General features: G+C 51.8%; 53 protein-coding genes (1 of these 53 cut by a window edge). 28 read left to right on the plus strand and 25 right to left on the minus strand.

Translation table 11 applies throughout. The features are described 5' to 3' along the window. Positions 1-181 precede the first annotated feature (181 nt). The gene (gene mobB / locus SBO83_RS19910; RefSeq protein ID WP_396132691.1) at positions 182-703 is read right to left on the minus strand and encodes a molybdopterin-guanine dinucleotide biosynthesis protein MobB; all 522 of its coding nucleotides are present in this window, start codon (positions 701-703) and stop codon (positions 182-184) included. Continuing rightward, positions 700-1,284: a molybdenum cofactor guanylyltransferase MobA gene (gene mobA / locus SBO83_RS19915; protein ID WP_396132692.1), complete on the minus strand. Its 585-nt coding sequence runs from the start codon at positions 1,282-1,284 to the stop codon at positions 700-702. Before mobA ends, mobB begins: the two co-directional genes overlap by 4 nt. Positions 1,285-1,433: 149 nt before the next feature. Between mobA and SBO83_RS19920 the strand changes: the two genes are divergently transcribed. The 5 genes from SBO83_RS19920 (at position 1,434) to SBO83_RS21425 (ending at position 6,848) form a co-directional block, all read left to right on the plus strand. Next, on the plus strand, positions 1,434-1,703 hold the full coding sequence (locus SBO83_RS19920) for a YihD family protein (protein ID WP_034794454.1): 270 nt from the start codon (positions 1,434-1,436) through the stop codon (positions 1,701-1,703). Between the two features lie 92 nt (positions 1,704-1,795). Further along, a complete protein-coding gene (locus tag SBO83_RS19925) occupies positions 1,796-2,782 on the plus strand; it encodes a serine/threonine protein kinase (RefSeq protein ID WP_396132693.1) in 987 nt (328 codons plus the stop codon). Between the two features lie 47 nt (positions 2,783-2,829). Beyond that, positions 2,830-3,453, plus strand: coding sequence for a thiol:disulfide interchange protein DsbA (dsbA, locus tag SBO83_RS19930; protein ID WP_396132694.1), 624 nt, complete (start codon positions 2,830-2,832; stop codon positions 3,451-3,453). Between the two features lie 378 nt (positions 3,454-3,831). Further along, the gene (gene polA / locus SBO83_RS19935) at positions 3,832-6,636 is read left to right on the plus strand and encodes a DNA polymerase I (protein ID WP_396132695.1); all 2,805 of its coding nucleotides are present in this window, start codon (positions 3,832-3,834) and stop codon (positions 6,634-6,636) included. Positions 6,637-6,800: 164 nt separating this feature from the next. Next, positions 6,801-6,848 carry a spot 42 RNA, inhibition of DNA synthesis gene (locus tag SBO83_RS21425; RefSeq protein ID WP_071892919.1) on the plus strand — a complete coding sequence of 16 codons (48 nt, stop codon included), beginning with the start codon at positions 6,801-6,803 and terminating at the stop codon, positions 6,846-6,848. 143 nt (positions 6,849-6,991) lie between these two features. Here SBO83_RS21425 and yihA read toward each other — a convergent pair whose 3' ends face one another. Further along, positions 6,992-7,636 carry a ribosome biogenesis GTP-binding protein YihA/YsxC gene (gene yihA / locus SBO83_RS19940; RefSeq protein ID WP_353503797.1) on the minus strand — a complete coding sequence of 215 codons (645 nt, stop codon included), beginning with the start codon at positions 7,634-7,636 and terminating at the stop codon, positions 6,992-6,994. 578 nt (positions 7,637-8,214) lie between these two features. On the opposite strand from yihA, the gene yihI reads away from it, so the two are divergent. Beyond that, a complete protein-coding gene (gene yihI / locus SBO83_RS19945) occupies positions 8,215-8,772 on the plus strand; it encodes a Der GTPase-activating protein YihI (RefSeq protein WP_396132696.1) in 558 nt (185 codons plus the stop codon). A 188-nt stretch (positions 8,773-8,960) separates the two neighbouring features. Then, positions 8,961-10,367, plus strand: coding sequence for an oxygen-independent coproporphyrinogen III oxidase (gene hemN / locus SBO83_RS19950; protein ID WP_396132697.1), 1,407 nt, complete (start codon positions 8,961-8,963; stop codon positions 10,365-10,367). Between the two features lie 77 nt (positions 10,368-10,444). Here the strand turns inward: hemN and glnG are convergent, their stop codons facing one another. From glnG to glnA, 3 genes are all read right to left on the minus strand, one after another. Then, positions 10,445-11,857: a nitrogen regulation protein NR(I) gene (glnG, locus tag SBO83_RS19955; protein ID WP_034794464.1), complete on the minus strand. Its 1,413-nt coding sequence runs from the start codon at positions 11,855-11,857 to the stop codon at positions 10,445-10,447. 7 nt (positions 11,858-11,864) lie between these two features. Further along, positions 11,865-12,914: a nitrogen regulation protein NR(II) gene (gene glnL / locus SBO83_RS19960; protein ID WP_034794669.1), complete on the minus strand. Its 1,050-nt coding sequence runs from the start codon at positions 12,912-12,914 to the stop codon at positions 11,865-11,867. Positions 12,915-13,147: 233 nt separating this feature from the next. Further along, entirely contained in the window at positions 13,148-14,557 is a 1,410-nt protein-coding gene (gene glnA, locus SBO83_RS19965) for a glutamate--ammonia ligase (protein ID WP_034794466.1), read from the minus strand. 495 nt (positions 14,558-15,052) lie between these two features. On the opposite strand from glnA, the gene typA reads away from it, so the two are divergent. The 5 genes from typA (at position 15,053) to fabY (ending at position 19,946) form a co-directional block, all read left to right on the plus strand. Next, positions 15,053-16,876, plus strand: coding sequence for a ribosome-dependent GTPase TypA (typA, locus tag SBO83_RS19970; protein ID WP_353503800.1), 1,824 nt, complete (start codon positions 15,053-15,055; stop codon positions 16,874-16,876). 165 nt (positions 16,877-17,041) lie between these two features. Further along, positions 17,042-17,644, plus strand: a complete 603-nt coding sequence (yihX, locus tag SBO83_RS19975) for a glucose-1-phosphatase (protein WP_396132698.1) — start codon at positions 17,042-17,044, stop codon at positions 17,642-17,644. Then, positions 17,641-18,519 carry a virulence factor BrkB family protein gene (locus SBO83_RS19980; protein ID WP_353503802.1) on the plus strand — a complete coding sequence of 293 codons (879 nt, stop codon included), beginning with the start codon at positions 17,641-17,643 and terminating at the stop codon, positions 18,517-18,519. The genes yihX and SBO83_RS19980 overlap by 4 nt, the downstream gene beginning before the upstream one ends. A 23-nt stretch (positions 18,520-18,542) precedes the next feature. Then, entirely contained in the window at positions 18,543-18,980 is a 438-nt protein-coding gene (dtd, locus tag SBO83_RS19985; RefSeq protein ID WP_396132699.1) for a D-aminoacyl-tRNA deacylase, read from the plus strand. A 33-nt stretch (positions 18,981-19,013) separates the two neighbouring features. After that, positions 19,014-19,946 (plus strand): fatty acid biosynthesis protein FabY, encoded by a 933-nt coding sequence (gene fabY, locus SBO83_RS19990; RefSeq protein WP_353503803.1) that lies wholly within the window; start codon positions 19,014-19,016, stop codon positions 19,944-19,946. An 82-nt stretch (positions 19,947-20,028) separates the two neighbouring features. Here fabY and SBO83_RS19995 read toward each other — a convergent pair whose 3' ends face one another. Both SBO83_RS19995 and SBO83_RS20000 read right to left on the minus strand, forming a co-directional pair. Beyond that, on the minus strand, positions 20,029-21,714 hold the full coding sequence (locus SBO83_RS19995; RefSeq protein ID WP_396132700.1) for an AsmA family protein: 1,686 nt from the start codon (positions 21,712-21,714) through the stop codon (positions 20,029-20,031). 154 nt (positions 21,715-21,868) lie between these two features. Further along, the gene (locus SBO83_RS20000) at positions 21,869-23,260 is read right to left on the minus strand and encodes a solute carrier family 23 protein (protein ID WP_396132701.1); all 1,392 of its coding nucleotides are present in this window, start codon (positions 23,258-23,260) and stop codon (positions 21,869-21,871) included. A 238-nt stretch (positions 23,261-23,498) separates the two neighbouring features. Between SBO83_RS20000 and gltS the strand changes: the two genes are divergently transcribed. After that, entirely contained in the window at positions 23,499-24,710 is a 1,212-nt protein-coding gene (gene gltS / locus SBO83_RS20005) for a sodium/glutamate symporter (protein WP_396132702.1), read from the plus strand. A 34-nt stretch (positions 24,711-24,744) separates the two neighbouring features. Here gltS and recG read toward each other — a convergent pair whose 3' ends face one another. The 5 genes from recG to gmk are packed head-to-tail and all read right to left on the minus strand — an operon-like array spanning position 24,745 to position 30,605. After that, positions 24,745-26,826 carry an ATP-dependent DNA helicase RecG gene (gene recG, locus SBO83_RS20010; RefSeq protein ID WP_396132703.1) on the minus strand — a complete coding sequence of 694 codons (2,082 nt, stop codon included), beginning with the start codon at positions 26,824-26,826 and terminating at the stop codon, positions 24,745-24,747. Further along, a complete protein-coding gene (gene trmH / locus SBO83_RS20015) occupies positions 26,823-27,521 on the minus strand; it encodes a tRNA (guanosine(18)-2'-O)-methyltransferase TrmH (RefSeq protein WP_396132704.1) in 699 nt (232 codons plus the stop codon). Before trmH ends, recG begins: the two co-directional genes overlap by 4 nt. 5 nt (positions 27,522-27,526) lie before the next feature. Beyond that, positions 27,527-29,632 (minus strand): bifunctional GTP diphosphokinase/guanosine-3',5'-bis pyrophosphate 3'-pyrophosphohydrolase, encoded by a 2,106-nt coding sequence (gene spoT / locus SBO83_RS20020; protein ID WP_034794480.1) that lies wholly within the window; start codon positions 29,630-29,632, stop codon positions 27,527-27,529. A gap of 19 nt (positions 29,633-29,651) precedes the next feature. Continuing rightward, positions 29,652-29,927, minus strand: a complete 276-nt coding sequence (rpoZ, locus tag SBO83_RS20025) for a DNA-directed RNA polymerase subunit omega (RefSeq protein ID WP_034794481.1) — start codon at positions 29,925-29,927, stop codon at positions 29,652-29,654. Positions 29,928-29,981: 54 nt separating this feature from the next. Further along, positions 29,982-30,605: a guanylate kinase gene (gene gmk / locus SBO83_RS20030; RefSeq protein WP_396132705.1), complete on the minus strand. Its 624-nt coding sequence runs from the start codon at positions 30,603-30,605 to the stop codon at positions 29,982-29,984. 199 nt (positions 30,606-30,804) lie between these two features. Here gmk and ligB point away from each other — a divergent pair, with 199 nt between their 5' ends. Further along, positions 30,805-32,610, plus strand: a complete 1,806-nt coding sequence (ligB, locus tag SBO83_RS20035) for an NAD-dependent DNA ligase LigB (RefSeq protein WP_396132706.1) — start codon at positions 30,805-30,807, stop codon at positions 32,608-32,610. A 17-nt stretch (positions 32,611-32,627) separates the two neighbouring features. On the opposite strand, the gene SBO83_RS20040 is transcribed toward ligB, so the two are convergent. Beyond that, positions 32,628-33,245 (minus strand): trimeric intracellular cation channel family protein, encoded by a 618-nt coding sequence (locus SBO83_RS20040; protein WP_034794484.1) that lies wholly within the window; start codon positions 33,243-33,245, stop codon positions 32,628-32,630. Between the two features lie 368 nt (positions 33,246-33,613). On the opposite strand from SBO83_RS20040, the gene SBO83_RS20045 reads away from it, so the two are divergent. The 3 genes from SBO83_RS20045 to SBO83_RS20055 all read left to right on the plus strand — a co-directional run bounded on the left by SBO83_RS20045 (position 33,614) and on the right by SBO83_RS20055 (position 36,222). After that, positions 33,614-34,234, plus strand: coding sequence for a TetR family transcriptional regulator (locus tag SBO83_RS20045; RefSeq protein ID WP_396132707.1), 621 nt, complete (start codon positions 33,614-33,616; stop codon positions 34,232-34,234). Between the two features lie 151 nt (positions 34,235-34,385). Beyond that, on the plus strand, positions 34,386-35,660 hold the full coding sequence (gene fabF / locus SBO83_RS20050) for a beta-ketoacyl-ACP synthase II (protein ID WP_034794488.1): 1,275 nt from the start codon (positions 34,386-34,388) through the stop codon (positions 35,658-35,660). A gap of 238 nt (positions 35,661-35,898) precedes the next feature. Continuing rightward, a complete protein-coding gene (locus tag SBO83_RS20055; protein WP_396132708.1) occupies positions 35,899-36,222 on the plus strand; it encodes a hypothetical protein in 324 nt (107 codons plus the stop codon). On the opposite strand, the gene SBO83_RS20060 is transcribed toward SBO83_RS20055, so the two are convergent. Both SBO83_RS20060 and SBO83_RS20065 read right to left on the minus strand, forming a co-directional pair. Further along, positions 36,219-37,037: a DUF4225 domain-containing protein gene (locus SBO83_RS20060; protein ID WP_396132709.1), complete on the minus strand. Its 819-nt coding sequence runs from the start codon at positions 37,035-37,037 to the stop codon at positions 36,219-36,221. The genes SBO83_RS20055 and SBO83_RS20060 overlap by 4 nt on opposite strands. A 656-nt stretch (positions 37,038-37,693) precedes the next feature. Beyond that, on the minus strand, positions 37,694-38,557 hold the full coding sequence (locus tag SBO83_RS20065) for a YicC/YloC family endoribonuclease (protein ID WP_034794491.1): 864 nt from the start codon (positions 38,555-38,557) through the stop codon (positions 37,694-37,696). Between the two features lie 205 nt (positions 38,558-38,762). Here SBO83_RS20065 and rph point away from each other — a divergent pair, with 205 nt between their 5' ends. From rph to SBO83_RS20085, 4 genes are all read left to right on the plus strand, one after another. Continuing rightward, complete coding sequence (gene rph / locus SBO83_RS20070; protein ID WP_185688911.1) at positions 38,763-39,479, plus strand: ribonuclease PH; 717 nt, start codon at positions 38,763-38,765, stop codon at positions 39,477-39,479. 82 nt (positions 39,480-39,561) lie between these two features. Further along, positions 39,562-40,203, plus strand: coding sequence for an orotate phosphoribosyltransferase (pyrE, locus tag SBO83_RS20075; RefSeq protein ID WP_353503813.1), 642 nt, complete (start codon positions 39,562-39,564; stop codon positions 40,201-40,203). 35 nt (positions 40,204-40,238) lie between these two features. Then, on the plus strand, positions 40,239-42,452 hold the full coding sequence (locus SBO83_RS20080; protein WP_396132710.1) for a DUF4401 domain-containing protein: 2,214 nt from the start codon (positions 40,239-40,241) through the stop codon (positions 42,450-42,452). Next, a complete protein-coding gene (locus SBO83_RS20085; RefSeq protein WP_396132711.1) occupies positions 42,442-42,975 on the plus strand; it encodes a GDYXXLXY domain-containing protein in 534 nt (177 codons plus the stop codon). The genes SBO83_RS20080 and SBO83_RS20085 overlap by 11 nt, the downstream gene beginning before the upstream one ends. A gap of 78 nt (positions 42,976-43,053) precedes the next feature. On the opposite strand, the gene slmA is transcribed toward SBO83_RS20085, so the two are convergent. The 3 genes from slmA to coaBC form a co-directional block, all read right to left on the minus strand. After that, positions 43,054-43,650, minus strand: a complete 597-nt coding sequence (gene slmA / locus SBO83_RS20090; RefSeq protein WP_353503816.1) for a nucleoid occlusion factor SlmA — start codon at positions 43,648-43,650, stop codon at positions 43,054-43,056. A 214-nt stretch (positions 43,651-43,864) separates the two neighbouring features. Then, positions 43,865-44,338 carry a dUTP diphosphatase gene (dut, locus tag SBO83_RS20095; protein ID WP_353503817.1) on the minus strand — a complete coding sequence of 158 codons (474 nt, stop codon included), beginning with the start codon at positions 44,336-44,338 and terminating at the stop codon, positions 43,865-43,867. After that, positions 44,325-45,533, minus strand: a complete 1,209-nt coding sequence (gene coaBC / locus SBO83_RS20100; RefSeq protein ID WP_353503818.1) for a bifunctional phosphopantothenoylcysteine decarboxylase/phosphopantothenate--cysteine ligase CoaBC — start codon at positions 45,531-45,533, stop codon at positions 44,325-44,327. The genes dut and coaBC overlap by 14 nt, the downstream gene beginning before the upstream one ends. A gap of 179 nt (positions 45,534-45,712) precedes the next feature. Between coaBC and radC the strand changes: the two genes are divergently transcribed. The 4 genes from radC to mutM all read left to right on the plus strand — a co-directional run bounded on the left by radC (position 45,713) and on the right by mutM (position 48,013). Continuing rightward, on the plus strand, positions 45,713-46,393 hold the full coding sequence (gene radC / locus SBO83_RS20105; RefSeq protein ID WP_353503819.1) for a RadC family protein: 681 nt from the start codon (positions 45,713-45,715) through the stop codon (positions 46,391-46,393). Between the two features lie 267 nt (positions 46,394-46,660). Beyond that, the gene (rpmB, locus tag SBO83_RS20110; protein ID WP_004931195.1) at positions 46,661-46,897 is read left to right on the plus strand and encodes a 50S ribosomal protein L28; all 237 of its coding nucleotides are present in this window, start codon (positions 46,661-46,663) and stop codon (positions 46,895-46,897) included. Between the two features lie 11 nt (positions 46,898-46,908). Next, positions 46,909-47,076 (plus strand): 50S ribosomal protein L33, encoded by a 168-nt coding sequence (gene rpmG, locus SBO83_RS20115; protein ID WP_004392084.1) that lies wholly within the window; start codon positions 46,909-46,911, stop codon positions 47,074-47,076. A 127-nt stretch (positions 47,077-47,203) separates the two neighbouring features. After that, positions 47,204-48,013 (plus strand): bifunctional DNA-formamidopyrimidine glycosylase/DNA-(apurinic or apyrimidinic site) lyase, encoded by an 810-nt coding sequence (gene mutM, locus SBO83_RS20120; RefSeq protein ID WP_396132712.1) that lies wholly within the window; start codon positions 47,204-47,206, stop codon positions 48,011-48,013. An 11-nt stretch (positions 48,014-48,024) separates the two neighbouring features. Here mutM and coaD read toward each other — a convergent pair whose 3' ends face one another. The 3 genes from coaD to waaA are packed head-to-tail and all read right to left on the minus strand — an operon-like array spanning position 48,025 to position 50,564. Continuing rightward, positions 48,025-48,510 carry a pantetheine-phosphate adenylyltransferase gene (coaD, locus tag SBO83_RS20125; RefSeq protein ID WP_396132713.1) on the minus strand — a complete coding sequence of 162 codons (486 nt, stop codon included), beginning with the start codon at positions 48,508-48,510 and terminating at the stop codon, positions 48,025-48,027. A gap of 6 nt (positions 48,511-48,516) precedes the next feature. Next, positions 48,517-49,287 (minus strand): glycosyltransferase, encoded by a 771-nt coding sequence (locus SBO83_RS20130; RefSeq protein WP_396132714.1) that lies wholly within the window; start codon positions 49,285-49,287, stop codon positions 48,517-48,519. Continuing rightward, positions 49,287-50,564 (minus strand): lipid IV(A) 3-deoxy-D-manno-octulosonic acid transferase, encoded by a 1,278-nt coding sequence (gene waaA, locus SBO83_RS20135; protein ID WP_396132715.1) that lies wholly within the window; start codon positions 50,562-50,564, stop codon positions 49,287-49,289. The genes SBO83_RS20130 and waaA overlap by 1 nt, the downstream gene beginning before the upstream one ends. 122 nt (positions 50,565-50,686) lie before the next feature. On the opposite strand from waaA, the gene SBO83_RS20140 reads away from it, so the two are divergent. Beyond that, positions 50,687-51,703, plus strand: coding sequence for a glycosyltransferase family 9 protein (locus SBO83_RS20140; RefSeq protein WP_396132716.1), 1,017 nt, complete (start codon positions 50,687-50,689; stop codon positions 51,701-51,703). A gap of 26 nt (positions 51,704-51,729) precedes the next feature. Here SBO83_RS20140 and SBO83_RS20145 read toward each other — a convergent pair whose 3' ends face one another. The 3 genes from SBO83_RS20145 to rfaQ are packed head-to-tail and all read right to left on the minus strand — an operon-like array spanning position 51,730 to position 55,039. Then, positions 51,730-52,830: a glycosyltransferase gene (locus SBO83_RS20145; protein WP_396132717.1), complete on the minus strand. Its 1,101-nt coding sequence runs from the start codon at positions 52,828-52,830 to the stop codon at positions 51,730-51,732. A 2-nt stretch (positions 52,831-52,832) separates the two neighbouring features. Further along, the gene (locus SBO83_RS20150; RefSeq protein WP_396132718.1) at positions 52,833-53,960 is read right to left on the minus strand and encodes a glycosyltransferase; all 1,128 of its coding nucleotides are present in this window, start codon (positions 53,958-53,960) and stop codon (positions 52,833-52,835) included. After that, a complete protein-coding gene (gene rfaQ, locus SBO83_RS20155) occupies positions 53,957-55,039 on the minus strand; it encodes a putative lipopolysaccharide heptosyltransferase III (protein ID WP_396132719.1) in 1,083 nt (360 codons plus the stop codon). The genes SBO83_RS20150 and rfaQ overlap by 4 nt, the downstream gene beginning before the upstream one ends. A gap of 216 nt (positions 55,040-55,255) precedes the next feature. On the opposite strand from rfaQ, the gene SBO83_RS20160 reads away from it, so the two are divergent. Both SBO83_RS20160 and SBO83_RS20165 read left to right on the plus strand, forming a co-directional pair. Beyond that, positions 55,256-56,221 carry a polysaccharide deacetylase family protein gene (locus SBO83_RS20160; protein WP_396132750.1) on the plus strand — a complete coding sequence of 322 codons (966 nt, stop codon included), beginning with the start codon at positions 55,256-55,258 and terminating at the stop codon, positions 56,219-56,221. Further along, a protein-coding gene (locus tag SBO83_RS20165) for a glycosyltransferase family 9 protein (RefSeq protein ID WP_396132720.1) crosses the window boundary here: on the plus strand, positions 56,214-57,010 show its 5' portion. Its footprint extends 286 nt past the window's final position; only the first 797 of its 1,083 coding nucleotides appear in the window; its start codon is at positions 56,214-56,216; its stop codon lies off the right edge, out of view. Before SBO83_RS20160 ends, SBO83_RS20165 begins: the two co-directional genes overlap by 8 nt.

Below are 57,010 nucleotides of genomic sequence, written 5' to 3' on the forward strand. Positions count from 1 at the left end.
GCGCCGATGGTAGTGTGGGGTCTCCCCATGCGAGAGTAGGGAACTGCCAGGCATCAAATAAAGTAAGAAACCCCAGCCGAAAGGCCGGGGTTTTTTGCTATGTGGGACACGGCAAAGCGCCAAACAAAGAAGCCCCCCTGCTCTGGCGAGCCGGGGGGCTTTTTGCGTTATGGCTTAGTGATCACAGCGCGCGATTGTTAAGCCAGTGGATCACAAACTGACCGACGTCCTCTATCTTATTGATATCTAAGGATGGGAGAGCGTTGTCGAGTGGTATATCGCTGCATACCGCGATAGCATTGTTGTCTATCAGCCCTTCAAATGCTTTAGTGACGCCCTGCCGATACAAGACGATTTTATCTATCTCTTCATGCTTAAAGCCTTCAACCAAGATCAAATCTAATGAATTGCTGTCGAAACGGCTGGCAAGATAGTGAAGATCCAGAGAGTCAGCCTCTGGCGTTTCTGTCATTAATGCCCAGCGCTGGCTGCTGGCAACCATGGTTTGATGGGCACCCGCCTTCCTTAGCTCAAAACTATCTTTGCCGGGTGTATCGACATCTACGTCATGGTGGGTATGTTTGATAAGTCCGACTCGCACTCCTTTAGCGTTTAAATAAGGGATGAGATGCTTGAGAAGCGTTGTTTTACCCGTGCCGCTGTAGGCCACGACGCCAAGTAGTGGGATAGATAACTTATTCATGGTAACTGGCCTAATGTCTTTTCCCACAGGGCTACATCTGCTGGAGTATTTAGATTAGCGAAAGCCTTAGGATCATCGAATATCACGGGTAGCGCGTTGATCTGCTTGAAGAAAAACATGACCTTTCTTTCACCTTTTGCTAAATAGCTCTCCAGATCAGGAATGATTCTTTTGTGCAGCAAGCACAGTGTGGGGTGATCTCTTGAGGCGTCTCGCGCATAGACAGCAGAGTGTTGGGAACTATGCGCAGTAAATTGCTCGGCCAAGTCGCGTGGGAACGATGGGACATCGCACGGGATAAACAGCGCCCATTGAGTATTAACAGCTTTTAAACCTGCCAGCATCCCGGCAAGAGGGCCAGCATAATCTTGAGTGATATCAGGAATCACGGTGAAGTGTTGACCATAAACTCGTGGATTTTGGTTCGAATTAATCACGATATCACCCACCATCGGGCGCAGCCTTTCGGCAATATGCTCGAAAAGCATCTTATCTGCGGCTCGGATCGTGCCTTTATCCTGCCCCATCCGCGTCGAGCGCCCGCCAGCTAAAATGACCCCCGTTATCTCGTCCGTGTTCATTCTCGTCACCCTTCTAGACCCTCTTTCCTGCGATTGTAACGCCAAACATTGTGATGAATCAGGTTTTAATCGGCTGTTTTAACTCTCCCTTCCCCTGAGGAAATAAGCCTGATATTTTGTGTGTCTACTGCCAATAAAAGGACATTATTATGAAAGAGCATCGCCTAAATGAGCTTATTGAACTGCTTCATCCAGCATGGAAGAACGATTCTGATATGAATTTGCTGCAATTTTTGCAGAAACTGGCCACCGAGTGTGGATATCAGGGGCCGCTCGCTGAGCTAAGCGATGATATGTTGATATATCACCTCAAAATGCGCGGTAGCGAGAGCACGGCAGAAATTCCGGGCCTTAAGAAAGATTATGAGGATGATTTCAAAACCGCCATTTTACGTGCACGTGGAATTATTAAGGATTGATGTAAACTTATGTGAACTTCATGCGACTCGCCAAAAATCGATGATACTATTTCGTATTGTCATTTTTCCGTACGGCCTATCTGAATGAAGTTATGAACAATTCCGCTTTCAATTTCCAGGCCTTGTCGCCAGATCTGATCCTCGATGCGTTAGAAAGCGTCGGATTAATGGCAGAATCTGGCCTCACCGCATTAAACAGTTATGAAAACCGCGTCTACCAGTTTCTTGGTGAAGACAAAAAACGTTATGTGGTGAAGTTTTACCGGCCGGAACGCTGGAGTGAAGAACAAATCCTTGAGGAGCACGCTTTCTCGCAGGATATGCTCGATGCGGAAGTTCCAGCAGTTGCTCCCCTAAGCATTCAGGGAACGACTCTCCATTCTTACCAAGGCTTCCTCTTTACGGTGTTCCCAAGCGTTGGCGGGCGTCAGTATGAAATCGATAATCTCGACCAATTAGAATGGGTTGGGCGTTTTCTTGGGCGTATACATCAGGTAGGCAGTGAAAGCCTGTTTGTGTCCAGGCCAACCATGGGGTTGGATGAATATCTGAATCAACCTCGCATTACTCTCGAAAACTCATCTTTAATTCCTGCACGCCAGCGCGCGGCATTCCTTGCAACGACCGACAGCCTGATCGCCACCATTGGTGAGTATTGGCATCAGGATTGGACGCCACTGCGCCTGCACGGCGATTGTCATCCGGGAAATATCCTGTGGCGTGACGGTCCGATTTTTGTCGATTTGGATGATGCGAGAAACGGCCCGGCAGTGCAGGATTTGTGGATGCTGTTGCATGGAGACCAAAGCGAGCAGCGGCTACAGCTGGATATCTTGCTTGAAGCTTACAGCGAATTTGCTGACTTCGACGCCAGCCAGTTATCACTCATCGAACCTCTGCGAGCGATGAGGATGGTCTATTATCTCGCATGGGTTGCGCGTCGTTGGGAAGATCCTGCTTTTCCAAAGAGCTTCCCTTGGATGAAAGATGAAGACTTTTGGTTTAATCAGTCTGCCGTATTTAACGAGCAGATTAAGAAATTACAGGCGCCACCTTTACAGCTGATGCCAATGTACTGAGTCGTGAATAAACGCTAAATATTTAATTAAATGGAGATAGGTTTGATATGAAAAAGATATTCCTGGCACTGATTGGTATGGTTATGGCCTTCAGCGCATCAGCTGCACAATTTTCTAATGGCACGCAGTACGTAACGCTTGATAAGCCAGCGGCCGGTGAGCCTCAGGTTCTTGAGTTCTTCTCATTCTATTGCCCGCATTGCTATCAGTTCGAACAAGTTTGGCATGTATCTGACAATATTCGTAAGAACCTGCCAGAAGGGGTTAAATACGCTAAATATCATGCTGAATTCCTTGGCCCATTAGGCAAACAGCTGACCCAAGCTTGGGCTGTGGCCATTGCGCTAGGTGTGGAAGATAAAGTTAGCCCGCTGATGTTTGAAGCGGTGCAAAAAAAGCAGACGGTTCAAAACGTTGATGATATTCGCAAAGTCTTTATTGAGGCTGGTGTTAAAGGCGAAGATTATGACGCGGCGCTGAACAGCTTCGTGGTGAAATCTCTGGTCGTACAGCAAGAGAAAGCAGCACAAGATTTGAATCTGCAGGGTGTGCCATCTGTATTCGTGAACGGTAAATACATGGTCAAAAACGATGGCCTGGATACCACCACTATGGATATCTACACTAAGCAATTCTCTGATGTTGTTAACTTCTTAGCGAAGCAGAAGTAATTTCTAAATCGAAATGCCAGCATTAAGCTGGCATTTCTTTTATCTAGGCACTACCTATTAAATAGATGCCAGAGAAATATAAAACCGCAGCATATTAATAACGGAGAATTATAATATCCACATTAACCGTTAAACTTCTATGACAACTGTTTTTAGATTTAAAACGGTTTAACTGCATGAAACCCGTAGCTAAAAATTAATACCCTCTTACTCGATTTCATAATAATTTCCCTGATATTAATTTTACTCACAAAGTTATCCACAGGGTGATCCCGCGAGATCCCTCGCAAGTTTGTTATCAATTTATCTCTCAAGGTTCGCCTTTATCCTCAGCTATGGCATCCTTAGAGCATGTCAGATCACGAATAAAGAAGAGTTATGGCCCAGATAGCAGAAAACCCACTTATCCTGGTAGACGGTTCGTCTTACCTTTACCGCGCCTACCACGCGTTCCCTCCGCTGACCAACTCGGCCGGGGAGCCAACCGGTGCGATGTACGGCGTGCTGAACATGCTGCGCAGTCTGCTGCTGCAATACACTCCGAGCCACGTTGCCGTCGTTTTTGATGCGAAAGGCAAAACCTTCCGTGACGAACTTTTCGATCAATATAAATCGCACCGTCCTCCAATGCCGGACGACCTGCGGGCTCAAATCGAGCCACTGCACCAGATGGTGAAAGCCATGGGCCTGCCGCTGCTGGTTGTCTCTGGGGTTGAAGCCGATGACGTCATCGGCACTTTGGCATTGGAAGCTGAAAAGGCTGGCCATGCCGTGCTGATCAGTACCGGCGATAAAGACATGGCGCAGCTGGTGACGCCGGGCGTGACCCTGATCAACACCATGAATAACGCGATTCTTGGCCCGGACGAAGTGGTTGAGAAGTATGGCGTTCCACCTGAGCTTATCATCGATTTTCTGGCGCTGATGGGCGACTCTTCCGATAACATCCCCGGCGTTCCGGGCGTGGGTGAGAAGACCGCGCAGGCATTGCTACAGGGGATTGGCGGCCTGGATGCGCTGTATGCCGATCTCGCTAAAATCGCCACGTTGAGCTTCCGTGGTGCTAAAACCATGGGAGCGAAACTGGGTGAGAATAAAGAGGTGGCTTACCTCTCTTACCAGCTGGCTACCATCAAAACTGACGTTGAGCTGGACATCACCTGTGGCGAGCTGACTGTCGCCGAACCTGACGCCGCCGAGCTACAAGGCCTGTTCGCCCGCTATGAGTTCAAACGCTGGCTGGCCGATGTGGAAGCCGGCACTTGGCTGTCTGGCAAGAAAGGCGCGGCTAAACCCGCGGCCAGCAAGAAAAAGGGCGGTGAAGAGATTGAGATTGCCGTCGGCGAGCCGGTGGAGCGCGCCCAGCTGTCTCAAGAGGGCTATGTCACCATTCTGGATCAAGAGACGTTGGATGAGTGGATTGGCTATCTCAAAGCTTCCGACGTTTTTGCTTTTGATACCGAAACCGATGGTCTGGATACCCTGACAGCCAACCTGATTGGCCTGTCATTTGCCGTCGCGCCGGGCAAGGCCGCTTACCTGCCGGTGGCCCATGACTACCTTGATTCGCCAGCCCAGCTCGACCGCAGTGAAGTGCTGGCCCAGCTCAAGCCTCTGCTCGAGGATGAAAAGCAGCTGAAAGTGGGGCAGAACCTGAAGTTCGATCGCGGCATTCTGTTGCGCTATGACATCGAGCTGAAAGGCATCGCTTTCGACACCATGCTCGAGTCTTACGTGCTGGACAGCGTGTCCGGCCGCCATGACATGGACAGCCTGGCCGATCGCTACTTAGGCCATAAGACAGTCAGCTTCGAAGAAATTGCCGGTAAAGGTAAGAACCAGCTGACCTTCAACCAGATTGCACTCGAGCAGGCTTCCCCTTACGCCGCGGAAGATGCTGATGTCACGTTGCAACTGCATCAGGCCCTGTGGCCAAAGATTCAGGAAAGCGCCACGCTCACCACGGTATTCAATGAGATTGAAATGCCACTGGTGCCGGTGTTGTCGCACATTGAGCGCACGGGCGTGTTGATTGACCAAAATATTCTGGCGGCTCACTCCAAAGAGCTGACAATTCGTCTGGCCGAGCTGGAAACCAAAGCGCACGAACTGGCGGAGGAGCCATTTAACCTCTCTTCCACCAAGCAGCTACAGGCCATTCTGTATGAAAAACAGAAACTGCCTATTCTGAAAAAAACGCCGGGCGGCGCGCCTTCGACTAATGAAGAAGTGCTGGCGGAACTGGCGCTGGACTACCCACTGCCGAAAGTCATTCTCGAGTATCGCGGCTTAGCCAAGCTCAAATCGACCTATACCGACAAGCTGCCGCTGATGATTAACCCGCAGTCCGGCCGCGTACACACCTCTTACCATCAGGCGGTGACGGCGACCGGGCGCTTGTCTTCGAGCGATCCAAATCTGCAAAACATTCCGGTGCGCAATGAGGAAGGGCGGCGTATTCGTCAGGCGTTTATCGCGCCGAAAGACCACTGCATCGTGGCAGCGGACTACTCGCAAATCGAGCTGCGCATCATGGCTCATCTTTCCAAGGATGAAGGTCTGCTAAAAGCGTTCGCCGAAGGCAAAGATATCCATAAAGCCACGGCGGCAGAAGTGTTTGGCACGCCGCTGGATAACGTTACCGGCGAGCAGCGTCGCAGCGCCAAGGCCATCAACTTTGGTCTGATTTACGGCATGAGCGCGTTCGGCCTGTCTCGCCAGCTGAATATTCCGCGTAAAGAGTCCCAGCGTTATATGGATTTGTACTTCGAACGCTATCCGGGCGTGCTTGAGTATATGGAGCGCACGCGCACTCAGGCTTCCGAAAAGGGCTATGTTGAAACCCTCGATGGTCGTCGCCTGTATCTGCCAGATATCAAATCCAGCAATGCTATGCGCCGCAAAGGCGCCGAGCGTGCAGCAATCAACGCCCCAATGCAGGGTACCGCGGCTGACATCATCAAACGCGCGATGATCAAAGTCGCCGATTGGTTACTGCAGCCCGATGCCCCACGAGCCCGCATTATCATGCAGGTGCACGATGAATTGGTATTTGAAGTCCACAACGACGATGTTGAGGCCGTGAGCGAGAAGGTCCGCAGCCTGATGGAAGGAAGTATGGAGCTGGCCGTGCCGCTGAAGGTTGAAGTGGGCGTCGGTAAGAATTGGGACGAAGCACACTAATAGTGCAACTTTTGAACTCATTCTGTAATTAAGCTACATAATAGTGCGGTCATTTCATGAGGGTGATCGCATAAAATACAATTTTTGTGTAAGTAAACTACAAAAAAGTCTTTTTCCTTTTTTAGAAATAGGGTAAAGTCTCGCTCGTAGGGTACAGAGGTAAGATGTTCTATCTTTCAGACCTTTTACTTCACGTAATCGGATTTGGCTGAATATTTTAGCCGCCCCAGGCATTTATGTCTGGGGCGTTTTTTATTGTGCTTTTGCGACCTTTTCGCGGCTTTTCGCCACAAAAAAGGGTGACCCGCAGGCCACCCTTTCTCTTCGCTATCTCTAGCAAATCTCTAATACAGCATTACTCGCCAGACAGGCCATCTTCCAGCACTTCAGGCGGCAGCTCGCTGAACCAAGTGTCCAACTTTTGACTCAGTTTATCGACGCCCTGCTTTTTCAGCGAAGAGAAAGCTTCGACCTGAATATCGCCCATGTACTCTTTAACGGCTTCGCGAACCATTTTGACCTGAGCCTGACGCGCGCCGGAGGCCAGTTTATCGGCCTTGGTCAGCAGCAGCATAACTGGCGTGCCCACCGCGACAGCCCATTCAATCATTTGGCGGTCGAGGTCTTTTAACGGGTGGCGAATGTCCATCAGTACGATCAGACCCTTCAGGGAGTTACGCATCTGCAGGTATTCACCCAAAGAGCGCTGCCACTTGATCTTCATCTCTTCCGGAACCTGCGCGTAGCCATAGCCCGGTAAGTCGACCAGACGAATGCCCGGCTCCACTTCAAACAGGTTAATCAGCTGAGTACGGCCCGGCGTTTTACTGATACGCGCCAGCGCTTTTTGCTGGGTCAGGGTATTAAGCGCACTGGATTTGCCGGCGTTTGAACGACCAGCAAATGCGACTTCAATGCCTTCATCACTTGGCAGATGCCGGATGTCCGGGGCGCTCATGACGAAATGGGTCATATGATAGTTGTAAGTTTGGCTGGTCAAAACGTGCTTCTCCGAAATGCTTAGGTATCTGGCTGGCGATTATAGCTGCAACAGGGGCGGGATGCGTTTCTGTTTTTGTGATCCGAATGATGATGAGAAGGGGTCATAGAAATGAAGGTGTAGAAAATATTCCTTCACGATGTAAGACATTTGCCATTCAAAATGCGGGCTATCACGCTTTATTTCGCGCCGTGATTTATAAAAATATTTAAATTCAGTGAGATATCAAAACACCCAAGAAATCACACTCTCTTAATATGCTGCGTATCTTGAGCCTTAAGCTGATTGGGGTAAAGTAATTCTTACGCGATGAAGGAAAGAATGGAAGCACGGATGAATCAGCCTTCATGGATCATAGGAACTGCATCGCAATCATGGATGAACAAAGCTGGACGCTTTGAAAGGTAAGGGAAAAATTGGGACGTTGAGACCAAACATGGAACGTAATGTAAGAATAACCTTCTTCGGAAGGAGATAAAAAGGCAGCAAGGCTTACTTGCTGCCTTTTTTCTTTGTTCGCTTTCTGCTAGATTCCGCCGCAAATCTATACTAATTGAACACACCTAAGAGCAGATGCCATGAAACAGCCAGCGAAAGCGCCGAGCGCCAATACCGCGACAGCAAAACCTAAGAAGAAAAAAAATCGCGTTGAACTCGATATCGAAGCGCGCCAACGCAAGCGTGATAACAAACGCCGTGGCCGTAAAGCGGGTTCACGCGCTAACCCAGACGCCGCCAAAGAGCAGAATGCAGCAGGTGGCAAGAAAGCCGATCCGCGCATTGGCAGCAAGAAAGCCGTGCCGCTGGTGGTTGAAACTGTTTTCAACAACGCAACTAAAGCCAAGAAAACCGCTAAACCTCAGGCCGAAGCTAAACCTCAGCTGCCGCCAGAAGAAGAGCTGACGCTGCTGGAGAACGATCCGCGCCTTGATAGCCTACTGGATAAGCTGGACGACGGCGAAACCCTGAGCGCAGAAGATCAGTCTTATGTTGATCAGACTCTTGACCGTATCGACGTGTTGATGGAATTGCTGGGTATTGAACTTGGCGATGAAGACGACGAAGTTGACGAAGAAGAGAAAAAAGAAGACATGATGCAGCTGCTTAAGCGCGGGAATCCGAAAGACGGTTTCTAAAAATTGCGCTGGGTCATCCCAACGGCAATAGCCTTACTCTTTGCATGTCATATGCTTTGGTTATTCGTTAAACTACGCCGGTTATCGAAAACCAAAGCACGTTTGCGTCATGCGAGCGCAATGCGGCAGGCTAAACCCCTGCCCATTATGCGTTCTACGAGGAGCAGACGTCGCAAGGAGTGAGCATCATGAACTCAACCAGCGCTGCGTCATCGGCTTCTCAATCGCAACCCACCGCCGAGTGGGATTTGGCCCTGATCCAAAAATATAACTATTCCGGCCCGCGCTATACTTCTTATCCCACGGCTCTCGAATTCAGCGAAACCTACGACGACGCTGCTTTTCGTCGCGCCGCCCAGCGCTACCCCGATCGCTCACTCTCCCTGTACGTTCACATCCCGTTTTGCCACAAGCTCTGCTACTTCTGCGGCTGCAACAAGCTGGTCACTCGCCAGCAGCATAAGGCGGAAGAATACCTCAATGTCTTAGAGCAAGAGATTCGCCAACGCTCCGCGCTGTTTAAAGGCCGTCAGGTGAGTCAGCTGCATTGGGGCGGGGGTACGCCCACTTACCTGGATAAAGTGCAGATAAGCCGTTTGATGGGCCTTCTGCGGGGGCATTTCGACTTCCTGCCGGACGCCGAGATGTCGCTGGAGCTGGATCCGCGTGAAATCGAGCTGGATGTGCTCGATCACCTGCGCGCCGAAGGCTTTAATCGCCTGAGCATGGGCGTGCAGGATTTCAATAAAGAGGTTCAGCGGCTGGTCAATCGCGAACAAGACGAAGCGTTTATTTTCGCCCTGATTGCGCGGGCGAAGGCGCTGGGATTCAACTCGACCAATATCGACCTGATTTACGGTTTGCCGAAGCAGACGGCGGAGAGCTTTGCCTACACCTTGCAACGCGTGGCTGAACTTAGCCCGGACCGCCTCAGCGTGTTTAACTATGCTCACATGCCCAAGCTGTTTGCCGCCCAGCGTAAAATCAAAGATGAGGATTTGCCGGGTGCCGAAGAGAAGCTGCGCATTCTGCAAGAAACCATCTCGTCGCTGACCAACTCGGGTTATCGCTTCATCGGCATGGACCACTTTGCGCGCCCGGACGACGAGCTGGCCATCGCCCAGCAGCAAGGCAAGCTGCACCGCAACTTTCAGGGTTACACCACTCAGGGCGACAGCGACCTGCTGGGCCTTGGCGTGTCGGCCATCAGTATGTTGGGCGACACCTATGCCCAAAACGAGAAAGACTTAAAAACCTATTATCATCGCGTCGCGACCGACGGCCACGCGCTGTGGCGCGGCTTAGAGATGACAGATGATGACTGTCTGCGCCGCGAGGTGATTAAGTCGCTGATTTGCCACTTCGCGCTGGATTTCGAGCCAATCGAACAGCGTTATGGCATTGATTTCTCGAGCTACTTTGCTGAGGACTTGAAGCTGCTTCAGCCATTAGCCAAAGACGGGCTGGTGGACATCAGCCCAACCGGCATTCAGGTGACGCCGCGCGGGCGATTGCTGATCCGCAATATCTGCATGTGCTTTGATATCTATTTGCGCAAACAGGTGCGCCAGCAGCAGTTCTCTCGCGTGATTTGACCTGCGTTCCGCCGAAATAAAAACAGCCGCTAATGCGGCTGTTTTTGTCTGCGAGCAACGGGTTATTGCGGCCCGCTTTACTCCATTCCCAACTCTTTTAGCTTGCGGGTCAGGGTGTTACGCCCCCAGCCCAGCAGCCGAGCGGCTTCCTGCTTGTGGCCCTGAGTGTGGCGCAGCGCGGTGGTCAGCAGAGTGCGTTCCATTTCAGGTTGAGCTTCCGACAGCAGGTTTTGATGACCGGAACGCAGCGCGCGGTCCGCCCACTGGGCCAGCAGCGTTGCCCAGCTGTCCGGCAGGCTTTGCCCGCTGGATTCTGGCGCAGAGCTTTCAAACAGTTCGCTCGGCAGGTCCTGAATCAACACTTCTTGCCCGGCGGCCATCACGGTCAACCAGCGGCAAGTGTTCTCCAACTGGCGCACGTTCCCCGGCCAAGGCAGGCGAGTCAGCGCAGTTTCGGTTTCAGGATGAAGGTTTTTAGCTTCCACACCCAGCTCTTTGGCTGCCACTTGCAGGAAGTAGCGCGCCAAGCGCGGGATGTCCTCACGGCGCTCGCGCAGTGGCGGAAGGTGGACGCGGATCACGTTCAGACGGTGGAACAGGTCTTCACGGAATTTGCCCTCCTGCACGCGCAGCTCCAGATTTTGGTGCGTCGCGGCAATAATGCGCACATCGACCTTAACCGGCGCATAGCCACCTACGCGGTAAAACTGGCCGTCGGCCAACACGCGCAGCAGGCGAGTTTGCACATCGAGCGGCATGTCACCGATTTCATCGAGGAACAGCGTGCCGTTGTCGGCTTGCTCAAAACGCCCCTGACGAATGGTATTCGCGCCGGTAAACGCGCCTTTTTCATGGCCGAACAGTTCGGACTCAATCAGGTCTTTCGGAATAGCCGCCATATTGAGCGCGATAAACGGCGCTTTGGCGCGCGGGCTGTGGCGATGCAACGCGTGCGCCACCAATTCTTTACCCGTCCCGGACTCACCGTTGATCAGCACGCTAATGGAGGAGCGTGAAAGGCGACCAATGATGCGAAACACGTCCTGCATGGCAGGGGCTTCGCCGATGATATCTGCGGTTGGGCCGCTGGCAGGCTGGCTGCGCGGTGGCTGCTGCTGCTCCTGATAGTGGCTGATAGCGCGCTCGACCAGAGCCACGGCTTCATCAATATCAAAAGGTTTTGGCAGGTAGTCGAAGGCTCCCTGTTGATATGCGCTGACCGCCGCATCCAAATCAGAATGCGCAGTCATTATGATGACCGGAAGCATCGGGTGGCGCTGTTTAATCTGTTTTAACAGCGCTAAACCGTCCATGCCGGGCATGCGAATATCGGACAACAACACGTCAGGGGTTTGAGTTGCGATGGCTTCAAGTACATCATTGCCGCTGTCAAAAGCGGTACAACTTAAGCCCGCTCCAGTGAGCGCTCGTTCAAGAACCCAGCGGATGGAGCTATCGTCATCGACGATCCAAACTATCCCTCGTTGCATAAGAACCTCACTGGCGAATAGGCAGGTAAACCGAGAATTCGGTATGTCCTGGCCAACTGTTAAATTCAACTTTACCCGAATGCTGGTCAATCAAACTGCGCGCGATAGACAGGCCCAGTCCTGTTCCCCCTTCACGGCCACTGACCATTGGGTAAAAAAGTGTATCCTGCAAATGCGCCGGCACGCCGGGACCGGTATCTTCGATATCGATACGGGCGGCTAAGCGGTAACGCACGCCATGCAGGGTTATCTGGAAGGCGGTGCGTGTGCGCAATGTTATGGTTCCGCCTTCCTCACCCAGAGCCTGCAAGGCGTTGCGGGTAATGTTCAGCAGAATTTGTTCTATTTGATCAGGATCGTGCGCCAGCTCGGGCAGGCTCGGATCGTAATCACGTATTAGCTCAACATTGTCCGGCTTTTCCATCGAGACCAGCTGGCAAACGCGCTCAGCCACCTGATGGATACTCTGTGTGACGTGCTGGCTCGGGCGCTGTGGGCCGAGCAGTCGGTCCACCAGGTTGCGCAGCCGGTCTGCCTGCTCGATGATGACTTTGGTGTATTCCAGCAGGGCGGGATCGGGCAGGGCGCGTGATAAAAGCTGCGCCGCGCCGCGTAATCCACCCAGCGGGTTTTTAATCTCGTGCGCCAATCCGCGAATCAAATCACGGGCGGCCACTTGTTGGGCGTGTTGCAGCTGCTCTTGGCTCAGGCGACGCTGATTGTCCATCGGGGCCAGTTCGACCAGAATAAAACCTTCTGGCAAAGCCTGCGCCGTTAAGGACAGGACGTGTGCCCGACCATCAACCACTAACGTCACTTCACTGTCTGTAAATCCTTGACCTGCCTGTAAGTTTTCGCGCATCAACTCAATATTGAGTGAAAAATAGCCCACCAGTTCTGGCAACGGCGTGCCAAACAGTTTCCGGGAGCTTTGCGCCAACAATTGTTGTGCGGCAGGGTTGGCATAATGCACAGCCAGTTCGTCATCCAATAGCAGAACGCTATTGATTAGAGAATTCAAAATCTGCCCCGAATCAGGCAGCTTACCAGTTGCCATACCGCTGTCTCCCGCACCGTCGTGGTGCATTTTATCCGGCTACCCGGCAGATTCACGGGTCAGATTGGTTAAGCAGGAAAGAGTGTGGAGAAAAAAGCCCATCCGAAGATGGGCTGAAAGTTTCCACGGCAACAAAAAAATGTCTTACTTATTTTAAGACGCTGAAGGTCTTCACACTGCTGGCCTTCAGTCGGGTGTTTCTTGAGCGCCAGCTGCCCGGCGCTCATTAGCGATTAAACGCTGTAGTACAGTTCGAACTCAACTGGGTGTGGAGTCATGCGAACACGATCCATCTCTTCTTTACGCAGAGCGATATAAGCGTCGATAGCATCGTCAGTGAACACGCCGCCACGAGTCAGGAACTCACGGTCTTCGTTCAGCGCGTTCAGGGCTTCTTCCAGAGAACCTGCAACTTTTGGAATCTCTGCTTCTTCTTCCGGTGGCAAGTCGTACAGGTTTTTGTCCATCGCATCGCCAGGGTGGATCTTGTTGATAACGCCATCAAGGCCAGCCATCAGCAGAGCTGCGAACGCCAGGTATGGGTTAGCCGCTGGATCTGGGAAGCGAGCTTCGATACGCACAGCTTTAGGGCTAGATACGTGTGGAATACGGATTGACGCAGAACGGTTACGCGCAGAGTAAGCCAGCATAACTGGCGCTTCGTAGCCCGGGACCAAACGCTTGTAGGAGTTGGTAGTCGGGTTAGCGTAGGCGTTGATCGCTTTAGCGTGCTTGATGATACCGCCGATGTAGAACAGTGCCATTTCAGACAGGCCGCCGTATTTGTCGCCAGAGAACAGGTTGTTACCGTTCTTAGACAGAGACATGTGGCAGTGCATACCTGAACCGTTATCGCCAAACATTGGTTTTGGCATAAAGGTCGCAGTTTTGCCAAATGCGTGAGCCACGTTGTGAACCACGTATTTGTAGATTTGGATTTCGTCAGCTTTTTTGGTCATGGTGTTGAAGCGGGTTGCCACTTCGTTCTGACCCGCTGTTGCCACTTCGTGGTGGTGAGCTTCAACAACCAGGCCCATTTCTTCCATGGTCAAACACATGGTAGAACGCAGGTCCTGAGAGGAGTCAACCGGAGGAACTGGGAAGTAACCGCCTTTAACAGCTGGACGGTGGCCTTTGTTGCCGCCTTCGTATTTGGTGCTGGAGTTCCATGCGCCTTCGATATCGTCGATAGCAACGTGAGAGCCGGAGATGCTGCTGCCGAAGCGCACATCGTCAAACAGGAAGAACTCTGGCTCAGGTCCGAACAGAACGGTGTCCGCGATGCCTGAAGAGCGCAGGAAGTCTTCTGCACGTTTTGCAGTAGAGCGTGGGTCACGGTCATAACCTTGCAGCGTAGTTGGCTCAAGGATGTCGCAACGAATGATCAGCGTGGTTTCTTCGTAGAATGGGTCAAGAACAGCAGTGCTGGCATCTGGCATCAGAACCATGTCAGATTCGTTAATACCTTTCCAGCCACCGATTGAAGAACCATCAAACATTTTGCCTTCTTCGAAGAAGTCAGCGCTCACTTGGTGAGATGGAATGGTGACGTGCTGCTCTTTGCCTTTGGTATCAGTGAAACGTAAATCTACGAATTTCACTTCATGCTCATTCAGCATCGTCAAAACGTGTTCAGCGGACATACTAGTTCTCCCGAAATTCTCATTATCGTCGTGGAACGAATAACCAATTAGTTGGCATTTATTTGTAAACAACAACCCTAGTGGAACTGGCGTGTGGCCTAAACAGCTTTTATTTATCCCGCGTAATTTTAGGTTGCCGCCTGGGTGGCAACTTCAACGTACTGGGGAATAGCTCTGATAAGACTTTTTTCACCCTTAAAAGTAATAGCGAAATCTGTGCCAACTTTGAGAAAATGCAAACAACGCCATTTTAAAGGGCTTTTGCACCTTTTGAGTATGCACCATAACGGAGTTTTTGCACCTTTTTGGTGCTAGTGGCCAGATCTGAAGCACCAATTTGGTGCGCCAAGCGAGTGCAAAGGCCCGTTTGCACCGTGAAAGGGATCACAAAGTAACCATCATCGAGTTGTTTCGATAAGATCATTGTGATCTTGTTTAGAACCTCGCTTAATACGTGTACAATAGCGCGCTATTTCTAATGCCTGAGGCAAAGCTGTGATCGAAAATTTGCGTAACATCGCCATTATTGCCCACGTTGACCATGGTAAAACCACCCTGGTCGACAAGTTGCTGCAACAATCCGGTACTTTCGGAGAGCGTGTAGAAGCAACTGAACGCGTAATGGACTCCAACGATTTGGAGAAAGAGCGTGGGATTACCATCCTCGCAAAAAACACCGCCATTAATTGGAAAGACTACCGCATCAACATCGTTGATACCCCAGGACACGCCGACTTCGGCGGTGAGGTAGAGCGTGTGATGTCTATGGTCGACTCGGTGCTGCTGGTTGTGGATGCAATGGATGGCCCAATGCCGCAAACCCGTTTCGTGACCAAAAAAGCATTCGCTAATGGTCTGAAGCCGATCGTGGTAATCAACAAAGTTGACCGTCCGGGCGCACGTCCTGACTGGGTTGTTGATCAGGTCTTCGACCTGTTCGTTAACCTCGACGCGACTGACGAGCAACTCGACTTCCCAATCATCTATGCATCTGCATTGATGGGTATCGCGGGCACCGACCATGCTGATATGGCCGAAGACATGACCCCGCTGTACCAGGCAATCGTAGACCACGTTGAAGCACCTAAAGTTGACCGTGACGGCCCACTGCAGATGCAAATCTCTCAACTGGACTACAACAACTACGTTGGCGTTATCGGCATCGGCCGTATCAAACGCGGCGTGGTTAAGCCTAACCAACAAGTCACTATCATCGATAGCGAAGGCAAAACCCGTAACGGTAAAGTCGGTAAAGTACTGGGCCACATGGGTCTGGAGCGTATCGAAACTCAACTGGCTGAAGCAGGCGACATCATTGCTATCACCGGCTTAGGCGAGTTGAACATCTCCGACACCATCTGTGATCCACAGAACGTCGAAGCGCTGACTCCACTGAGCGTTGATGAACCAACCGTTACCATGTACTTCAACGTAAACACCTCTCCGTTCTGTGGTAAAGAAGGTAAGTATGTGACTTCACGTCAGATTCTTGACCGTCTGAACAAAGAACTGGTGCACAACGTGGCACTGCGTGTTGAAGAAACTGAAGATGCTGATGCGTTCCGCGTATCTGGCCGTGGTGAACTTCACCTGTCAGTTCTGATTGAAAACATGCGTCGTGAAGGTTTCGAAATCGCTGTTTCTCGTCCAAAAGTTATCAACAAGATGATTGATGGTCGTAAACAAGAGCCATTCGAAAACGTAACGCTGGATATCGAAGAACAGCACCAGGGTTCAGTCATGCAAGCCATGGGTGAGCGTAAAGGCGACGTTAAGGACATGATCCCTGACGGCAAAGGTCGTATCCGTCTGGATTACCTGATCCCAGCGCGTGGCCTGATCGGCTTCCGTACTGAGTTCATGACCATGACTTCTGGTACTGGCCTGCTGTACTCCACCTTCAGCCACTACGACGACGTTCGTCCGGGTGAAATCGGTCAGCGCCAGAACGGCGTTCTGATTTCTAACGGTCAGGGCAAAGCTGTAGCGTTCGCACTGTTCAGCCTGCAAGACCGCGGCAAATTGTTCCTGGGCCACGGCGCAGAAGTGTATGAAGGCCAGATCATCGGTATTCACTCACGTTCTAACGACCTGACCGTCAACTGCTTGACCGGTAAGAAGCTGACCAACATGCGTGCGTCCGGTACTGACGAAGCAACTACCCTGGTTCCTGCTATCAAAATGTCTCTGGAGCAAGCTCTGGAATTCATCGATGATGACGAACTGGTAGAAGTGACTCCTCAGTCTGTACGTATCCGTAAACGTCACCTGACTGAGAACGATCGTAAACGTGCAATGCGTGGTCCTAAAGAAAGCTAATTTTCTTCCTCGCTAGACGTTTTCAATCGAACAGGGCGCCTTTGGGTGCCCTGTTTTTTTTGTGTTTTTTACTCAATTTACCTCGCAACCCTGTGGTTCACTCCCTGTTCATACGTCCCTTTTCCCGCTAAAGTTAAGCATCATCTTTGAAATCAGGAGCGTGCAATGCTGTACATTTTTGATATGGGAAACGTCATTATTGATATTGATTTCAAACGTGTGCTTGGGGTGTGGAGCAACCTCAGCGGTACGCCTTTGGCGATACTCAATGAAAGATTTTCAATGGGCGACGTGTTCAAGAAGCACGAACGCGGCGAAATCAGCGACGAAGAGTTCGCCACCTCGCTGTGCGAAGAAATGGGCATTGCGCTCAGCTTTGAGCAATTCAGCGCGGGCTGGCACGCGGTTTTCGTTGGCCTGCGCCCAGAGGTGATTGAGCTGTTCAAAACGCTGCGCCAGCAGGGCCATCGCGTGGTAGTGCTGTCTAACACCAATAGCCTGCATCTCGACTACTGGCCAAAACACTTCCCTGAAATCGCAGAAAATACGGATGCTATTTATCTGTCGCAAGACTTAGGGATGCGTAAGCCAGAAACTCGCATTTTCGAATACGTGCTGAATAAAGAAGGCGTTAACGCCAGCGAGGCGGTGTTCTTCGACGACGTGCTCGAAAACGTCGAGTCCGCGCAGTCTGTCGGTATCACAGCCGTGCTGGTGGAAGACAAAAAAACCGTACCAACCTGGTTTTCTAACGCGGAGCATGGATGAGAGTACTGTGGCGTCGAGTAAAAGCTGGCGGGCATTTTGTACACCTGCTGCTTAAGCGTGCCGATAAGGATGGCCTGACGTTACTGGCGGGCCATCTGGCCTACGTTTCGCTGCTCTCATTGGTGCCATTAATCGCAGTGGTCTTCTCGCTGTTCGCCCTTTTCCCAGTATTCTCCGAGATAAGCGAGCAGCTTAAAGCCTTTATTTTCAATAATTTCATGCCCGCCACCGGCGACGTGATCCAGCGCTACCTCGAGCAGTTTGTCGCCAACTCCAGCAAAATGACCGCCGTCGGTACCTGTGGGCTGATTATCACCGCGCTGCTGCTGATCGCCTCGGTGGACAGCGTGCTGAATAAGATTTGGGACAGCAAAAACAAACGCCCGATCGTCTTCTCCTTTGCCGTCTACTGGATGGTGCTGACCCTCGGCCCAATCCTGCTGGTGGCCAGCGTGGCTATCAGCTCCTACCTGCTCTCACTCAACTGGCTGAGCAACGTGACGGACGTGCATTCGGTGATTGACCGCGTGCTGCGCGTGTTGCCTCTGCTGATTTCGTGGATCTCCTTCTGGCTGCTTTATCAGGTCGTCCCGACGGTGCGCGTGCCGCCAAAAGACGCGTTAATCGGCGCTTTGGTCTCAGGCATATTATTTGAGCTAGGCAAGAAGGTGTTTGCGCTCTATATCCAGCTTTTCCCCTCTTATCAGCTGATTTATGGCGTGCTGGCGGTGATTCCGATCTTGTTCCTATGGGTCTATGTGAGCTGGTGTATTGTGCTGCTGGGGGCGGAGATCACCGTCACGCTGGGTGAATACCGCTCACTGCGCAAACTGCGCACTTCGGACACCGCGGCTTTAAATATCAAAGAACCCTAATGGCGTAACACGAAAGGATTTTTATGATTGCATTAATTCAACACGTGCTGAATGCCAGCGTGACGGTTGATGGCGAAGTTTGCGGTGAGATTGGGCCAGGATTACTGATTTTGCTGGGTGTCGAACAGGGTGACGATGAGCAAAAGGCAAAAAAACTGTGCGATAAGGTGATCGGATACCGTATCTTCAGTGATGAGAACGGCAAGATGAACCTTAACGTGCAACAGGCAGGGGGCAGCCTGCTAGTGGTTTCGCAATTCACCCTGGTGGCCGATACCCAAAAGGGCAATCGCCCTGGCTTTTCGCGAGGCGCAGTGCCTCAAGAAGCCGAAAGACTGTATGACTACTTCTGCGGGGAATGCAGGGAGAAAGGCATTCCGACTGAAACAGGGCGCTTCGCCGCCGACATGAAAGTGGCACTGGTGAATGACGGACCCGTGACCTTCTGGCTACAAGTCTGATTTAAAAGGCATCGCGCCGGAGAGAATCTACCTATGTATCATTTGAGAGTTCCTGTAACCGAAAAAGAACTGGCGGCTTATTACTCCTTCCGCTGGGAGATGTTGCGTAAGCCGCTGCATCAGCCCGAAGGCTCAGAACGTGATGCCTATGACGCCATGGCACACCACCAAATGGTGGTGGATGAGCACGGCAACACCGTGGCCGTGGGGCGTTTGTATATTAATGCGGATAACGAGGCGTCAATTCGCTTTCTGGCCGTAGACCCGAACGTCCAAGGCAAAGGCTTAGGGACGCTGGTGGCGATGACGCTGGAGTCCGTTGCTCGTCAGGAGGGAGTGAAGCGCGTGGTGTGTAGTGCGCGCGAAGACGCTGAGGCATTCTTTGCCAAACTGGGTTTCGTTAACCAGGGGGAAATTACTACCCCGCAGACCACGCCAGTGCGCCACTTCTTGATGATCAAACCGATTGAGACGTTGGACGACATTCTGCACCGCCCCGACTGGTGCGGGCAGTTGCAACAAGCTTGGTATGACCATATTCCGCTGAGTGAGAAAATGGGTGTGCGCATTAGCCAGTACACTGGCCAGCGCTTTGTCACCACCATGCCGGAAGCAGGGAATCAGAATCCGCACCATACGCTGTTCGCCGGTAGCCTGTTCTCATTGGCGACGCTGACCGGCTGGGGGTTAATCTGGTTGCTGCTACGCGAGCGCCACTTGGGGGGAACCATTGTTCTGGCCGATGCCCATATTCGCTACAGCGCGCCAGTCACCGGCCGTCCGCGCGCCATCGCCGACCTCAGCTCTATCAGTGGCGATCTCGACCGGCTGGCGAAGGGGCGCAGGGCCCGCGTTCAGTTGGAAGTGAATCTGTTAGGCGATGAGCCTAACGGAGCAATTTTTGAAGGGACCTATCTCGTTTTACCGGCGTCACCTGATGCTCCACTCGAGCCGCAGATCAACTGATAACCGTCATCCTGCGAGCCGCGCCTGCCTTGGGCACTTCAATCATTCCAGTCACTTACGGGTGTAAGTGACTGGAAGTCTTTCAGTTACTGCCTGCTACTATTCCCTGACTCATTTGCTGGTCGATTTGCTTGCCATCGGCGCTGAGGGCGTGAAGCTTGCCGTTGAGCGTCGGTTTGAAATCGACATTCGCCGGAAGCTGCCCTTGCAGATTGAGCTGCAAGTTAGCATTGCCCTCTAGCGTCAGGTGAGGCCATCCCCAGTTTTCTAACACGTTCGACGGCACGGCGCGCCCTGTCAGATTGAGGGAGAAATTGCGCTGCGGCTGTTGGTCAACGTTGCCCGTGGCTTCCAGCAGACCTTCTTTAGTGAAGGCGCTCATTTCGGTGATTTTGACCTGATTGTCTGCGGCTTCCAGTGCCAGAGACGGCCGACGAACGTCGACTTTATTGAAGGTTGCGTCGCTGGCATTAAGGTTGAGCTTGCCGGACCAGATGCCCCACTCGTGGTTACGCGCCAGAAGTAAATCGCTGCCGTAGCCGTCGAGCGCGGTGAGCTGGAAGGGGAACTGCGGCGAAATATCGATGATCAGATTGCGGTTAGTCATCAACTTGCCGACATACACCTCGGACAGCCAAGACGGCAGGGTTTGCAGCCAAAGCTGGCGCCAGTTTTGCGGCAAAGTGTATTCCAGCGCGGCAACCGTCAGTTCATCTAACTGTAAGCGCTTGTTGGCGCGAGTCCAGCTGCCGGTAGTGCGCAGCAGGCCGCCTTCCCAGCGCCCGCTCACTTGGCGAATGGCGATGCCCTGCGGCGAAAGGTCCAAATTCACTAACGGGTCGATGACATGCAGACTGCCATTAATCATCTCGGTGGCGTTGAGTGAGATTTCACCATCTTCGCTCTGCCAGTCACCGTCTTGCAGATTGACATCTTTCACTGAAAGGTCGACATCGCTAAACGCCCAGTCTTGCCCTTGCAGGCGAGCATCAATCAGGTCAAAACGCTTAATACTGACTTTTGGTAACTTGTGGGCGTCTTGTAAGAACACCGACAGCGGCTCGGCGGTTTGCAGGCGGACATTGCTCAAACGCACGTTGTCGATAGTCCAACTGCCATCTGCCGCTCGGCTTGCCTTGCCGGTTAACTGGCCGCGAGCCAAGTCGCCGCCGAAGTTGTTCAGCGTGAGTTGATTATTGTTAATCTGACCTTGAACCAGAATGTTTTCAGCAGGAATGCCGTTGAGGGTCAGCGCAGAGGCACTAAGCTGGAACTCGGCATTTTCGCCAAGCACGCGACCGGCCTTGGGCTGCCAAGGATAGATGCCAGCATTCACTTTTTGGCCATCAATTTCCCAGTCGTTCACATCACCGACCAGCGCCATTTTGCTCAACTGAAGCGTGTTGGCCTGAATCGGCAAATTCAACGCGGAAGGGTTGAGATTGAGACGCCCGTTGATGAGCGTAATGCGATCGAAGAATTTGGGATCGGTGATTTGGCGCCAGCTCAGGTCGAGATTTACCTGTGCCGCATTCAGCGCGTCCGGCTGGTTTTTGGCCCCTAATGTCACATCATTGAGCACAATGCGGCCTGGTTCTGACCAGCCGTGGTCTATTTTTCCGACTGATAGGTGGTAGTTACTGTTGCCAGTGATCCATTGGCTGACTTGCGTCGCCGCCCAGCGCGTTTGCAACAGCACATAGAGCAGCACAACCGCCAGCACCAACAGCAGGACTAATGTCAGCAAAACTTTACCGATAAATTTCATCGTCTAAATCCGTATCCGTCGGGAAAGGAGTGTAAGAGTACCTTGTTTATGCCGTAAACAGTGGCCTTTCTCAATAGGTTAGCATGACAGAGACAAGAAAATGCGGCGAGGGTTCCAGACCTCTCGCCGCAGTTACAGGGGTTACAGCGGATGTTTATTTTTCGTGCGGAAAAATCAGGTTCAGCACAATGGCGGTAATGCCGCCAGCCGCAATACCCGAGGAGAGCAGGGTTTTCAGCCAGTCCGGGGCGAATTGCAAAATCAGCGGCTGCTGGGAAACGCCCATGCCGACGGCCAAAGAGAGCGCCATGATCATAATCGCCCGGCGATTCAGGCGCTCGCGGGAAACAATGCGCACACCGGATGCCGCGATGGTACCGAACATCACGATGGTCGCGCCGCCCAGCACCGGCTCAGGAATATGCTGCACAAAGCCCGCCACGGCGGGGAACAGCCCCAGCGCGATCAGCATCAATGCCACCACAAACCCGACATAGCGACTGGCAACGCCGGTTAACTGAATCACGCCGTTGTTCTGGCCGAAGCAGGAGTTAGGGAAGGTGTTGAACACGGCTGAAAGCATCGAGTTCAGGCCATTGGCTAATACGCCGCCTTTGATGCGCTTCATATACAGCGGGCCGCTGACCGGCTGCTCGGAAACGTCAGAGGTGGCGGTAATGTCGCCGATGGTTTCCAGCGAGGTCACCATGAAAATCAGCATCAAAGGAATCAGTAAGTTCCAGTCGAAGCCCAGCCCGTAGTACAGCGGGGTCGGCAGCGTAACCAGATTGGTCTGTGTCGCCGGAGCCGAGGCTGGCAGCATGCCCATCAACCACGCGGCGACGTAGCCCACGGCCATTGCGATCACCAGCGAGGCGACGCGCAGGTAAGGGTTTTTCTGGCGGTTGAGCAGGATAATTACGACCAGAACCACGGCGGCCAGCAGCAAGTTCTTCGGCGCGCCAAAGGTGTGATCGTTCATCGCCGCGTAGCCGCCACCAATTGACGTCAGGCCAACTTGAATCAGCGACAGGCCGATAATCATTACTACAATGCCCGACACCAGGGGCGTGATCACCCGGCGGGCCAGATGCAGGAAGCGGGAAAGAATGATTTCGGTGCAGGACGCCACCATTAGGGTGCCGAACAGCGCCGCCATCATGGTTGGGACATCCGCGCCGCCGTTTTTCAACGCCATACCGCCCATGATTAACGGCGCGACAAAGTTAAAGCTGGTGCCCTGAATGGAGAGCAGCCCAGAGCCGACCGGCCCCCAGGTTTTAATTTGCAAAATGGATGCGAGGCCGGATGCAAACAGCGACATGCTAATAATGTGCTGAGTATCCTGCGCCGGCAGGCCGAGTGCCTGACAAATAAGCAGCGCGGGGGTGATTACGGCCACGAACATCGCCAATAAGTGCTGACAGGCGGCAAACAGGGTTTGCGGCAGCGGCGGGCGATCTTCAAGGCGATAAATCAGTTCACTGTGCTGTGGGCGGGAAAGTTCGGCGTGCTGTGCGTCTGTCTCGGCAGATTGCGTACTCATGATTTGGGCGTCCATTAAGCGGCAAAGCGGGCATTTTTCATGAAAACCTTTCCAAAAGCAATCGATTGCGAAACCAAATTTTTGAGAGAAAACGCTAATTCTCGTCGCACGTCGACACTGTTTTTCTTGCACTGAATTGCCTATCTGACTTCTAATTCCCTCTCAAGAAAACAACAGCGATCCGGAGTTCTTATAACTCAATAATAATTATGGATTTTTGCACACATGGAGCATTTCAATGATTCATCTCGATACCTATGGCACGCTCGTTGCCGCGACGTTAGTCCTCCTTTTAGGCCGTAAGTGCGTCCAATCAATCTCTTTCCTTAAAAAGTACACCATTCCCGAACCCGTTGCGGGCGGTTTGCTGGTGGCTTTCTTACTTTTACTTGCTAACCAACTGTTTGATTGGGAAGTGAGTTTTGATATGTCGTTGAAAGAACCGCTGATGTTGGCCTTCTTCGCCACCATCGGCCTGAATGCCAACCTTGCGAGTTTGCGGGCGGGAGGTAAGGCATTGGCCTTGCTGGTATTCGTGGTGCTCGGGTTACTGCTGCTGCAAAACGCCATCGGCATTGGCATGGCGAAACTGCTCGGTCTCGACCCGCTGATGGGCCTGCTGGCTGGCTCTATCACCCTTTCCGGCGGGCACGGAACGGGGGCGGCGTGGAGCAAGCTGTTCGTAGAGAAATATGGCTTTGAGAATGCCACCGAAGTCGCGATGGCCTGCGCCACCTTCGGTTTAGTGCTGGGCGGCATTATTGGCGGCCCGGTAGCGCGCTATCTGGTGAGCCACTCTTCGACACCCAACGGCACGCCGGACGACGCGGCTGACCCTAGCGCATTCGAAAAACCGGCCGTCGGGCGGATGATAAGCTCAATGGTGCTGCTGGAAACCATTGCCCTGATTGCTATCTGCCTGACGGCGGGCACTCACGTTTCCAAGCTGCTGCAAGGCTCGGCGTTCGAGATCCCAACGTTTGTTTGCGTGCTGTTTGTTGGCGTGATTCTTAGTAATTTGCTGGCCTGGCTGGGGTTCTATCGCGTCTTCGACCGCGCGGTTTCCGTACTGGGTAACGTCAGCCTTTCGCTGTTCCTTGCGATGGCTTTGATGAGTTTGAAGTTGTGGGAGATGGCGTCGTTGGCGCTGCCGATGATGGCAATCCTCGGCGTTCAGACTCTGTCGATGGCGCTGTACGCGATTTTTGTGACCTACAGAGTGATGGGGCGCAACTACGACGCGGCGGTACTGGCGGCGGGACACTGTGGCTTTGGGCTGGGAGCAACGCCGACCGCGATCGCCAACATGCAGGCGATCACCAACCGTTTTGGCCCGTCGCATTTGGCGTTTCTGGTGGTTCCAATGGTGGGAGCATTCTTTATTGATATCGCGAACGCGATTGTCATCAAGCTGTTCTTACTGCTGCCTATTTTCCCAAGCGTGGCGTGATGTGATTGAGTGCCAGGGACGGTACTTAACTCATCTAGGCGTTGGTGTAGCGCACTCTTTCAGGCAGCCAGCGCTCAATCAGCGCGTGTGCATGCTGCGGGAACTGCTGTTGTAGATAACGCGCAATGCGCTGTACCTCGGGGATCATCGCCTGATCGCGCAGTAAATCCGCTACTTTAAACTCTGCACTGCCGGTTTGTCGGGTGCCCAGTAACTCGCCCGGCCCACGAATTTCTAAATCTTGTTGAGCAATCACAAAGCCGTCGTTGCTATCGCGCAGCACTTGCAGGCGAATCTGCGCCGTTTTGCTCAGCGGCGTTTTATACAGCAGCACACAGTGCGAGGCGACAGCGCCACGGCCGACGCGCCCGCGCAACTGGTGAAGCTGCGCCAGACCTAGTCGCTCAGGGTTCTCAATAATCATCAGGCTGGCATTTGGTACATCAACCCCTACTTCAATCACCGTGGTGGCGACCAGTAATTGCACTTCGCCCTGCTTGAAAGCCAGCATTACCGCCTGTTTTTCTTGAGCTTTCATTCGCCCATGAACCAGCCCAATTTTTAGTTCGGGCAGGGCTTCTTTTAAGCCTTCCCACGTCGCTTCGGCAGCCTGGGCTTCCAGCATTTCCGACTCTTCAATCAGCGTACACACCCAGTAAGCCTGACGATTTTCCTGCTCACAGGCGCTTTTCACCCGCGCAATGATATCGCTGCGGCGAGTGTCTGGAATGGCGACCGTGGTCACCGGCGTTCGGCCCGGCGGCAGTTCGTCGATGACGGAGGTATCAAGGTCGGCATAGGCAGTCATCGCCAGCGTTCGCGGGATGGGCGTGGCGGTCATGATTAGCTGGTGCGGGTGGAATCCCTGCTGTTTGCCTTTTTCCCACAGCGCCAGACGTTGATGAACCCCGAAACGGTGCTGCTCATCGATAATCACTAAGGCGAGAGAGGAGAAGAGTACCTGCTCTTGAAATATGGCGTGCGTGCCGACGACCATGGAGACTTCGCCGCTGGCGATAGCCTCTTGCTGAGCCTGGCGGGCTTTGCCTTTCTGCTTTCCGGCGAGCCAACCCACCTTAATACCCAGCGGTTCAAACCACTGGCGGAAGTTATTGGCATGCTGTTCGGCCAGCAGCTCCGTCGGCGCCATCAGCCCAACCTGTTTACCTTGCGCAATGGCGCAGAGCGCGGCCAGTGCGGCAACCAGCGTTTTACCCGAGCCAACGTCGCCCTGAACCAATCGCATCATCGGGTAGTTTTTGGCTAAGTCCTGTTCGATTTCGGCCACCACGCGCTGCTGCGCGCCGGTAGGGCTGAAAGGCAGCGAAGCCAAAAACTTATCTTTCAGGCGGTCATCGTGCTTAAGCGGCAAGGCTTTATAGCTTTGAGTGCCGGCCCGGACGGCGAGCATGCTGAGGTTATGAGCGAGTAACTCCTCCATAATCAGCCTGCGCTGCGCGGGGTGCTGGCCTTTTTCCAAATCGGCTAACTGAATATCTGGGGGCGGCCGGTGCAGAAGATGCAGGGCTTTCGGCAGAGAAATCAGCGTCCGGCTGAGTTCTTCAGGCAGCAGTTCGGCAATCGGCACGGTATCAAGCAGCTCAAGGGCTTGATCGGTAAGCTTACGCAGAGTTGCCTGGCGGATACCTTCCGTCGTCGGGTAGACCGGCGTCAGAGACTCTTGCAGAACCACTTCGCTGTTTTCGCCCTGAATACGATATTCAGGGTGAATGATTTCTGCGCCGATGGTGCCGCGTTTTATCTCGCCATAGGCGGTAACGCGCCTTCCGGGAGCGAGGCTGTTTTTCATCGCCGCATTGAAATTGAAGAAACGCAAAGTGACCATGCCCGTGCCGTCACTAATCTGGCAGGTCAGCATTCGGCGTCGGCCAAAGCTGATGTCGCTGCGCAATACTTCCCCTTCTATGGTCGCAAAAATGCCCGGAAGCAGGTCATTGATGGCATAGAGGCGGGTGCGATCTTCATAGCGTAGGGGAAGGTGGAGCAGTAAGTCCTGAATGGTTTCGAGGCCAAGTTTAGCCAGCTTATCAGCCTGACTAGCCCCAACGCCGGAAAGCGACGTCAAAAGGATGGCATCGAGCAGGCGGCCCTTCATCTTCTTTTAACCGTCATTTGCATTGCGGACCACCATTCGTCATCAGCCACGATTTGCCCGGTTTCGTCGATCAACGGGCGAGGAAGTTTTTTGCGTTTCGCGACGTTAGATAATACAGGATAACCCCCCTCAAAAAGCAGGCGCTGCTGCTCTTTGTGAGCTAACGGACTGATTTCACGCTGATACATCCCGGCATTTTGCCGCTGGCGCTGTGCTTCATACAGGATGAGTGCAGAGGCGACGGAGACATTCAGCGACTGAACCATGCCCACCATGGGGATAACGATATCGCTATCAGCTAATGCTAAGGCTTCGGGGCTGATACCGGTTTTTTCCTGACCGAGCAGAATGCAGGTCGGGCGAGTGTAGTCGATGGTGCGAAAGTCTACCGCTTTGTCGGAAAGGTGAGTGGCCAGCACTTGCATCCCTTTGGCTTTCATTTTGGCGACGGCGGATTCAATGGTTTGGTGAGTTTTCACCTGCACCCAGCTGTTACTTCCTGCAGCGGAGGAAACCAGCGTACGCATGCGACTTGAGGGCCAAACCGCGTGGACTTCGTGAACGCCAACGGCATCTGCCGTGCGGATAACCGCAGCGATGTTATGCGGCTTATGCACTTCTTCCATGCATACCGTCAGGTCTGGCTGCCGGGCTGCAAGCATTTCGCAGATGCGCGCATAACGTTCAGGAGTCATGACGGCTAGTTTCGATTACGGCTGACTTTAATCACATCCGGCATGATACGGATTTTGCGCATGATATTTGCCAGATGCACGCGGTCGCGGGTCGTCAGGCGAATAAAGGCGCTGTAAACCCGGCCATCTTTTTCTTCGGTACTCAGACTCTGAATGTTCGACTGGGCAGCATTGATAGCAGCCGTCAGGTTCGCCAGCGCGCCCTGATGATTGAACATATCAACTTTGATTTCCGCGATAAACTCTTGGTCTGTTTCTTGGTCATCCCAATCTACAGCCATGAATTTCTCAGGCTCTTTCTGGTATCCGCGAATGTTACGGCAGGATTCGTGGTGAATAACGAGACCTTTACCCGGGCTGACGTGGGCAATAATCGGGTCGCCAGGAATAGGGCGGCAGCACTTCGCGAAGGTGATCAGTACGCCATCTGCGCCTTTGATTGGCAGATTGCGCGTGCCGCTGCTCGCCATAGACGACTGGTCGCCCATGAGATTTTTGGCAACAACCACGCTCATGGCATTACCCAAGCCGATTTCAGCCAGCAGGTCATCCATCGCGGTGAGCTTCATGCGATCCAGCTCGTTTTTGATGTTTTCTGGAGGCAGGTCGGAAATCTTTTTACCACTACCCAATGCGTGATTGAGCAACCGGCGACCCAGTGAAACGGAGTCATCACGTTTCAAGTTCTTGAGCATTTGGCGGATTTTGGCGCGAGCGCGAGAGCTCACCACAAAGTTTAACCATGCCGCATTAGGACGCGCGCCAGGTGCCGTAATGATCTCGATAGTCTGGCCGCTGGTCAGTGGTTGCGAAAGCGGGTAAGGCTGTCTGTCGACGCGCGCACCGACACAGGCGTGGCCGATGTCAGTGTGAACTGCGTAGGCGAAGTCGACAGGCGTCGCGCCAGCAGGCAGTTCAACAATGCGGCCTTCTGGGGTGAAGACGTAAATTTCATCAGGGAACAGGTCTGATTTTACGCTTTCAATGAATTCGAATGAGTTACCGGCACTTTGCTGGAGCTCAAGCAGGCTTTGCAGCCAGCGCTGGGCGCGGATCTGCGCCGTCGTGCTATTTTCACCATTCTCTTTGTAGGCCCAGTGAGCGGCAACACCCATTTCGGCCATCTGGTCCATATCTTCGGTACGGATTTGCACTTCAACCGGCACGCCGTGGGGGCCAATGAGTGAAGTATGCAGAGATTGATAGCCGTTGGCTTTTGGAATGGCGATGTAATCTTTGACTCGGCCCGGACGCGGTTTGTACAGGCTATGAGCCTGGCCTAACACGCGGTAGCAGGTGTCGAGTTCTTTGACGATGACCCGAAAAGCATAGATATCCATGATGGAATGAAAACGCTGCTCTTTCAGGTGCATCTTGCAGTAGATAGAATAGAGGTGCTTTTCGCGACCACTCACCCGACACTGAATTCCGGCCTCGGTCAGACGCCCTTCAATTTCAGAAAGTATCTTCTGAATCATCTCTTTACGATTACCGCGAGCGGCTTTCACCACTTCTTTAATGACGCGATAACGGTTTGGATACAGGGCTTCAAAACCTAGCTCTTCGAGCTCAGTTTTCAGATGGTGAATACCCAAACGGTGTGCCAGCGGGCTGTAAATTTCCAGCGTTTCGCGGGCAATACGGCGACGTTTATCCGGGCGCAAAGAGCCCAGCGTGCGCATGTTATGGGTACGGTCGGCGAGTTTGATCAGAATGACGCGGATGTCTTGCACCATCGCCATGATCATTTTGCGGAAGTTTTCCGCCTGCGCTTCTTTCTTATCTTGGAACTTCAGCTTGTCCAGCTTTGAAACGCCTTCGACCAGTTCGGCAACGCTTTTGCCGAACAGTTGCTCCATATCCTGGTATGTCGCAGGCGTGTCTTCGATGACGTCATGTAATAACGCCGCCATCAGAGTCTCGTGGTCGAGCCTCATTTCAGCCAAAATACAGGCTACCGCTACCGGGTGAGTAATGTAAGGTTCACCGCTCGAGCGAGTCTGCCCCTCGTGCGCGTCCCGCGCGACGAGGTAAGCCTGCACGAGGCGCTTGATTTGCTCCTCTGGCAGGTATTTTTGAATCAGTTGATTCAGGCTTTCAAAGATGTACAAGTGAGATCCGTTTCGTTAATTAACGACGGCCTTCAGCGATGGCAGTCACTGCCTGAATCTCTGCGGCTTCCTGCTCTTGTTGCTCCTGACGATCGCGAACGTCGAGGATCTGATTAGTAATCAAACCTTCTTCGATTTCACGTAGGGCAATAACAGTGTATTTATCGTTTTCTTCAGCGACCAGTGGATCTTTACCACCAGATTGCAGCTGGCGTGCGCGACGAGCAGCCACCAACACCAGGTCAAAACGGTTACCAATTTTCTCTACAGCGTCTTGAACAGTTACGCGTGCCATATATGTGCTACTCCACAGGGTGACGAAAGACTGGGCATAATACTGAAAGTGACTTCAGTCTGCCAATAGTTTGGTGATTAATCCGTCATGGCGAAGCTTTTGACGGCTCAGACGCAGACGTTCGGCGCGAATAATGGTTTTTAAATCCGATAAAGCCAGATCAAAATCATCGTTCACAATTAAATAGTCGTACTCAGCAAAGTGGGTCATTTCCGCGACGGCTTGCGCCATACGTTTAGCAATGACTTCTTCGCTATCCTGTCCGCGGCCACGCAGGCGGCGATCCAGTTCGTCTTTCGACGGCGGCAATACAAAAATGCTGCGCGCTTGCGGCATCTTTTTACGAATTTGCTGCGCGCCTTGCCAGTCGATGTCCAAAAACACGTCAACGCCTGATGCCAGAACTTGCTCAATCGCTTCGCGCGAGGTTCCGTAGTAGTTACCGAAAACTTCAGCGTGTTCGAGGAAAGCTTCTTTAGCGATCATCTCGCAGAATTCTTCTTTCGAGACGAAGAAATAGTGTTCTGCATGTTTCTCTCCCGGGCGAACTGCGCGAGTCGTATGGGAAATGGAAACTTGAGTATCGTAAAGAGGCTGAGTTTTCAGCAAAGCCTGAATCAGACTTGATTTACCTGCTCCACTGGGTGCGGAGATAATATATAGCGTGCCTTGGACCATGATGACGTTTCAACTGAATAGGTTGATAGGAAGTGTGCGAAGAGTGATCTTCCGCACAGTATACACGCTAGCCGCTTCTGGTGCAGCGTTGAGACGTATTTCATCGCAACATCTGTGGATAAAACAGCGCTAAAAGTCATTTTTCCACGATGGATTCCAAAATTTTTTCCTGTTGCAGCAACAAAATCGAATGTCAGGAATGCATATCGCAAGCTTATTCATCGGCGATGGCGGGACAAAGCAGTTCGGTATCTACTCACTGGGCTTAAGTCAGGCCTATAAGGAGGTGCCGATGCGCCGGATAGTTAAATTGCTGCTCTTGCTGTGTTTTCTGCCAACCCAGAGTTTTGCCAGTTGCCCAGACTGGCCTCAGTCACGATTAGACCTCGAAACTCAGGCGCTGACCGCGCAGCTATTGCATTGGGATACGCGTTATCACCAATACGGGCAGAGCCAGATAGACGACGCGACCTACGACAGTTTGCGCCATAAGCAGAGTGACTGGCTGCGATGCGCGGGCCGGCCACTCTCTGAGGCTAACCCACCGCGCGACGCCTCTTCAGCCTCAAGCCCTCTGATTCAGCATCCTTTTGCTCATACCGGATTGAAGAAGCTGCGCGACGAATCGGCTCTGGCTCGCTGGATCATTAGTCGTCAAGACCTTTGGGTGCAGCCGAAAATAGACGGTGTTGCTGTGACTTTGGTTTACCAGAAAGGAAAGCTGGTTTCTCTAATGAGCCGTGGCGATGGCCTGATGGGGCAGAACTGGACATCCAAAGCGGCATTTATTCCCGCTATTTTGCCGAAGATTGCCGACACCCGCGAACAGTTGACTCTGCAAGGTGAGCTGTTTCTGCTGATGAACGGTCATCAACAGAAAGAGTCGGGAGGTGTGAATGCTCGCTCGAAAGTCGCGGGTGCCATGATGCGCCATTCTCCATCAGCGACCTTAAGCCAGTTGGGACTGTTCATCTGGTCTTGGCCGGATGGGCCGAAAACAATGGAGGCAAGGCTCAGCGAGCTGACAAAATTAGGTTTCCCTCTCGCGGAATCCTTTTCCAAGCCAGTGAGCACCTCTCAGGATATAGCTCGCTGGCGAGAGGTATGGTTCAACCAGCCTTTGCCTTTTGTCACAGACGGCGTGGTGGTGAGGCAGGGGCAAGAACCCGCTGGCCGCTATTGGAAAAATAATACGGCAGACTGGGCAATTGCCTGGAAATACCCGCCCGAGGCCCAGCTTGCCGAAATCAGGAGTATTGAAACGCTGGTCGGCAGGCGAGGCAAACTGACGGTGATCGTGCGTCTCAAAGCGATAAAGCTTGATGATAAAAGGGTGACGAAAGTCAGTATTGGTTCTCCACAGAAGCTTCGGGAGTGGGATCTCGCGCCGGGCGACCACGTTTCTATTGTTCTGGCCGGGCAGGGTATACCCGTGCTGGAGAAGGTTGTTTGGCGGGTGAAGCAGCGGCCTAACTCAGATGCCATCCTCATGAACGATTACACGCCGCTCACCTGCTTTAAACCCACGGCGAGCTGCGAGCAGCAATTCCTATCTCGCCTCACATGGCTGAGTGGCCCGAACGCCTTAAAATTGAGAGGGCTGGGGGAGGCCACTTGGCGGTCACTGATGAATGATAAGAAAGTGACGGATTTGGCAGATTGGTTGAGTCTGACGCCTGAGAGCATTGCTGCAACGCCTGGGCTAGGTCCGAAGCAGGGGCAGAACATTTATGCTGAGTTGCAACTCGCTAAACAGAAAACCTTCAGGCAGTGGCTTTCGGCTATTGGTTTTCCTACCTTTGCACTGAACGTGGCTGCAACTCAGAAGCACTGGCGGGAAGTTGAAAGCCTGACGGCAGAAGGTTGGCAAAAATCGGTGGGGATTGGCAAAAAGAGAGTCGGGGATATTTCAGCGTTCATCCATCACCCAGACGTCCAAGAGTTGGCTGAGTTTCTGGGCCAACAGCGCATACCTGCCTTTGATTTAACAGGTATGCCCGAATAGCAATTGAGTTGGGTTTCTCAGTGATCGGAATGCGGATAGTTAAATACCGGCAGCCCCAGACGAAAACGCAGGGCGATCAGACGGGCAATAAAGCCAACCAGCAGGGTGATAATTACCACCAAATTGTGTGGCAAAGAGAAGTACTGCAAACCGATGTATATCCAAGCCGACGCGAAGGAGATACCGGCATAAATCTCTTTTTGGAAAACCAGCGGGATCTGGTTGCACATCATATCGCGCAGTACGCCGCCGAAGACGCCGGTTATCACCGCACACACCGAGGCTATGATGGCACCATGCCCCATATCGAGAGCGACTTGGGTACCTATAATAGAAAAGACCACTAAGCCAAGGGCGTCTAATACCAAGAACAGCCGACGGAGATGACGCATCAGCGGCGCGAGGAAAGTTGTCAGCAGTGCCGCTGCCGCCACAATCACAATGTACTCAGGATGCTTCACCCAGCCCAGCGGGTAGTGGCCAAGCAGCATGTCACGGACCGAACCGCCGCCAATGGCGGTCGCCGCAGCAATAATAATGACGCCAAAGGTATCCATTTTGCGACGTCCGGCCGCTAGAGCACCTGTCATCGCTTCGGCTGTAATACCAATGATATAGAGAACGGTAAGCAACATAGTTTTCGCTGGTCTTAAAAAGGTGAAGTGTGGGTCGGCGCTCAGAGTAGAGAGGTTTGATTGTTTGAGCGATTGAGTTTTTCTGACAAATGGCTCATCGGATTATAAAAAATAATCCGTACGCACAGATAATCCCTTTCTTTAAAAGGATACACAAAGATTGGTCCATTTTCACATTAGAAATAATAAATCGAAATTTTATCCCGATAGGCTGACCTAATCCCCCTTCAATCAACTTCCATAGTGCCTTTTGCACTTTACCGGTAGCGCAAAGTCGCTGTGCAGGTTACGATTATTAAAAATCATCACTCATAACATTGATGTTTGGTGTTGCCTTGAGTTACTGACATGCTCGTCTGGAGGAATGCATGAAACCTGAAAATCCAGTTGCGTTAACGCAGCGCGGACCAGCTGAACATGAAAGACGTGAGCAGATAATCAATGCTGCTTTTGACCATTTTCGTCATTTTGGATATGCCAAAACCTCGGTGGCCGACTTGGCTAAGGCGATTGGTGTCTCAAGTGCCTATATTTACAAGTTTTTCGAATCAAAACAGGCGATTGGTGAGGCGGTCTGCTCCCAGCGCGTAGGGCAGATTGGGCTGGCATTGCGCGAAATTGCTGACAGCGACCAAACTGCCACTTTGCGGTTACGCACCATCTTCAAAGCCTTGATGACGAAAAGCCTGGATCTGTTCTTTGAAGACAGAAAGTTGCATGACATTGCCGCCGTAGCTGCAGCCCAGCATTGGAAATCTGCCCTTAACCATCGCGCGGAGCTTTACAGCATTGTTCAGCAAGTGGTGACAGATGGCCGCGAGTCTGGAGAGTTTGAGCGCAAGACACCTTTAGATGAAGTCTGTCTGGCGATAACCAGCGTGATGACGCCGTTCTCCCACCCATTGATGCTTGAGCAGAAAACGCCCGAGCAGCTGGAAGAACGCGTGATCGCAATCACAAGTATGGTGCTGCGCAGCCTTGCGAATTAAGAAAGGATACAAAAATTTTCAGGTTACGAGTTTACAAAATCGTAATTCATCACATACTGTCACCCAAGGTGACAATAATCCCGCCGAGGCTGGTTTGTGGTAAAAAGCTGGCTAGGCAATATGAACTTTAAGAACGAAAGAGGAACGTTTTATGACTCATCGTCGAGTGGTTATTACCGGCATGGGGGCTGTGAGTCCTCTTGGCTGCGACATTGAAACCATCTGGAAGCGTTTACTGGCTGGTCAGTCAGGCATCCGCGTTTTACCAGATGAAATCGTAGAAACCCTGTCTGTAAAAATTGGCGGTCAGGTCTTAACGAAAGAGCAGGACCCGGAATCAGGCTTTGATCCCGATGAATCAGTCTTGCCTAAAGACCAGAAAAAAATGGACCGTTTCATTCTTTTCGCAATGGCAGCGGCTGATAAAGCCATTGCAGACTCCGGCTGGAAAGCAGAAACCGCCGAGCAGCAAGAGCGTACTGCAACCATTATCGGTTCAGGTATCGGCGGCTTCCCGGCGATTGCTAACGCGGTTCGCGTAAATGACAGCCGTGGTGCAAAACGCTTGTCGCCTTTCACCATTCCTTCATTCTTGGTGAACTTAGCGTCTGGTCAAGTATCGATTAAACATCAGTTTAAAGGCCCAATTGGCGCGCCGGTAACGGCTTGCGCCGCTGGGGTTCAGGCTATCGGCGATGCTGTGCGTCTGATTCGTAACGATGAAGCAGACGTGGCACTTTGCGGTGGCGCAGAAGCTGCCATCGACACCGTAAGCTTGGGTGGTTTTGCGGCAGCCAAAGCGATGTCTTCCGGCCATACCGACCATCCTGAAAAAGCCTCTCGCCCGTTTGATAGCGCGCGTGATGGTTTCGTGATGGGCGAAGGCGCAGGCATGCTGGTTATCGAAGAACTGGAGCACGCGAAAGCCCGCGGCGCGAAAATTCTGGCAGAAATCGTCGGTTACGGCACCAGCGGTGATGCATACCACATGACATCCGGCGCTGAAGACGGCAACGGTGCTGGCCGCGCGATGAAAATTGCTCTGCGTCAGGCAGGTTTGCAGCCATCTGATATCCAGCACTTGAATGCGCACGCGACCTCGACCCCGGTGGGCGACCTCGGTGAAATCAACGCCATCAAAACCCTGTTCGGCACCGACGGCAAGCTGGCGGTAACCTCGACTAAATCTGCAACTGGCCACTTGCTGGGCGCAGCGGGCGGCCTTGAGACGATTTTCACCATTCTGGCCATTCGTGACCAGATCGTGCCACCAACGCTGAACCTGGACAATAAAGACCCGGCAGCCGAAGGTTTGAATATCGTCGGCAACAAAGCTCTGCCATACGCGATCAATTACGCGCTCTCCAACGGTTTCGGCTTCGGCGGTGTTAACGCCTGCGTGCTGCTGAAACGCTGGGAAAACTAATCAAGCCCAAGCTGTAGATATGAAAAAGCCCGCGAAAGCGGGCTTTTTGCTAGATTGAATAGATTCATTTCCAGACCGAAGAATTATTCTTGAATAATACAGAGCCAATAGGAGTGTTCACTCCTATCTATTAATCTTAAATCTCTCGGTTCTCTTTAGGGAACCGTCTGGTGGTATGTCATTAATAAAGTGTGTTATATTTATGATATATATCGTAAATGGACTCGGGATGAAATCAATGAACGATTATGAGAAAAAACTTCTAGATCATGGTTTTTCTGCCAAGGATATTGGCAAGCTTAAAAATATCATTAAAAAAGATGAATCCCAAAAAGATACCCTCCAAAGTTTGGTTATTGATTTAAGCAGGCGTTTTTGGGGCGGTATCATTGGGTTGGTTTTATTGGCACTGATTGGTTTTTACGGGATTTTTAATGCTGACAAATCGAGTGCCATTTCATATCTTATCGCTTTAGTATTTGGCGTTTTGGTTATTTATTTTGTAACGCCATTAAATTTATCTTGGAAATCTTATAGATTTATAAAAAAGACAAATAACTAATTTTGAGATGGGTTATTTTGAATTTGATAGAGATTCATACTTATCCCAGCTCCTTTAACGGCGGCACCAGCACCATTTATAGCGAGAGCTGGCTTACTCATTACTTGTACTTTGCGATAGTGATCTGTCGGAAGGTATTTGAAAAGTCTCCAAGCTTCTGGCTTCAATGTGAGCTTGAAAATACCATAGTAAGAAGTCGTTAAATCAACCACTTGGTAAGCTAGTAATCCTAGTCGCTGATCAAACCCTAAAAATTCCGCTACATCTTCATATGCGTCTCTTACTGGGTTTGCGGGATTTTGCACTCCCCTTAACTTACTTATCCCTTCTATTCCTGAACCGACACCATTCATCATTAACGCTGAACCTGCGACAACGCCTATGACATTGCCCGTCGCCGCAGAACCGACCAGCAAGCCTGCTCCGGCTATGATTTGTAAGCCACTTAGCACGACACCTATCCCATCAATGACATAGCCAATGATTTTTTCATTATCGTGATAAAATTTTACAGAAGATGAAATCGTGGCTTGGCCTGTCCGCAACATCCTGTCCTGAATAGAAAGATTCTCGGATTCGAGTTTAAGGTTCTGGATACACTCTTGGCATTGTTCATCATTGGTTGATGAACGGATGGTGTTTAGTTGCAGTGTGGCATAGTCGCGAACTTCATCGCGGAACTTCATTCTGAGAATTCCATCTTTCAGATGAACAAGAGAAATCGTACTGGCTATGTTTACTAATTTGTTTGCTTCAAGATTAGCCATAGTAAGAAAGTAATTTGAAAATCTATTCTTATCCCAGTAGTTATCCATAACGCACCCTTATCTAAACGTAATATTTGGCTAATAGTACAGACCTTACCCTAAAGTAGCTTGACTTGAAGAGCAAGGCAACCGACTTGGGTAGGTAAAAAACTATCGCGTTAAAAATCAATTAGATTTTTAATAGTAACGTAATGATAATGAAATTATTAGGCGGAAAAGTAATGGTTTTTAGTTGGGTGAGATTTTAGCTATATTGAGATGTCTGGTGATTTTTTTATTCGCGTGTTTTGAGGCTGATTCTATTTGTTTGAAGCTGCTCTCCGGCATTGGGTTAGACTCAAATTCGATTAATGCCTAGCCTTTCAATCTACATCGAAATGAGTTTATTTAGCATGCATCTCGCGAAGGCTGACGTCTTTAAGTTCTCCTTGAGCCTCTGACCTAGTTTTTGACCATACCGAGGGCATTTTCGAAATGGTCACCAACATCATGGCGCTGTTTAAATACGCATCCTAGGCACGCTCCAACACAGGGATAAAATACGGATATTTTGAGTAATTGAGCAGTTTAGCTAACTCTTTTGCTGACCAATACTCGCTCCATGCTTATCAGTTCAAAGGGTAGGTTGTGTTCTGGTAGTCAGTAAAAAACAAAAAAGCCCGACTCTATGCGGGCTTTGAGGGCTTTGCGATGCGTTTCGAGCATTACTCAATATTCTGAATCTGCTCGCGCATTTGCTCGATCAGCACTTTCAGCTCGATGGCTGAGGTGGTGACGTCAGAATTGATGGATTTGGAAGCCAGCGTGTTTGATTCGCGGTTGAACTCTTGCATCATGAAGTCCAGACGGCGGCCGACGGCTTCTTCCTTTTTGAGGATTTTATGCGTTTCTTTTACATGCGCATCAAGGCGGTCCAGCTCTTCTGCCACGTCTACGCGCTGAGCCATTAACACCAGTTCCTGCTCCAGACGGGTGTTTTCCAGCTGAACTTGCGCATCTTCCAGTTTGCTGACCAGACGCTCGCGCTGCCATTGCAGAACATTTGGCATCTGGGCGCGCACTTTAACCACTTCAGCACTAACGCCGTCGAGGCGCGTTTCAATCAGCGTCTTCAGGGCGGCGCCTTCGCTTTCGCGGGCGGTGATGAAATCGTCGATGGCAGTTTCCAGCGCAACCAGCAGTTCATTGCTGATCGCATCTAAATCTTGCTCTTCGGCCAGCATTACGCCCGGCCAGCGCAGGACTTCCAGCGGATTGATTTCGCCTTCGTCGCTCTGCATTTTTACCCATTGGGCGGCCGCAACCAGCTGTTTAGCCAGCTTTTCATTCAATTGCAGGGTGCTTTGCGCGCTTGGGTCGAGATCAAAACGCAGGTTACATTCGACTTTCCCACGGGTCAGGCGGGAGCGAAGACGCTCGCGGATCACCGGTTCGAGGCTGCGGAACTGCTCTGGCAGACGGATGTAGGTTTCGAGATAACGTTGGTTCACCGAGCGGAGTTCCCACGCTGCGCTGCCCCAGTCGCCCTTGATTTCACGTCGGGCATAAGCGGTCATACTACGGATCATGTCTGCGTACCTGTTGATGTAAAGATGGAGCGATTATAGCTTCCGTGGGCGGGTCATGATAGGCATTCCCTGAAACCCGCGCGCATATTCAGGCTCTTTATACAGATATTCTCGGGCGATTTGCTCACTAGCCCGCCAGATGCAACGCGGGCGAATTTCTGTATAATGCGCAGCCAAACACGATTCGCGACCCGGAGATCAACCCATGCGTCCAGCAGGCCGAAATGCACAACAGGTGCGCCCCCTGACACTGACCCGTCACTATACCAAACATGCTGAAGGTTCAGTTTTAGTGGAATTTGGTGATACCAAAGTGCTTTGTACCGCCACGGTTGAAGAAGGTGTTCCGCGCTTTCTTAAAGGCCAAGGGCAGGGTTGGATCACTGCCGAATACGGCATGTTGCCGCGCTCTACCCACACGCGTAACTTCCGTGAAGCTGCTAAAGGCAAGCAGGGCGGGCGTACTCTTGAGATTCAACGCCTGATTGCTCGCTCGCTGCGCGCCGCCGTAGATTTGAAAAAGCTCGGCGAATTCACCATCACGCTCGACTGCGACGTTTTGCAAGCTGACGGCGGCACGCGTACTGCTTCTATCAGTGGCGCCTGTGTAGCACTGGCCGACGCGCTGAACGCGCTGGTTGCTGCTGGCAAGCTGAAAGCAAACCCAATGAAAGGTCTGGTGGCGGCGGTGTCAGTGGGTATTGTGAATGGCGAAGCGCTGTGCGACCTCGAGTATGTTGAGGACTCCGCGGCTGAAACCGATATGAACGTAGTAATGATGGAAGATGGCCGCATGATTGAGGTGCAGGGCACCGCAGAAGGTGAGCCGTTCAGCCATGAAGAGCTACTGAGCTTGTTGACCCTCGCACGGGAGGGAATCGACACCATCTTCCAGGCGCAGAAAGCGGCGCTAGCGGAATAATTTTTAAGGCGACTGAGAAGTCGCCTTTTTTATGGCCTAAAGGCCGACGACCGACTGAGAACAGAGTAGACAGGAGACCCCCATGAAAGCTTATCAGCGCCAGTTTATTGAATTTGCATTGAACAAACAGGTTTTGAAGTTTGGTGAATTCACCTTGAAATCAGGCCGAATCAGCCCGTACTTCTTTAATGCCGGTTTATTTAATACTGGGCGCGATTTGGCGTTGCTGGGCCGTTTTTATGCCGAAGCCTTAATGGATTCTAAAATCGATTTCGACTTAGTATTTGGCCCAGCCTACAAGGGTATCCCGATTGCGACCACCACCGCCGTGGCGCTGGCCGAGCATCACGACCGAGACGTGCCTTACTGCTTTAACCGTAAAGAAGCCAAAGATCACGGCGAAGGCGGTTTGCTGGTAGGAAGCCCGTTGCAGGGTCGAATCATGCTAGTAGATGATGTGATCACCGCCGGAACGGCGATCCGTGAATCCATGGAAATTATCGCGGCGCATCAGGCCACTCTCGCGGGCGTGCTGATTTCTCTCGACCGCCAAGAGCGCGGCCGTGCCGATATTTCTGCGATTCAGGAAGTGGAGCGCGACTATCATTGTAAGGTGATTTCGATTATCACTCTGCAAGACCTGATTGCTTATCTGGAAGAGAAAACGGAAATGGCCGACCATCTGGCCGCCGTGCGTGCTTACCAGCAGAAGTACGGGGTCTAAACTCTATTAAGTATCGCCACTGAAAGGGAATCAGTATGGATTTGTCGTCGCATAAGCATGGTGCAATGCCCAGTGGGGCGGCAGAAAGCCTGTGCCGTTCCCTTTCAGCTCTTCGCAATAACCCCTCGTCCGAGGGAAGTCGCCTCAGCCCGGCGGCCTATCAAAAAATTCTGCATTACTGCGGTGTGCGGCCCGATCTTGCGGGCTGGCGCAGATTCCTCCTGCTTTGCCTCTCTCTGCTGGGCTTTTTAGCCTTGGCCTGCGGCGTGGTGTTTTTCATTGCGTGGAACTGGGCATTGATGCCCAAGATGGCTAAGTTCGCCGTGGTGGAATTGTGGATAGTCGCGCTGGCCGTGGTGGTGTGGTGGCGCTGGTATGACAGCGTTGCGCAATCCGCCCTGTTGGCGCTAGGGCTGAGTTTTGGCGGCCTATTTGCCTTGTATGGGCAGGTCTATCAAACCGGAGCCGATAGCTGGGAGCTGTTCCGCGCGTGGGCCATCGTGCTGTTACCGTTGGCCCTCATTGCCCGCCGCAACGGCCTGTGGTTCTGCTTCTGGGTGGTTGCTAATCTGGCTTTCCAACTCTATTACGTGGGCCGAAGTTCAGCTTTCTTTAGCGATATACCTTTCGCTAATCTCGACTGGTTCAGCGACTCCACTCTCTATATCTACATTGCGATCCAGGCGTGCTGCCTGATTCTGCGTGAGGCTCTGGCGGAATATGCGCAAAAACGCCGCCCCGATAGCTGGCTGACCAGCCGCTGGTTGCCGCGTTTGATGGCAGCATACCTATTGCTGACCCTGACGCCGCTGGCCGCCGAGGCCATCGTCGCCGCGGACTACAGCAGTAAATTAGGTTTACTGCTGTGGGCGCTGACGATTCTGGTGGGCTATTTCTACTACCGTCACCGTCGCCCGGATTTATGCATGCTGACGCTGGGCGTGATTAGCGTGGTGTTCATCGGCTGCATACTCATCATGCAGCTTTTCGACCGTCTCTGGGATGTTGGCAGCCTGTTTTTCGCCTGCTGCTTAATGATGTTATGGCTGGTGGCCGGGGGCGCGGTGCTGCTTCACTGGCGGCGGCAGTTATACCAACGGCAGGCGGATGACGTGAAGCCGGACGCCCTGATCGAGCTGCTACAAGAACTGACTGAGCGGCAGTTATTGAGTGAAGAGCAGAGTGCCGAGCTGAAGAATTTCGACCACACCACGCACCTGCCTTGGTATCTGCGCGCGGTGCTGGCTCTGGGGGGCTGGGCCGCCGCGCTGATTATTTTGGCCCTGCTGGCATTGTTGCTGTACGCCACCGACCTGCTCGATTCGATGAATGGCATCACGCTGCTGGTGCCTTCCTTGATTATTGCCGCGCTGGCGGCCGGGCTGCTTCGCGCCAAGGGGATTGGTCAACAGCATATCGGCCTCGCGTGGGCCATCGCCGCAACCTATGGCCTATGTTTTAGCCTTTACCTATTTATCGATCCCGACTGGAACAGCCATTTTATTATTGATTCGCTGTGGTTCCTGCCGGTGCTGGCGGTGATGGCGATTTTCATGCCGAACCGCGCCTACCGTTTTATGGCGGTGACGGCGTTCTTATTTATTCTGGTGTTCTCGCTCGGCTATCTGATGAGCTTACAGGTTCATCCCGCTGTTGCGACAGCAGCCACGTCGCTAGTGGTGGCAATGGTTGTGGCGGCGTGGATTGGCGTCACTGCCCGGCAAGACCAGCCGCAAACTAAGGCCCGCAGCGAGCTGACCCTCAGCTTGCTGCATGGCATTCCGACGGCTTTGATGCTGCTATGCCTCGCTGGCGTGCATTCCGACCTGCTCGACGATTTCTTCTGGAATAGCTCCGCGCCGATATTTTTGCCCATGAGTTTGGGCGCGGGCATTGCAGCAGGCCTTATTCTGGCAGGAGTATGTCAGGCGGTGGTGTTCCGCTCGCCAATAACGGCGGTTTACCTGCCCGCCGCCTGCGTTTGTGCTGGCGTGGCGCTGTTCTCGCCGGGTATGGGCTTTGGACTATTGCTGCTGCTGGCCGCGCGCCGTCAGGGCAGCAAAGAGTGGCTGGCGATGGCTGGCGCATTCCTGCTGCTCTATCTCACCTATTGGTACTACTTCCTCGGCATCAGCCTGCTGCATAAATCACTGCTGTTATTGATGACCGGGTTGGTCTTGCTGGGGCTGGCTCTGGCGGCGAAGAAGTTACTGCCAGCAAAAGGCGAGGGGGCAGTTTATGAAAACTAAATCAGGGCTGAAATGGCTGGCGGGAGCTGTCGTGCTGCTGGTGCTCGCGGCGACTAACGTCTCTATTTATCACAAAGAGCAACTGCTCAAGCACGGCGCGGTGGTTATTCTCGAGCTGGCGCCGGTTGACCCTCGCTCGCTGATGCAGGGGGATTATATGGCGCTAAACTATGCGCTGGTTCAACCCTTGCAGCAGGGGCTGTATGAGCAAGGTGAAACCTGCCGCACCACCGGCGAACAGTGCCTCCCCTCTAATGGCAAATTGGTTGTCACCCTGGATGAGCAGCGGCGAGCGGTGAGCGCGGTGATGAACAAAGGGCAGCCTTTGCATAAGCAGGAGAGGCTGCTGCAATATCATCTGTCTGGAGCCCGTTTGAATATCGGCACGCCGAGTTACTTCTTTCAGGAAGGTCATGCCGAGCGTTTTGAAAAGGCGCGCTATGGCGAGTTTCGGGTGGCTGATGACGGCACGGCGCTGCTGACCTATATGCTCGATGAAAAGGGTGCGCGCATCCTTCCTTGAGCTTTCCCATTGAATTCACAACAATAAAAAAGGGCCTTTCGGCCCTTTTTACTGCAAACGCTTTAACTGCCAAACGAATTAGATCAGCTGCGCGGCAATAAGCGGCCAGCGCGCATCAAAATCCTGCGTCGGGCGATACTTAAACTCGGAACGCACAAAGCGCGACAGCATGCCTTCGCAGTAAGCCAGAAGCTGGCTCGCCAGCAGCGTCTCGTCGGTGCTGTATCCACTACCTTCACGCATTTTCTTTTCACGCAAAACCTGTTTCAACTGTACCTCAATTCGCTCGAAAAGCTGATTGATGCGGCCCTGAAGGCGGTCTTGTTCAAACATTAATGCGTGGCCAGTCATGATGCGTGTCAGGCCCGGGTTGCGCTCTGCAAAACCCAAAATTAGCAAAAGGATCAGTCGCAGCCGGTTCAGCGTCTCTTTCTCATCTTGCAAAATCAGGTTGATGCGGGTGATTAAGCTGTCTTCGATAAACTCAATTAAGCTATCGAACATCCGCGTTTTACTTGGAAAATGGCGATAAAGTGCAGCTTCCGATACCCCAACGTTGGCGGCAAGTTTAGCCGTTGTTATCCGCTGGCTGCCGTCGCTGGACTGAAGCATTTGCGCTAATGCCTGCAAAATCTCCTCGCGCCGATTCCTTTTGGTAGTTTCTTTTTCTGCCATGTCTGAATAGACCCTTGCTAAAAACGGCTTAAAACATGAGAGACCGCACAATTGCCGCATGAATCTTGAAGATCCTGCGGCTTATTAGTTCACTTATCGTGTTTACCCTTCGCATTCGATGCACTTAGCATTGATAACATTGGGTTTTTAGTGCGGTCTATAGTGATAAGAATCTGTTCAATATCGCGTTTCAAGCGCGGTGCTGAACAGGTTCTTATTGGCGACCTGAGTGACCAAAGCCACCTGCGCCACGTTCGCTGCTTTCGAAGTCTTCAACCAGATTAAATTCGGCTTGGACAACGGGTACGAAGACCATTTGAGCGACGCGTTCGCCCGGCTCAACCATGAAGGTTGTTTGACCACGGTTCCAGACGGAAATCATCAATTGGCCCTGGTAGTCAGAGTCGATCAGGCCAACCAGATTGCCCAAAACTACCCCGTGTTTATGACCAAGACCCGAACGCGGTAAAATCACCGCCGCCAGATTAGCATCACCGATGTGAATAGCCAGACCGGTCGGCAATAAGGTGGTTTCGCCCGGTTTCAACTCAACCGCGGCATCAAGGCAGGCGCGTAAATCTAAGCCTGCAGACCCTGGAGTGGCATACGCCGGTAATGGAAAAGTCGAACCAATACGTGGGTCGAGAATTTTAATGTCGATTTTTTTTAACGGACTAGTTGTGTTCATAACGGCTGACTATCTCATCAAGTAAACGTTGGCCAAGAAGTGCTTTATCGCTGAGCGGTAAAACTTTCTCCCCATCCTGCCAAAAAAGATGCAAAGCATTGGTATCACTATTAAAACCGTGCTCAGCAAGGGAAACGTCGTTAGCGCAAATCAGGTCGAGATTCTTTCTTATCCGTTTTTGCCGAGCGTATTCTTCCACATTCTGGGTTTCTGCGGCAAACCCGACCACATAAGGACGATGGGATTTCATTGCCGCAACACCGGCGACGATGTCGGGGTTTTTGACCAATTTCACTGACATTTCATCGCCTTGCTTTTTGATTTTCTCATCGGCGATTATTTCTGCGCGGTAGTCCGCAACGGCGGCGCAGGAGATAAAGATCTGCTGAGTCGAAATGCTGGCTTCAACCGCGCGTTGCATCTCCAGCGCGCTTTCGACGTCGATTCTGGCGACATGCGCAGGCGTCGGCTGATTAACTGGCCCGGCGATAAGGGTCACTTTCGCCCCGCGATCGGCGGCGGCTTTGGCGATAGCAAAACCCATTTTCCCTGAGCTGTGGTTGCTGATAAAGCGAACCGGGTCGAGCGCTTCGCGGGTTGGGCCTGCGGTTATCATGATATTAAGATGGGCTAAGTCGCGGCGCGGAGCGAAGTGCTCAACCGCCATATCCACGATAACCAATGGGTCGAGCATACGGCCCGGGCCGACGTCACCACAGGCTTGGCTACCGCTGTCTGGCCCCCACACCAAGGTACCGCGCTGAGCCAGCTGTTGCAGATTCTCCTGGGTCACCGCCGCGCGATACATCTGTTGGTTCATGGCCGGAACCACCGCGACGGGAGCGGCCGTTGCCAGACACACCGTGGTCAGCAAGTCATTAGCCATGCCCGCGTTCATGCGCGCCAATAAATCGGCGGTAGCAGGAGCAATCAGCACCAGATCGGCCCATTTGCCTAATTCAATGTGCCCCATCGCAGCTTCAGCAGCCGGATCGAGCAGGTCGTCTGAAACCGGATAGCCAGAGACTGCTTGTAGACTCAGCGGAGTAATAAAGGACTTAGCAGCTTCCGTCATCACTACCCGAACGTCTGCACCTCTGTCGCGTAAGCGGCGTACCAGCTCAGGTGCTTTATAGGCGGCGATGCCACCACTCACACCGAGCACAATATGTTTGCCGGAGATCCCCGTCATCATGATTGTCCGATTCAAAGCCGAAAGAAGCGACATTTTAGCATAACGGCGGTTGATGACAGCAATCCGCTGCTTTCCTCAGCAGGAGAATAAATTATTTGCGTGGCGCCTCGCAGGAGTTAAAACCGGCGAACACAGATGCGGCGCGGCGTGCCAATATGTCGCCGCGAAAAGGAGAGCGCATGAAAATAAAAGATGACGGTTGGCAGGGAGAGCTCGCACCGCGCGAGAAATTACTGAAATTTGGCGCATCAGCCCTGTCTGATCAGGAGCTGTTGGCGATATTTTTGCGCACCGGTGGCAAAGGGTTACACGTGATGACGTTGGCAAAGAATATGCTCGAGCATTTTGGTTCGCTGCACAGTTTGATGTCGGCAGCTTTCGAGGACGCGAGCAAGGTAAAAGGGCTCGGCCTGGTTAAATTTGCCCAGCTGTCTGCGGTGTCAGAACTGTCCCGGCGCAGCTTCGCTTGCCATTTATCGAGCCAAAATGCGTTGCTAAGTCCGTCAATAATCCAGCAGTATCTGCAAAATATCCTCAGTCACCGAGAAAGAGAGGTGTTTTTGGTACTTTTTCTCGACAATCAACACCGCGTTATTCGCCATGAGGAGATGTTTGCTGGTACCATTAGCAGCGTCGAAATTCATCCCCGTGAAATTGTTCGCGAGGCAATGAAGGTTAATGCGGCAGCCATAATTCTGGCGCATAATCACCCGTCCGGCGTGGCTGAGCCGAGCACAATGGACAGAATGGTAACCGAACAGATAATAAAAGCGTGCCAACTGTTGGGTATCCGCGTCCTCGATCATCTGGTCGTAGGTCACGGAGAAACGGTGTCTTTTGCCGAACGCGGTTGGCTGTAGCCCCATTTTTTGAAGATCCTTGAGGATCTTTAGCTGTTCGGGACTTGAGCACTTACGCTACAGAGCGTATACTACGCCACCTTTGAGAATCTTGGGTTTGGCGTTAAGAGCCTATCTCAGCAGGTTTCGTACCTGATGAATTGGTTTTTTACCCGACGACAGTGAGTCGGTTCTCAGTGGAGTTTGCTGAGATGGGCTCTAAAAGCCTGACGAGGCGGCCATACCCTATACGAAGCTCGAGCTGATTTGATTTTTGGAGATATAGACATGTCCCGAGTCTGCCAAGTTACTGGCAAGCGCCCGGTGAGCGGTAACAACCGTTCCCACGCAATGAACGCGACCAAACGCCGTTTTCTGCCAAACCTGCACTCACACCGTTTTTGGGTTGAGGCTGAGAAGCGCTTTGTAACTCTGCGCGTATCTGCTAAAGGTATGCGTGTTATTGATAAGAAGGGTATTGAGACGGTCTTGGCCGATCTGCGTGCCCGCGGTGAGAAGTATTAAGGAACTGAATCATGGCTAAAGGTGTTCGCGAGAAGATCAAGCTGGTTTCTTCTGCTGGTACTGGTCACTTCTATACCACTACGAAGAACAAGCGTACTAAGCCGGAAAAATTGGAACTGAAGAAATTCGATCCAGTTGTCCGTCAACACGTGATCTACAAAGAAGCTAAAATTAAATAATTTTAGTGGATTAATAAAACCCGGCTCCGGCCGGGTTTTTTATTGCCTGTTATTCGTGGATAAGTATGCTTTAACGCTACAAGCAGCTAGCCTGATGTGACTTTTTCAATGTTCCGTGGGAGAAACAATGCCTGAATTACCTGAAGTAGAAACCAGCCGCAGGGGCATCGAGCCTTATCTTGCCGGGCATACCATTGTCCATGCCATTGTTCGCAACCCAAGACTGCGCTGGCCGGTTTCTCAAGAAATTCTCGCATTGAGCGATCAGCCGGTGATTAGCGTGCAACGGCGCGCCAAGTATCTGCTGGTCGAACTGAAAACCGGCTGGATCATCATTCACCTCGGTATGTCGGGCAGTTTGCGCATGCTGCGTGAAGAGACAGAAGCAGGCAAGCATGACCACGTCGATTTAGTGATGGATACCGGCTATGTCCTGCGCTACACCGATCCGCGTCGATTTGGCGCCTGGCTGTGGACCGATGACTTAGAAGGCAGCAGCGTGCTGTCGCATCTTGGCCCGGAGCCCCTGAGTGAGGATTTCTCCGCTGATTACCTGTTTGAAAAATCGCGCAGCAAAAAGTCGCCTATCAAACCTTGGCTGATGGACAACAAGCTGGTGGTGGGCGTGGGGAATATTTATGCCAGTGAATCGCTGTTCGTGGCGGGGATTTCGCCCGACCGGCCGGTGAATAGCCTTAAACCAGATGAAGCCGCGCTTCTCGTCGCCACCATTAAAGCCGTGCTGTTGCGCTCCATTGAGCAAGGCGGAACCACGCTGCGGGACTTCTTACAGTCGGACGGCAAGCCAGGATATTTCGCGCAGGAACTTCAGGTTTATGGCCGGGCGGGGGAACCTTGTCGGGCATGTGGTACGCCGATCCTGAGTAAAAAACATGCTCAGCGCACCACCTTTTACTGCCCAAAATGCCAGCAATAGGATGAGTATACTCAGCCCTCAGCGATTTTCTTGAGCAGGGCCTGAGTGATATTGTCGGGCAGGAAGGGCTTGATATCACCACCGTGGCGCGCCACCTCTTTCACTAGCGTGGAAGAGATAAACGACCACTCTTTCGACGGCATCATGAACACGCTTTCCAGCGTTGGCATCAGATGCCGGTTCATATTGGCCAGCTGCATCTCATACTCAAAATCCGACACAGCGCGCAGTCCACGGACCAGCACGGTAGCATCGTGGTTTTTGGCGAACGTCGCTATCAAGTCACCAAATCCAATCACTTCGACATTGCTCAGGTGTGAAGTTGCCGCCGTTGCCAACGCCACGCGCTCATCCAGGCTGAACATCGGTTTTTTACTTGGGCTGGCTGCAATCGCTAAAATCACGTGATCAAACATCAGCGCGGCGCGGGTGACTAAGTCCAGATGGCCATTAGTCATGGGGTCGAATGTGCCCGGATAAATTGCCTTAGTGCTCATAATGGCTCACTTTTGCAGTTGATGACTTAGCGCCCACAGGGCCGCATATTTGTTGAACGTGTATTGTGCGTTGACGCCCGCCAGAATGAAACCCTGCTTTCCGTCGAGGAACCCAGCTCGCAAAATCCACGTTTTAAAGAATGCGCCCAAGGTGTGACTAATAATCGAGAAGAAGCTACAGCGACGCCCCTGCTGGTGGCGCTGGTTGGCCCAAGCCTCAGCATAGTTCATCTGTTTGCGTTGGAAAGAGAAGAAGTCGCGGCAGGTGAGATGCAGCAGGTCGCCTTTTAAGGACACAACCTTGGCGCTGCCGGTGTTCAGCGACTCATGCACTAGATCGTCGTTGTAGCGGAAATCAGCCGCGCTGTATAAACGGTTTACGCGATCCGGGTACCATCCGCTGTGACGCATATAGCGGCCAAGGAACAGATTGAGGCGGCCCAGACTGTAGACTGTATCAGTGGGAAAATCTTGCAGAACGGATTCGATAGATTGACGCAGCTCTGGCGTGACGCGCTCGTCGGCATCGATCATCAAAATGACCTCGCCGGTGGCGTAGCTTTGCGCCAGTTGCCGCTGGTTACCAAAGCCTTGCCAGTCAACGTTTTGGTAAAATTTGGCACCTAACTGCTCGGCGACTTGTTGGGTGGCGTCGGTACTGCCTGAGTCCAAAATCACAATCTCATCGGCCCAAGAGACCGAGGCCAGACAATCAGGCAATAAATCGGCTTCATTGCGGGCGATGAGCACCACGGAAAGGCGCTTTCTGTTGGTCATCAGTGGCTCCGTTGAGGCAGGTAAGGCTCCAGCAAGTGCAACAGGCGCTGCAATGCACCTTGGTTTTGGCGCAGAACTTCCACCGCGTGGCGGCCGTAATACAGGCGATAGTCTTCGTCAGTCAGCAAGGTTGAGATCTCTTTCACCAACGACGCGATATCAGTGACGGTGATCAGCCCGTCGGCCTGAGTCAGCTTGGCACAGATATCTTTGAAGTTGAACGTGTGCGGCCCCATCAACACCGGAATAGCGTGGGCGGCAGCTTCAAGAGGGTTGTGGCCCCCGCGCTCGACCAGGCTTCCGCCAACAAAGGCCAAATCGGCAATGCCGTACAGCAGCATCAATTCGCCCATAGTGTCGCCAATAACTACCTGCGTTGACGCGGCGGGTACTTCGCCCGTGCTGCGCTGAGTGAAGGTCAAACCGGCTTTTTGCGTCAGTTCGCGCGCGGTGGCGAAACGCTCAGGGTGGCGCGGAACCAGAATCAGCAGCAGGTTAGGGAAGGTTTTCAGCAGCTCTTTATGCGCTTCTAACAGTAAGGTTTCTTCCCCGTCGTGGGTGCTGGTGGCAATCCACACTTTGCGGCGCGAAGCCCATTGGCTGCGCAAAGCAATGGCTTTCGCGGCCAGCTCAGGCGTCACGGAAATATCAAACTTCAGGCTACCGGTCACCGCCAATTGGCTGCGTTTCAGGCCAAGTGACAGGAAGCGAGTACCGTCTTCTTCATTCTGCGCGGCAATCAGGGTGATTTTTTGCATGATACTGCGGATAAACTCGCCCAACTTTTTGTAGCCGTTGCCAGAGCGTTCTGACAGGCGAGCGTTGGCGATCACCAGCGGGATTTGTCGCGAGTGCAGGGCGCGGATCAGGTTCGGCCACAGTTCGGTCTCCATGATAATCACCAGCTTCGGGTTAACTTCGTTCAGAAAACGGTTAACGGAGCCAGCGAGATCATAGGGAAGATAAACATGGTGTACGTCTTTACCAAAAGCAGATTGAACGCGCTCGGAACCTGTCGGCGTCATCGTGGTCACAGTAATCGGTAAAGAGGGGTAGCGGTGGCGCAAAGCGCGTACCAAAGGGATTGCCGCCAGCGTTTCACCGACCGAGACGGAATGCAGCATGATACCGCCTGGAGCGACCTTGCCTTTGCAGAAGCCATAGCGTTCAGCCCAGCGTTTACGGTAAGCCGGAGATTTACGGCTACGTAAAAGCAAACGGATCCAGATAAGGGGCTGAATAAGGTAAACTAATACCTGATATAAACGCAGTAACATGCTTTAAATTTCATTTATATGGGATATCGGAATAGTATCATACCTCAGCAGGAAAGGCGCTAACCTTGCGTGGTTTCCACCGCGGGAAAGGGGGCAATGTTGACATCGCTAACGAGAGTAGAATGAAAAATATACTAATTATTCGGCGGGATAATATAGGTGATTTAGTCTGTACAACGCCGTTAATTGAAGGGGTAAAAAAAGCCTATCCCAATGCTAACGTTTATTTATTGATTAACTCAATTAGTCAAGATGTCATTAAGAACAATCCTTTTATTTACCGCACCTATATTTATAAAAAAGCCAAACACAGAGCCAAAAATCAAACGGCTTTAGGCGTTTATTTAGAGCGCGCGAAAATTATCCTCAAACTTAGATCTATCCGTTTCGATGCTGCGATTCTCGCCAACCCTACCCCCTGTAAATACAGCCTTCGTATGGCAAAACTTGCTGGCGTAAAAAATATTATTGGGGCGGATTCCGGCGGGAAAGGTCTTACCAAAGCTTTCACCGAATCCGATTTTACCGGTAAACATCAGGTCGAGAAAACCTTTAGCTATCTAAGTGCAATCACTAATGAAAACATTAGCATACCTAAAGTAAATGTCTTCCCTGAGGAGCATGAACTCGCTGATGCACAGAAGAAATGTACCTCATTATTGCCTCAGGCGAAGAGGGTTTATGGTGTCCATATCAGCAGTCGCAGCCCTAAAAGACGTTGGTCACCCGAGAACTACGCCGAGATTATTCATCGTCTCACGGCAGACAAAGACGCTGGCGTATTCATTTTCTGGTCACCTCAGGGTACGCTATCCCCTGATGATATTGGTGATCGGGTGCGTGCTGATCGCTTGATGGAGTTATGCGCTGGCCGACAAGTTGCGCTGTATCCTACAAGTTCAATTCGCGAGCTTATTGGCGGCTTTGCACAGTGTGAAACCATTCTGTGTAGTGATGGCGGGCAAATGCATTTAGCGTCAGCATTACATAAAAATCTGGTAGTGCTGTTTGGCGATACCGATATTGATGCCTGGCACCCTTGGTCCGGTAAATATCAAATTTTACAGACCCCTTCGGGCGAATGTATGGATGTTAGCGTCGAAGATGTTTGGCAATCATTTATTGCTATCGAAAAATAAAATGAGGCGGGTTTCCCCGCCTCGCTTTATTTGTTCACTAAAGATTTATATTTTCCGCAAATATACTCAATGCCATACACATCTAGCTTTTCTTTATGAATTTCGGGAGGGTTGTTATAAACCTCCAGAATCTTTTGGCTCAGTGATTCTGCATTGACTTCTGCCAATCCTCTCTCCATTCCCGTTTTTTTGAGGATCTCGACCGGGCCGCCAGGGCATGCCGTGCTGACCACCGGAGTACCGCAAATTAAGGATTCAACCAGCACGTTACCAAAGCCTTCACTGTCAGAACTCAAAATGAGCTGCTGGGCGTGTTTAATATAAGGATAGGGATTAGCCTTGAATCCGGCAAAAATAATGCGATCGGCTACATTAAGAGAAGATGCTATATTTTTGATTTTATTGATATATTCATCATCCCCAGTACCTATTAGCATCAGCGGAGTTTGCAAAGGAATTCGCGAATACGCTTTGAGCAAACGATCGTGCCTTTTATGGGCATGGAAGCGACCCACGTGAACCAAATAATCTTGACCCGCCATCTCGCAAGGTTCGTCGGCTAATGCCTCGATTTCATCGATATTAAAAGGATTATTAATCACTTCCAACTTTCTGATGGTGGCCTGAATATTATTCTTTAAATCAAAACCCACGGCCTCAGAAACGGTAACCACATTTTTATTATTATAAACCGCCGCCATTTTGCGACGCTTATTCCAACGATCGAATCCTTTTCGATGGCCGAGGTAGGTGGTCGAGAGAATGCCGTGAATACAGAACCAAAGTCGGTCGGAGCTATAAATATGGCTCTTCATCACGATGCGATCGGTTTTGTGCAGATTGGATAAAATTAAATCAAACTTCCCTTTCTCTTGTTCGCACTCATTAATGGCTTGGTCTAACTGCTTAGCGCGACGCGAAAGTTCAGTCAATTTTCTCCATGGCGAACGGGAATTATCCGCCACGACTTTGTAAGTCACGTTTTCAGGGATCGGATATTGGCACACATCGCGCAGCGAAATCAGCGTCACGTCGGTGTCTGCCGACTGTAACCCCTTACAGAGCGTCAATACGACTTTCTCCGCGCCGCCGCCGGGCAACCCATCAATAATGATTAAAACTCGCATGGTTAATCCAGTATTTTTCTATAGAGGTCAAGGAGTTGCCCTGAAAGGCGGGCAGGCGTTTCTTCTATAATTTTTGCGCGGGCGGCGGCGGCCATGTCGGAGCCTAGAGCCACGACAGGCAGTTCGCGGATGGATTCTGCCAGCGATGCGATATCCAGCGCATCAAAAACAAAGCCATTTACACCCTGTTGAATGAATTCCGCGCCGCCACAGGTCTGGCTGGTGATCACCGGCAGCCCGCAGGACATGGCTTCCAGAATCACGTTAGGGAAGGGGTCATATAGCGTAGGCAGCAGCAACGCGTCGGCCGCCTGATAAAAAGGCAAAGTCTGCTTTTGCACGCCCATAAAGCGAATTCTCTGCTCGCAGCCCAAAGACTGCGCCAGTCCGCGATAACGTTTTTCATCTTTATCCTGCCCCACGACCAGCAAAATGCTGTCCGTTGGCGCGACGGCGCGAATCGCGGCCTCAAGCCCCTTGCGTTCAAAACCTGAGCCAACAAAGATCAGGCAGTGCGCCTGTTGGGGAATGTTGAACTGCTGGCGCAGCTGATGACGCAGCGCCTCAGTCGCCGGCAGGAACTTCTGATTATCGATCGCATTATAAATGACGGTGATTTTCTCATCAGGCAGACCGAAGTCGGCCATGATTTCATTTTTAATCATTTGCGCGTTACAAATCACCGACTTCAGCTCCGGCGCTGCGTACATCTCTCGCTCGGCGCGCATCACATAACTGTGGAATCTGTCAGTGAGCAGGCGTTTACCGCGCCATGCTGGCAGCAGGCGGCTACGCTGCAACAGCCAGCGGCGATGCACCCCATCCCCTGCGCGATAAATATCGCAACCGGGAATGCGCTCATGGCTTTGGACGATATCGAATTTCTCCTGCTGCCAGATTTTGCGCGCGGCGTTGGCAAAACCGCGCTCGCGGCTGACGCGGCCCCATTTCATTGGGTTGCAAAGATGGATGTGCCAGTTCGGGTTGACGTCGCCCTGCCATTCGCGAGTGATGACGCTTAAGTCGAGGTCTTGATCTTCAAGGGCCTCAAGAGCGCGGGAAACAAAGCGCTCGGCGCCGCCGTCTGGGCGATATTTTTGGCGAACTAACGCCAGTCGAAAATGCTTCATAGGAGTCGCTTCCTCGCTGCGTCGATAACCCTTTGCGTCGGAATGGCGTCAAGGTATCGCTCGGAAGTATGGGTATCGATATCATCCGGGTCCGGCAGTTCGCAGAAATCCCCTGCCCAGATAACCTCGCCTTTTGCCTGCCATGGCGACCAGAAAACGCGCTTTGATGGGCCAAACAGCGCCACCAGTGGCGTTTGCAGGGCGGCGGCCATGTGCATTGGGACGGAGTCCACCCCAATAAATAGGCTAGCTTTATCAATCAGCGCGGCCAGCTGGCGTAATGACAACTGGCCGGCAAGGGAAACCACCCCGCCTTTTGGACTGAGAGCCAGAATGCGGTCGATCATTTGTAGCTCGTTTTCCGCCGGGCCGCTGGTTAAAACGATGGTTTTACCCTCACCGTGCAGGGCGGTGATCGTCTCGGCCATTTTTTCATCAGTCCAGCATTTGAAGAACCAGCGCGAAGTGGGCTGAATCACCACGAAATCACCATTAACCTGCTGTTTCTCCAATAATTTTGCGACATAGGCAGCATCCTCTCGGGAATAGCTCATGGTCACGCGCGTATCGACCGAAGAGAGTTGCAAAGGGGCTAGAATGGAAAGGTTCTGCTCAACAGTATGCAGTTGATGGTGATTGGACACATCGACTAAATGGGTGTGGCAAAACTGCCATAACTTGCCTTTGCGTTTAGGCAGGTCGAAGCCCAATCGGACAGGCGCACCCGTGAGCTTCGCCACCAACGCACTGCGCCATTGGTCGGCAAGATTAACCACTAAATCATATTTACGTGCGGTCAACTGCTTGATAAGGCGGGATTCATGACGCAGGTGAGCGAGGGTTCCCTGCTTTTTCCAGGTGCGGTCGATGGTAAACAGATTTGTTAAATCGGGTTCGCTTGCCAACATATCCCGGGTTTCGAGGTACATTAGCATGTCAATTTCAGCTTCAGGATAGTGTTGTTTCAGCGTACTGATGACCGGCGTCGTCAGTAACATGTCGCCATGATGACGCAGTTTGATGATCAGAATACGCCGCGGTGGCGCGAATTGCTTAATCGGTTGGGCATTTGCCATCATTCATCACTATCTATGAAATCAAAGCTTGATTCTAAAGGACGCTGGAGGATGTTGCCATACTTCCACGCCTTTCTTGCCTTGCTGGGGAAAATACCAAAGAATAAGCAACAAAAAGTGCAGAGCGTTGTCCAAATCGACTCATGGACACCCATACATTATGTATTATTCCGTGCGAATGGGTCATTTGGCCCCAACAGTTTTCATCAGGCATGTTTTATGACAAAACCCGCATTTATCATCACGATTGACACTGAAGGCGACAATCTTTGGCAAAATCATGAGCATATCCTCACGAAGAACACGCATTTTTTGCCGCGTTTTCAGGCATTGTGTGAGCGTTATGGCTTCAAGCCGGTCTACCTCACCAATTATGAAATGGCGAAAGATGCCGAGTACGTGGAGTTTGCTCGTGACGTGATTGCACGTGGTCAGGGCGAAGTGGGTATGCATCTTCATGCCTGGAACAGCCCACCTATCTCTCCGCTGACGGATGATGACTGGCGTCATAAGCCTTATCTTATCGAATTCCCTCGTGAAGAAATCCGAGCGAAGGTCGAGTATATGACGCGGTTGCTGGAAGATGCATTCGAGACAAAAATGCTGAGTCACCGCGCGGGTCGCTGGGCGATGAATGAGTATTATGCTTCATTGCTGCTGGAATTCGGTTATCAGGTCGATTGTTCGGTCACGCCGAAGGTGAACTGGCAGACTTCGCCTGGCGCGCCCGAGGGCAAAGGCGGGACGGACTATCGCCATTTTCCATCTCATTCCTATTTTATCGATCCGGAAAATATTGCCCAATCAGGCCAGTCAACGCTGCTCGAAGTCCCAATGAGTATCCAGTATAAATATCCACATTGGATTAATGGCTTAAAGCAGGGCATTAACGCACTGCGCGGCAAAAAGCGTCCGCATTCCGTGCATTGGCTGCGCCCTTCGGGCGGCAATGCCGAAAACATGAAGCGGGTTGCTGCCAAAAGCCTTGAGCAGGGCCACGATTTTGTTGAGTTTATGCTCCATTCCTCTGAATTTATGCCCGGCGGCAGCCCGACATTTAAGACGCCAGAGGATATTGAGATCATGTATCAGGATTTAGAAAGTTTGTTTGAATGGCTTAAGGAACGTACCCAAGGTATGACGCTGGCAGAATATTATCAGACGAAAGTGAATCAAGATGTCTAAAAAGTGGAAAACGACATTAGCAAATTTATTTTTACAGGGTTTTGTTTATTTTAATAAAAGCTTTCAAAAAGCAGAGACATTTGATGCTGCTCGAAATTTTAACAGTATTGTCATTTTTTCGACAACCGCGTTAGGCGACTTGATGTTTAATACTCCTGCTATACGGGCAGTAAGACAACGTTACCCTGAGGCATATATTACTCTTGTTTCAAGTGAGAAAAATAAAGTATTAGTTTCGGACAGCGCTTACTTTGATAAAATCATCTATTGGGATGAGAAGGTGAAGGATATACTCCCGCTCGTCTCCGCCATGAAGGAGAATAAACCTGAATTGGCAATAATTCTACATTCTAAAGCACCCTACGATATAGTAAGTTCCATCATGGCGGGATGCAACTATATCATTAAGGACGTTTATGGAAATAGAAAAACGGGAATGGAACAATGGCTTGTTAACTCCACCGTTAATTTTGATGGTCATCTTATTCAGCGCAAACTGAATCTGATAAGTATGTTAGGTTGCGCAACTGATAATACTGATATGTTTATCCCTACGAGTTTTTCGTCAGTAGAGAAAAACGCCAATGTTATTTCAATTGGCTTTCAGATGGGCGCTTCCGAAAAAATAAGATGCTGGCCAATTTCTCGATTTGTCGAACTCGCGCAGCAGATCGCGATGCTGGGTACCGAGTATGAGATAGTATTAATTGGTAGCAATAAAGAAAAAGAGCATGAAGATATTTTTTTAAGAAGTATTCCTGAAGATCTCAAGGGTAGAGTAGTAAGCCA

The organism is Ewingella allii (genome assembly GCF_044430645.1).
Classification (GTDB): Bacteria; Pseudomonadota; Gammaproteobacteria; order Enterobacterales; family Enterobacteriaceae; genus Ewingella; species Ewingella allii.

Excerpts from the sequence above, each read along its gene's own strand:
- SBO83_RS19980 (WP_353503802.1), top strand. The coding sequence starts at position 17,641 with ATGAGAGTACTGTGGCGTCGAGTAAAAGCTGGCGGGCATTTTGTACAC.
- SBO83_RS20045 (WP_396132707.1), top strand. The coding sequence starts at position 33,614 with ATGAAACCTGAAAATCCAGTTGCGTTAACGCAGCGCGGACCAGCTGAA.
- gmk (WP_396132705.1), bottom strand. The coding sequence starts at position 30,605 with ATGGTCCAAGGCACGCTATATATTATCTCCGCACCCAGTGGAGCAGGT.
- SBO83_RS20055 (WP_396132708.1), top strand. The coding sequence starts at position 35,899 with ATGAACGATTATGAGAAAAAACTTCTAGATCATGGTTTTTCTGCCAAG.
- SBO83_RS20150 (WP_396132718.1), bottom strand. The coding sequence starts at position 53,960 with ATGAAGCATTTTCGACTGGCGTTAGTTCGCCAAAAATATCGCCCAGAC.
- dtd (WP_396132699.1), top strand. The coding sequence starts at position 18,543 with ATGATTGCATTAATTCAACACGTGCTGAATGCCAGCGTGACGGTTGAT.
- mobA (WP_396132692.1), bottom strand. The coding sequence starts at position 1,284 with ATGAACACGGACGAGATAACGGGGGTCATTTTAGCTGGCGGGCGCTCG.
- coaD (WP_396132713.1), bottom strand. The coding sequence starts at position 48,510 with ATGAGCACTAAGGCAATTTATCCGGGCACATTCGACCCCATGACTAAT.
- glnA (WP_034794466.1), bottom strand. The coding sequence starts at position 14,557 with ATGTCCGCTGAACACGTTTTGACGATGCTGAATGAGCATGAAGTGAAA.
- polA (WP_396132695.1), top strand. The coding sequence starts at position 3,832 with ATGGCCCAGATAGCAGAAAACCCACTTATCCTGGTAGACGGTTCGTCT.
- SBO83_RS19995 (WP_396132700.1), bottom strand. The coding sequence starts at position 21,714 with ATGAAATTTATCGGTAAAGTTTTGCTGACATTAGTCCTGCTGTTGGTG.
- SBO83_RS19920 (WP_034794454.1), top strand. The coding sequence starts at position 1,434 with ATGAAAGAGCATCGCCTAAATGAGCTTATTGAACTGCTTCATCCAGCA.
- mobB (WP_396132691.1), bottom strand. The coding sequence starts at position 703 with ATGAATAAGTTATCTATCCCACTACTTGGCGTCGTGGCCTACAGCGGC.
- glnG (WP_034794464.1), bottom strand. The coding sequence starts at position 11,857 with ATGCAACGAGGGATAGTTTGGATCGTCGATGACGATAGCTCCATCCGC.
- dut (WP_353503817.1), bottom strand. The coding sequence starts at position 44,338 with ATGAACACAACTAGTCCGTTAAAAAAAATCGACATTAAAATTCTCGAC.
- rpmB (WP_004931195.1), top strand. The coding sequence starts at position 46,661 with ATGTCCCGAGTCTGCCAAGTTACTGGCAAGCGCCCGGTGAGCGGTAAC.
- yihI (WP_396132696.1), top strand. The coding sequence starts at position 8,215 with ATGAAACAGCCAGCGAAAGCGCCGAGCGCCAATACCGCGACAGCAAAA.
- fabF (WP_034794488.1), top strand. The coding sequence starts at position 34,386 with ATGACTCATCGTCGAGTGGTTATTACCGGCATGGGGGCTGTGAGTCCT.
- SBO83_RS20060 (WP_396132709.1), bottom strand. The coding sequence starts at position 37,037 with ATGGATAACTACTGGGATAAGAATAGATTTTCAAATTACTTTCTTACT.
- SBO83_RS20160 (WP_396132750.1), top strand. The coding sequence starts at position 55,256 with ATGACAAAACCCGCATTTATCATCACGATTGACACTGAAGGCGACAAT.
- rpoZ (WP_034794481.1), bottom strand. The coding sequence starts at position 29,927 with ATGGCACGCGTAACTGTTCAAGACGCTGTAGAGAAAATTGGTAACCGT.
- fabY (WP_353503803.1), top strand. The coding sequence starts at position 19,014 with ATGTATCATTTGAGAGTTCCTGTAACCGAAAAAGAACTGGCGGCTTAT.
- trmH (WP_396132704.1), bottom strand. The coding sequence starts at position 27,521 with ATGACTCCTGAACGTTATGCGCGCATCTGCGAAATGCTTGCAGCCCGG.
- SBO83_RS20140 (WP_396132716.1), top strand. The coding sequence starts at position 50,687 with ATGAAAAATATACTAATTATTCGGCGGGATAATATAGGTGATTTAGTC.
- SBO83_RS20000 (WP_396132701.1), bottom strand. The coding sequence starts at position 23,260 with ATGAGTACGCAATCTGCCGAGACAGACGCACAGCACGCCGAACTTTCC.
- SBO83_RS20145 (WP_396132717.1), bottom strand. The coding sequence starts at position 52,830 with ATGCGAGTTTTAATCATTATTGATGGGTTGCCCGGCGGCGGCGCGGAG.
- radC (WP_353503819.1), top strand. The coding sequence starts at position 45,713 with ATGAAAATAAAAGATGACGGTTGGCAGGGAGAGCTCGCACCGCGCGAG.
- rpmG (WP_004392084.1), top strand. The coding sequence starts at position 46,909 with ATGGCTAAAGGTGTTCGCGAGAAGATCAAGCTGGTTTCTTCTGCTGGT.
- SBO83_RS20080 (WP_396132710.1), top strand. The coding sequence starts at position 40,239 with ATGGATTTGTCGTCGCATAAGCATGGTGCAATGCCCAGTGGGGCGGCA.
- SBO83_RS20085 (WP_396132711.1), top strand. The coding sequence starts at position 42,442 with ATGAAAACTAAATCAGGGCTGAAATGGCTGGCGGGAGCTGTCGTGCTG.
- gltS (WP_396132702.1), top strand. The coding sequence starts at position 23,499 with ATGATTCATCTCGATACCTATGGCACGCTCGTTGCCGCGACGTTAGTC.
- SBO83_RS19925 (WP_396132693.1), top strand. The coding sequence starts at position 1,796 with ATGAACAATTCCGCTTTCAATTTCCAGGCCTTGTCGCCAGATCTGATC.
- coaBC (WP_353503818.1), bottom strand. The coding sequence starts at position 45,533 with ATGATGACGGGGATCTCCGGCAAACATATTGTGCTCGGTGTGAGTGGT.
- slmA (WP_353503816.1), bottom strand. The coding sequence starts at position 43,650 with ATGGCAGAAAAAGAAACTACCAAAAGGAATCGGCGCGAGGAGATTTTG.
- SBO83_RS20130 (WP_396132714.1), bottom strand. The coding sequence starts at position 49,287 with ATGACCAACAGAAAGCGCCTTTCCGTGGTGCTCATCGCCCGCAATGAA.
- pyrE (WP_353503813.1), top strand. The coding sequence starts at position 39,562 with ATGAAAGCTTATCAGCGCCAGTTTATTGAATTTGCATTGAACAAACAG.
- SBO83_RS20040 (WP_034794484.1), bottom strand. The coding sequence starts at position 33,245 with ATGTTGCTTACCGTTCTCTATATCATTGGTATTACAGCCGAAGCGATG.
- ligB (WP_396132706.1), top strand. The coding sequence starts at position 30,805 with ATGCATATCGCAAGCTTATTCATCGGCGATGGCGGGACAAAGCAGTTC.
- dsbA (WP_396132694.1), top strand. The coding sequence starts at position 2,830 with ATGAAAAAGATATTCCTGGCACTGATTGGTATGGTTATGGCCTTCAGC.
- glnL (WP_034794669.1), bottom strand. The coding sequence starts at position 12,914 with ATGGCAACTGGTAAGCTGCCTGATTCGGGGCAGATTTTGAATTCTCTA.
- mutM (WP_396132712.1), top strand. The coding sequence starts at position 47,204 with ATGCCTGAATTACCTGAAGTAGAAACCAGCCGCAGGGGCATCGAGCCT.
- recG (WP_396132703.1), bottom strand. The coding sequence starts at position 26,826 with ATGAAGGGCCGCCTGCTCGATGCCATCCTTTTGACGTCGCTTTCCGGC.
- hemN (WP_396132697.1), top strand. The coding sequence starts at position 8,961 with ATGAACTCAACCAGCGCTGCGTCATCGGCTTCTCAATCGCAACCCACC.
- rfaQ (WP_396132719.1), bottom strand. The coding sequence starts at position 55,039 with ATGATGGCAAATGCCCAACCGATTAAGCAATTCGCGCCACCGCGGCGT.
- yihX (WP_396132698.1), top strand. The coding sequence starts at position 17,042 with ATGCTGTACATTTTTGATATGGGAAACGTCATTATTGATATTGATTTC.
- rph (WP_185688911.1), top strand. The coding sequence starts at position 38,763 with ATGCGTCCAGCAGGCCGAAATGCACAACAGGTGCGCCCCCTGACACTG.
- SBO83_RS20065 (WP_034794491.1), bottom strand. The coding sequence starts at position 38,557 with ATGATCCGTAGTATGACCGCTTATGCCCGACGTGAAATCAAGGGCGAC.
- waaA (WP_396132715.1), bottom strand. The coding sequence starts at position 50,564 with ATGTTACTGCGTTTATATCAGGTATTAGTTTACCTTATTCAGCCCCTT.